The 57,671-nt window shown below is 71.9% G+C and carries 37 protein-coding genes and 1 pseudogene (1 of these 38 only partly in view); 19 read left to right on the top strand and 19 right to left on the bottom strand.

The annotated features are described in order from the left end of the window. Nucleotides 1–2,037, bottom strand: a 2,037-nt coding sequence (locus ABD366_RS10885; RefSeq protein ID WP_344441547.1) for an ATP-binding protein, incomplete at its 3' end; no start/stop codon positions are given. A gap of 229 nt (nt 2,038–2,266) precedes the next feature. Between ABD366_RS10885 and ABD366_RS10890 the strand changes: the two genes are divergently transcribed. Continuing rightward, nucleotides 2,267–3,313 carry a DUF2510 domain-containing protein gene (locus tag ABD366_RS10890; protein ID WP_324769823.1) on the top strand — a complete coding sequence of 349 codons (1,047 nt, stop codon included), beginning with the start codon at nt 2,267–2,269 and terminating at the stop codon, nt 3,311–3,313. Nucleotides 3,314–3,484: 171 nt separating this feature from the next. On the opposite strand, the gene ABD366_RS10895 is transcribed toward ABD366_RS10890, so the two are convergent. Beyond that, nucleotides 3,485–4,117, bottom strand: coding sequence for a TetR/AcrR family transcriptional regulator (locus ABD366_RS10895; protein WP_324769825.1), 633 nt, complete (start codon nt 4,115–4,117; stop codon nt 3,485–3,487). Nucleotides 4,118–4,327: 210 nt separating this feature from the next. On the opposite strand from ABD366_RS10895, the gene ABD366_RS10900 reads away from it, so the two are divergent. Continuing rightward, on the top strand, nt 4,328–5,317 hold the full coding sequence (locus ABD366_RS10900) for a phosphatase PAP2 family protein (RefSeq protein WP_324769826.1): 990 nt from the start codon (nt 4,328–4,330) through the stop codon (nt 5,315–5,317). Beyond that, nucleotides 5,314–6,225, top strand: a complete 912-nt coding sequence (locus tag ABD366_RS10905; RefSeq protein ID WP_324769828.1) for a DMT family transporter — start codon at nt 5,314–5,316, stop codon at nt 6,223–6,225. The genes ABD366_RS10900 and ABD366_RS10905 overlap by 4 nt, the downstream gene beginning before the upstream one ends. Before the next feature lie 18 nt (nt 6,226–6,243). On the opposite strand, the gene ABD366_RS10910 is transcribed toward ABD366_RS10905, so the two are convergent. The 6 genes from ABD366_RS10910 to ABD366_RS10935 all read right to left on the bottom strand — a co-directional run bounded on the left by ABD366_RS10910 (nt 6,244) and on the right by ABD366_RS10935 (nt 13,890). Beyond that, nucleotides 6,244–7,200: an LURP-one-related family protein gene (locus ABD366_RS10910; RefSeq protein WP_324769829.1), complete on the bottom strand. Its 957-nt coding sequence runs from the start codon at nt 7,198–7,200 to the stop codon at nt 6,244–6,246. A gap of 63 nt (nt 7,201–7,263) precedes the next feature. After that, entirely contained in the window at nt 7,264–9,318 is a 2,055-nt protein-coding gene (locus ABD366_RS10915; protein WP_324769830.1) for a phosphocholine-specific phospholipase C, read from the bottom strand. A gap of 149 nt (nt 9,319–9,467) precedes the next feature. Continuing rightward, nucleotides 9,468–10,922 (bottom strand): carboxylesterase/lipase family protein, encoded by a 1,455-nt coding sequence (locus ABD366_RS10920; RefSeq protein ID WP_344441550.1) that lies wholly within the window; start codon nt 10,920–10,922, stop codon nt 9,468–9,470. A 137-nt stretch (nt 10,923–11,059) separates the two neighbouring features. Beyond that, nucleotides 11,060–12,127 carry an ATP-grasp ribosomal peptide maturase gene (gene tgmB / locus ABD366_RS10925; RefSeq protein WP_324767328.1) on the bottom strand — a complete coding sequence of 356 codons (1,068 nt, stop codon included), beginning with the start codon at nt 12,125–12,127 and terminating at the stop codon, nt 11,060–11,062. 13 nt (nt 12,128–12,140) lie between these two features. Further along, the gene (tgmA, locus tag ABD366_RS10930) at nt 12,141–12,332 is read right to left on the bottom strand and encodes a putative ATP-grasp-modified RiPP (RefSeq protein ID WP_324767329.1); all 192 of its coding nucleotides are present in this window, start codon (nt 12,330–12,332) and stop codon (nt 12,141–12,143) included. A 208-nt stretch (nt 12,333–12,540) separates the two neighbouring features. Then, nucleotides 12,541–13,890, bottom strand: a complete 1,350-nt coding sequence (locus tag ABD366_RS10935; RefSeq protein ID WP_324767330.1) for a 6-phospho-beta-glucosidase — start codon at nt 13,888–13,890, stop codon at nt 12,541–12,543. Between the two features lie 58 nt (nt 13,891–13,948). Between ABD366_RS10935 and ABD366_RS10940 the strand changes: the two genes are divergently transcribed. From ABD366_RS10940 to ABD366_RS10950, 3 genes and pseudogenes are all read left to right on the top strand, one after another. After that, nucleotides 13,949–14,782 carry a hypothetical protein gene (locus ABD366_RS10940; protein WP_324767332.1) on the top strand — a complete coding sequence of 278 codons (834 nt, stop codon included), beginning with the start codon at nt 13,949–13,951 and terminating at the stop codon, nt 14,780–14,782. Between the two features lie 34 nt (nt 14,783–14,816). Continuing rightward, nucleotides 14,817–16,148 (top strand): annotated as a pseudogene (locus ABD366_RS10945) (MFS transporter). Nucleotides 16,149–16,255: 107 nt separating this feature from the next. Then, complete coding sequence (locus tag ABD366_RS10950; RefSeq protein ID WP_324767333.1) at nt 16,256–17,749, top strand: glycoside hydrolase family 43 protein; 1,494 nt, start codon at nt 16,256–16,258, stop codon at nt 17,747–17,749. A 1-nt stretch (nt 17,750) separates the two neighbouring features. Here the strand turns inward: ABD366_RS10950 and yicI are convergent, their stop codons facing one another. Both yicI and ABD366_RS10960 read right to left on the bottom strand, forming a co-directional pair. Next, nucleotides 17,751–19,988 carry an alpha-xylosidase gene (gene yicI, locus ABD366_RS10955; RefSeq protein ID WP_324767334.1) on the bottom strand — a complete coding sequence of 746 codons (2,238 nt, stop codon included), beginning with the start codon at nt 19,986–19,988 and terminating at the stop codon, nt 17,751–17,753. After that, the gene (locus tag ABD366_RS10960) at nt 19,985–22,807 is read right to left on the bottom strand and encodes a glycoside hydrolase family 3 C-terminal domain-containing protein (RefSeq protein ID WP_324767336.1); all 2,823 of its coding nucleotides are present in this window, start codon (nt 22,805–22,807) and stop codon (nt 19,985–19,987) included. Before ABD366_RS10960 ends, yicI begins: the two co-directional genes overlap by 4 nt. A gap of 242 nt (nt 22,808–23,049) precedes the next feature. Here ABD366_RS10960 and ABD366_RS10965 point away from each other — a divergent pair, with 242 nt between their 5' ends. The 6 genes from ABD366_RS10965 to ABD366_RS10990 are packed head-to-tail and all read left to right on the top strand — an operon-like array spanning nt 23,050 to nt 31,662. Further along, complete coding sequence (locus tag ABD366_RS10965; protein WP_324767338.1) at nt 23,050–24,726, top strand: extracellular solute-binding protein; 1,677 nt, start codon at nt 23,050–23,052, stop codon at nt 24,724–24,726. Further along, on the top strand, nt 24,726–25,766 hold the full coding sequence (locus ABD366_RS10970) for an ABC transporter permease (RefSeq protein WP_324767339.1): 1,041 nt from the start codon (nt 24,726–24,728) through the stop codon (nt 25,764–25,766). Before ABD366_RS10965 ends, ABD366_RS10970 begins: the two co-directional genes overlap by 1 nt. Further along, nucleotides 25,763–26,689 carry a carbohydrate ABC transporter permease gene (locus ABD366_RS10975; RefSeq protein ID WP_324767340.1) on the top strand — a complete coding sequence of 309 codons (927 nt, stop codon included), beginning with the start codon at nt 25,763–25,765 and terminating at the stop codon, nt 26,687–26,689. The genes ABD366_RS10970 and ABD366_RS10975 overlap by 4 nt, the downstream gene beginning before the upstream one ends. Next, nucleotides 26,686–28,692: a beta-galactosidase gene (locus ABD366_RS10980; RefSeq protein WP_324767341.1), complete on the top strand. Its 2,007-nt coding sequence runs from the start codon at nt 26,686–26,688 to the stop codon at nt 28,690–28,692. Before ABD366_RS10975 ends, ABD366_RS10980 begins: the two co-directional genes overlap by 4 nt. Continuing rightward, nucleotides 28,682–30,889: a glycosyl hydrolase family 95 catalytic domain-containing protein gene (locus ABD366_RS10985; RefSeq protein ID WP_411293648.1), complete on the top strand. Its 2,208-nt coding sequence runs from the start codon at nt 28,682–28,684 to the stop codon at nt 30,887–30,889. The genes ABD366_RS10980 and ABD366_RS10985 overlap by 11 nt, the downstream gene beginning before the upstream one ends. 53 nt (nt 30,890–30,942) lie before the next feature. After that, a complete protein-coding gene (locus ABD366_RS10990; protein WP_324767342.1) occupies nt 30,943–31,662 on the top strand; it encodes a GH12 family glycosyl hydrolase domain-containing protein in 720 nt (239 codons plus the stop codon). Nucleotides 31,663–31,683: 21 nt separating this feature from the next. Here ABD366_RS10990 and ABD366_RS10995 read toward each other — a convergent pair whose 3' ends face one another. From ABD366_RS10995 to ABD366_RS11030, 8 genes are all read right to left on the bottom strand, one after another. Beyond that, nucleotides 31,684–32,700, bottom strand: a complete 1,017-nt coding sequence (locus ABD366_RS10995; RefSeq protein WP_324767343.1) for a LacI family DNA-binding transcriptional regulator — start codon at nt 32,698–32,700, stop codon at nt 31,684–31,686. A gap of 211 nt (nt 32,701–32,911) precedes the next feature. Next, nucleotides 32,912–34,702: an HEXXH motif domain-containing protein gene (locus ABD366_RS11000; protein ID WP_344441554.1), complete on the bottom strand. Its 1,791-nt coding sequence runs from the start codon at nt 34,700–34,702 to the stop codon at nt 32,912–32,914. Between the two features lie 24 nt (nt 34,703–34,726). Beyond that, nucleotides 34,727–34,921, bottom strand: coding sequence for a hypothetical protein (locus tag ABD366_RS11005; RefSeq protein WP_324770606.1), 195 nt, complete (start codon nt 34,919–34,921; stop codon nt 34,727–34,729). Nucleotides 34,922–35,064: 143 nt separating this feature from the next. Then, nucleotides 35,065–36,156, bottom strand: a complete 1,092-nt coding sequence (locus ABD366_RS11010; RefSeq protein WP_324770605.1) for an effector-associated domain 2-containing protein — start codon at nt 36,154–36,156, stop codon at nt 35,065–35,067. Further along, nucleotides 36,153–37,301, bottom strand: coding sequence for a hypothetical protein (locus ABD366_RS11015; RefSeq protein WP_344441556.1), 1,149 nt, complete (start codon nt 37,299–37,301; stop codon nt 36,153–36,155). The genes ABD366_RS11010 and ABD366_RS11015 overlap by 4 nt, the downstream gene beginning before the upstream one ends. A gap of 139 nt (nt 37,302–37,440) precedes the next feature. Continuing rightward, entirely contained in the window at nt 37,441–41,799 is a 4,359-nt protein-coding gene (fxsT, locus tag ABD366_RS11020) for an FxSxx-COOH system tetratricopeptide repeat protein (RefSeq protein ID WP_344441558.1), read from the bottom strand. Beyond that, a complete protein-coding gene (locus tag ABD366_RS11025) occupies nt 41,799–42,845 on the bottom strand; it encodes an AAA family ATPase (RefSeq protein WP_324767843.1) in 1,047 nt (348 codons plus the stop codon). The genes fxsT and ABD366_RS11025 overlap by 1 nt, the downstream gene beginning before the upstream one ends. Then, nucleotides 42,842–44,272 (bottom strand): VMAP-C domain-containing protein, encoded by a 1,431-nt coding sequence (locus ABD366_RS11030; RefSeq protein WP_324767844.1) that lies wholly within the window; start codon nt 44,270–44,272, stop codon nt 42,842–42,844. The genes ABD366_RS11025 and ABD366_RS11030 overlap by 4 nt, the downstream gene beginning before the upstream one ends. Before the next feature lie 288 nt (nt 44,273–44,560). Between ABD366_RS11030 and ABD366_RS11035 the strand changes: the two genes are divergently transcribed. The 5 genes from ABD366_RS11035 (at nt 44,561) to ABD366_RS11055 (ending at nt 51,810) form a co-directional block, all read left to right on the top strand. Continuing rightward, the gene (locus ABD366_RS11035; protein WP_324767845.1) at nt 44,561–45,298 is read left to right on the top strand and encodes a YoaK family protein; all 738 of its coding nucleotides are present in this window, start codon (nt 44,561–44,563) and stop codon (nt 45,296–45,298) included. A 283-nt stretch (nt 45,299–45,581) separates the two neighbouring features. Beyond that, nucleotides 45,582–45,809 carry a type A2 lantipeptide gene (locus ABD366_RS11040; RefSeq protein ID WP_324767846.1) on the top strand — a complete coding sequence of 76 codons (228 nt, stop codon included), beginning with the start codon at nt 45,582–45,584 and terminating at the stop codon, nt 45,807–45,809. A 133-nt stretch (nt 45,810–45,942) separates the two neighbouring features. Next, complete coding sequence (locus tag ABD366_RS11045; protein ID WP_324767847.1) at nt 45,943–46,743, top strand: biotin/lipoyl-containing protein; 801 nt, start codon at nt 45,943–45,945, stop codon at nt 46,741–46,743. Continuing rightward, nucleotides 46,740–48,971 carry an NHLP family bacteriocin export ABC transporter peptidase/permease/ATPase subunit gene (locus ABD366_RS11050; RefSeq protein WP_411293668.1) on the top strand — a complete coding sequence of 744 codons (2,232 nt, stop codon included), beginning with the start codon at nt 46,740–46,742 and terminating at the stop codon, nt 48,969–48,971. Before ABD366_RS11045 ends, ABD366_RS11050 begins: the two co-directional genes overlap by 4 nt. A gap of 1 nt (nt 48,972) precedes the next feature. Next, nucleotides 48,973–51,810: an NHLP bacteriocin export ABC transporter permease/ATPase subunit gene (locus ABD366_RS11055; protein WP_324767848.1), complete on the top strand. Its 2,838-nt coding sequence runs from the start codon at nt 48,973–48,975 to the stop codon at nt 51,808–51,810. Between the two features lie 337 nt (nt 51,811–52,147). Here ABD366_RS11055 and ABD366_RS11060 read toward each other — a convergent pair whose 3' ends face one another. Further along, nucleotides 52,148–53,404: a lipase family protein gene (locus ABD366_RS11060; protein ID WP_324767849.1), complete on the bottom strand. Its 1,257-nt coding sequence runs from the start codon at nt 53,402–53,404 to the stop codon at nt 52,148–52,150. Between the two features lie 346 nt (nt 53,405–53,750). On the opposite strand from ABD366_RS11060, the gene ABD366_RS11065 reads away from it, so the two are divergent. Continuing rightward, entirely contained in the window at nt 53,751–56,645 is a 2,895-nt protein-coding gene (locus ABD366_RS11065; protein WP_324767850.1) for a peroxidase family protein, read from the top strand. Further along, nucleotides 56,632–57,671, top strand: the 5' portion of a protein-coding gene (locus ABD366_RS11070; protein WP_324767851.1) for a hypothetical protein. Its footprint extends 355 nt past the window's final position; the window shows 1,040 of its 1,395 coding nt (coding positions 1–1,040); its start codon is at nt 56,632–56,634; its stop codon lies beyond the right edge, outside the window. Before ABD366_RS11065 ends, ABD366_RS11070 begins: the two co-directional genes overlap by 14 nt.

A 57,671-nucleotide genomic window follows, 5' to 3' on the forward strand; every position in this document is an offset into this window, starting at 1 on the left:
GGCGAGGCGCAGCGACTCGCGCAGGAACGCCTCGGCGTCGGTGAGCCGGCCGCGCCTGCGGTGCACGTAGCCGACGAAGGCGTGTGCGAGGGCGAGGTGGCCGCCGCTCCAGCCGGCCGTCTCGTACTCGCGGACGGCCTCGGTGAACAGGCTCTCGGCGCGGTCGAGGCGGTCGGCGAACAGATAGGAGCTGCCGAGCATGGCGAGGACCTCGAAGCCCCACTCGGGGTCGAGCCAGCCGAGTCCGGGCGCGAGGCGGCCGTTGACCAGGGCGCGGTCGCAGCGCTCGACGACCTCCTCCGCGTTCTCCCCGCGGGTCATCGCGTCGAAGGCGCGCAGGATGAGCAGGACGCGCTCCGCGTTGTCCCGGCCGGCGAGCTGGTCGGCGATCATCGCCAGGTTCCGGGAGCGCCCCGGGGAGTCCTCCTCACCGGCGTGGATGCCCTCCCACATGAAGTGGACGGCCTGCAGGCGCAGCCGGGCGGGACCGGGATCGAGCAGGGCGGTCTCGGCGTCGATGAGGCGCAGCGCCTCTTCCAGCTGGTCGTTGTGGACCAGCGCCTGGGACAGCCGGCACACCGCGTCGACGCGCAGGTCGCCGGTGAGCCCCGGTGTCGTGTCGAGCGCGGCGTCCAGGTGCCCGATGGTGGTGACGGGCGAGGTGAGCAGCGTGGCGCAGCCCAGCTCGTAGTGCAGATGGGGCCGGACGTCCGCGAGCGGCGGTTCCTGGAGGGCGCGCTCCAGACAGCGCCGGGCGGCGTCGGGCGCGCCGACGGCCAGGTGCTCGCGGGCGGCGGCGCGCATCTGCTCGACGAGCTCCGGGTCGTCGTCCGGATGCACTTCGAGCAGGTGCCGGGAGGCAGCGGCGGGTCCGTGCCCGGACGCGGTGACGGCCCAGGCGGCCTGCCCGTGCATGGCGGTGCGGGTGGCCGGCGGGATCGCGTCGTAGACCGCCGAGGCGATCAGCGGGTGGACGAACTCCAGGGCGGTCTCGGCGCCGTACACGGCGTCGGTCAGGATGCGGGCGGCGCGCAGCCGCTCGGCGCAGCGGCCGGCCTGCTCCGGGTTGAGTCCGGCGAGCAGAGCGGCGAGTCCGGCGTCGATACGGGTGCCGAGGATGGCGGCGGCCCAGGCGAACTTGGTCGACTCGATGCCGAGGCTCTCGAGGCGGGCGACGAGGCCGCGGCCGCGCGCCGACTTGTTCAGCGCGCGCAGTTCGGCGGCGGAGTCCTCCTCGGGGCGCAGCTCACTGTCCTGCACCTTGGCGAGCAACTCGACGGTCTCGTACGGGTTTCCGCCGGTGACCGCCCACACCTCGCGGCAGAACGGGTCGTCGGCGTGGCCGCCGAGCGTGGCACGGGTGAGGCCCGCGGTGGCGTCGGGGGTGAGGGCGCGCAGCCGGGCGGTGCCGGGCCGGGCGGCGGCGGCCACGGCGTCCAGGCAGCCGGCGGCGGCCTCGTCCTCGGGGTCGCGCTGCGCCACCACGACGAGCACCGGCAGGTCGTCGAGGCGCTCGGCGAACGCGGCCAGCCACTCCAGGGTCTCCAGGTCGGCCCAGTGCGCGTCGTCGATGAGGATGACCAACGGCCAGTGCAGGCGGGCCAGTCGGGAGACGGCGGCGACTAGGCCGTCGCGCACGCCCTGCGGGTCGGCCTGGCGTCCGGTGGGCTCGGCTATGCCGAGGGCGGGGCCCGCGATGTCGTACCAGTCGCCGAAGTACTCGCGGGTCTCCTCGTCGGAGAGCGCGAGGAGGGCGGGCTGCAGGAGTTGGCGTACGACGTTGAAGGGGACGGAGGTGACCGTCTCGCCGCCCCGGGCGGACCAGACGGTGGCGCGGCCCGCGGCCACCTCGCGCACCTGGCCGAGCAGCGCGGTCTTGCCGATGCCGGCCTCGCCCTTGTACACGACGAGGCTGCCCGACGAGGCGGCGTCTCCGCACAGGTCGTCCAAGGCCTTTGTCGCGACGCCCAGTTCGGACTCGCGCTCCCACAACTGCGGGCCGGAGGAGGCGGCGTCGGCGTGCCGTCCCTGAGTCATCCCGCACCCTCCAGGTGTCGTTCATGTCGGTTCCGGTCGACGCAGATCGACCGACGTGCTGGTCACGAGAGTAATGTGCCGCGCCGCGCCGTGGTGGGGCGTCCGGTGAGCCGGTGACATTTGGCCGGACCCAGGTCCCCGCGGCCGAAGGAAGCCGGTCCGTAACGATTGCGACCGCCGTGCGGACCCTCTCATCCCCTTTTCAGGCACGCCTCATACTGTTCCGTCCATGACGTCGCAGACTCCCGCAGGCTGGTACCCCGACCCCGGCCAGGTCCCCGACGGCCCGCGCACCGAACGCTGGTGGGACGGCAGCCGCTGGACCGATCAGACCCGGCCGGCCACGACCCCGCCGCCGCTCCCGCCGCAGACGGCCGCGCCGGCCCCCGCGGTCCCGGCGCAGCAGCCGCCCGCACCCGGGATGATTCCGACATATGGCAACTACCCGGTCTATACCGGTCAGTTGCCGCCGAAGCCGCGTAATCGTGCACGTATCGCGATCGCGGCCGCTGTCGCGGTGGTCGTGCTCGCCGGTGTCGTGGGCGGCGTCTACGCGCTCACGTCGGACGACGGCGGCAACAACAAGGCCGGTTCCGAGTCGCAGCAGCCCAAGGACCCGCAGCGGCCGGACGGCCCGGGCGGTGGCAGCGGTGGCAGCGGTGGGGACGACGCCTCGCCGGAGGCGCCCGGTTCGCCTCGGGCCCCGCTCGACGAGGGCTACGCCACCGACATCGTGAACGGGGTGGCGCTGCCGGTCCTCGACGGCTGGACGGGCTCGGACGGCGCGGGCGGCGCCGGGGTGCAGACGGGCACGTACAAGTGCCCCGACGACGTGGAGCAGAGCTGCGTGAAGGGCGGCGCCTCCGTCTCGTCGGCGGAGGATCTCAAACTCGACGGGACGACGGCCGAGGCGGCGGCGAAGGAGGACATCCTCAAGAACGCGCAGGCGTCCTACGGCGGCGATGTCTACGGCGGCATCGTCCAGCACGACGAGCTGCTGTCCGAGAAGGTCACGGTCGCCGGGCAGCAGGGCTACCGGGTCCGCTGGAACGTGGACACCAAGTCGAAGATCGACGCGTGGGTGGAGTCGGTCGCGTTCCCCTCGCCGGGCGACTCCAAGTCGCTCGTCGTCGTCCGCATAGGCGTCGACATACCGCGCACCAGCAAGGAAGAGGCCGCGGGGCCGGACAACACGTCGATCGACAAGCTCGTCAAGGGCATCAAGAAGGCCTCGGTCACCGGCGGCGCCACGGGCGGCAACGGCCAGGACGTCTGAGCCCCACGAGTCCCACGAGCCCCACCCGCACGGTGGAACACCTGGGGCCGGGCAGGTTCCTCTCCGCTCAAGAGGTACCCGCCCGGCCCGGGGGTGCGCGCCGCCCCCGTCCCCACGGTGCGGCGCGGGCAGACCACCGGCCGGTCATCCCTGCGACCGGTGGCCTCCCGTCTAGGTGGCCCGATCCGAAGCGGTCAGGCCGAGCCCCGGAATCAGCACGTTCACGACGAAACCGACCAGGTAGTCGGCGTCGGCGTCGCGCCCTTCCAGGACAGGGCGGCTGCGCATCACTCCGAAGAGCTGCGCGGCCAGATAGGGCAGTGCGGGGTGGTCGGCGGCGATCTCACCGCGCGCCACGGCCCGCTCGACCATCGCATGGACCGACGCGAGCTCCGGCTCGATCAGCGCTTCGCGCAGCGCGCCCCTGAGCTCGCCGTCCTGACGCACCGCGTGCCCGAGGGCCTGCATCAGCGCCGTGTCCGGCATCGCCTGCGCCGCCGCGTTCCGCGCGGCGGCCACGAGGTCTCCCGCGAGGCTGCCCGTGTCGGACGCGGAGAACTTCGTACAGCGTCCCGCCCGCAGCGCGGCGGCCACGAGCTGCGGTTTCGTCTTCCACTGACGGTACAGCGTGGATTTGCTGCAGCAGGCCTGGGCCGCCACGCCCTCCATGGTCAGGGCGTCGTACCCGTTCCTGCGCAGCTGGTCGAGGACCGCGTCGTAGAACTCCTGCGCACGCTCGGGAGTGATCTTGGACCGGCGCGAGGCGGTCGGCGCTGTCGCGGTGGCCTGTTCTCGCGTCGTCATGGACTCCCACTCCTCGCTCGGCGGCTCGTGTCGATGAGATCACACCCGCTATCGATACGCCAGTGTACCGGTACGCCAGCGTTTCGGTACACTGGCGTATCGATGAGTGCGGTTCCGTCCGCGTTTACCGACGCGCCACCGGCGCACCCGCGCCACAAGCGCACCCAGAACATCACGCACCACCCAGTCGTCACGAAAAGGGGCCGGGGGATGGATTCCCATACCGAGCCTGTCGAACCGGAGCCGGACAGCCGATCTGCCCGACCGCCCCTGGTCCGCGAGCTCCTGCTGGTCGTAGGACTCTTCCTCGTCTACAAACTCGGCCGCGGCCTCGCCAACGGCCACACCGCCGAGGCGTTCCGCAACGCCGCGGACGTGTGGAGCTTCGAGCGCGCCGCGCATCTGCCCGGCGAGGGCGCGGTCCAGGGCGCCCTGTTGCACAGCGATGCCCTGGTGCACGTGGCGAACACCTACTACGCGACCGTGCACTTCCCGGCCACGCTCGCCCTGCTCGTCTTCCTGTACCTGCGCCGCCCGCGCCACTACGTGTGGACGCGGCGGGTGCTCGCCGTGCTGACGGCCGCGGCGCTGGTGCTGCACCTCGGCTTCCCGCTGGCGCCGCCGCGGATGCTGCACGCCGCCCACCTCGTCGACACCGCGCAGGTCTACGGCCCCTCGGTGTACGCGGCGAAGCCCGCCACCGACACGATGGCCAACCAGTTCGCGGCCATGCCGTCGCTGCACTTCGGCTGGGCACTGATGGTCGCCATCGGGCTGATCGTCGCCACGAAGTCGCGGTGGCGCTGGCTGTGGCTGCTGCACCCGCTGCTCACCCTGCTCGTGGTCGTCGGCACCGCGAACCACTACTGGCTCGACGCGATCGTGGCCACGGCGCTGCTCGGGACCGCCCTCGCGGTGATCCGCATGCCGCACACCGTCGGCGCTCCCGCCGCGATCCGCCGGCACCTGCTGCCCGCTCCGGCGGCGACCACCTCACCGGCCGCGGTCCAGGCGCGCGGCACGCTGGAGCCCGCGCCCTGGCGGCCCGCCGCCGCGTTCCGTACGCCCCCGGACTCGCTGTCCGCACGGGACGTGCTGGAGCGGATGCCGATCCGGATCCCGCTGCGGGTGTCCCCGACGCCGGGGTCGACCTCGGCCGCGACCGCCCCGCAGCTCGTCACGACCGGAGCCCCGCGATGAGCGCCACCCTGTTCGCCGTGGCCCTCTCCCTCGTCTCCGCGGTGGCCTACGCGGCCGCGGCCGTGGCCCAGGAACGGCTCGCCGCCCGCACCGCGGACGCCGGGGCGGGCCTGTGGCGGCTGCTCGGCACGGGCTCCTGGTGGTGGTCGGTCGTGCTGAACGCCGGGGCCGCGCTGCTGCACGTCGCCGCTCTCAAGTACGGGCCGCTCACGCTGGTGCAGCCGCTCGGCGCGCTCACGCTCGTCGCGGCCGTCCCGCTGGGCGCCCGGATCGCCGGGCGGCACGTCACGGCGGTCGAATGGCGCGGCACGGCGCTGACCCTGGCCGGGCTCGGCGCGGTACTCATCACGGCGTCGGGGCCCGCCCCCGACGACACGCTCTCCCTGCCCGAGGCGCTCGCGGTGGCGGGGGCCACGGCGGCGCTCATCGGAGCCCTCTCCCGGCGCGGCGCGAAGCCGGGCCTGCGGCACGCGACCGCGTCGGGGATCGCCTCGGGTGTCGCGTCGGCGCTCACGCAGACCGTCACCGTCGCCGCGACGGACCGTTCGGGACCACTGCTCGCCCCGCAGGTCATCGTGGTGGCGCTGCTGGTCGCGGCGTTCGCCGCGGGCGGCCTGCTGCTGTCCCAGACCGCGTACCGCGGCGGGCTCGGCGCGCCGCTCGCGATGGTGACCCTGGCCAATCCGGTGGCCGCCGCGGTCATCGGCCTGTCGCTGCTGGGCGAGCGGCTTCAGGGCGGGGTCGCCGGGCTCGCCCTGGCCGGGGCAGGGGCGGTGCTGGCGGCGCGCGGGGTGATCCTGCTGACCCGCAGCCCGGCACCGGCCGCCTCGCCGGGGGCCACCGTGATGACGCTGCCGGCCATCCCGGCTCAGCCCGACCCGGAGTCGCTCACCCTGCGCGCGTCCTGAGGCCCGGGCGGCTTCGGCTCACCCGAAGCCGCGGGAGTCCTGCTTCAGTGCCGTGTCCACCGTCAGGGCCGTCGCCACGACGAGGCTGAGGAGCGGCTCGGGCAGCTGGAAGTGGATCTGCAGCACGTAGTTGTCCGCGGTCGTGAACATCGTCTTGGCGAGGCCCTCCCACGTCTTCGTGATGCGGGCGACCTCCTGGTCCGCGTGGTCGACGATCGCGAAGTTCCAGGCCCGCCAGTTCTCCGCCTTGATCGCGCCGACCTGCTGGCCGTTCACGTTCATCGCGAAGTTGATCTTGCCGATCATGTTCTGCTGGACGATCTCACCGACCGGCGAACCGTCCGGGCGCTCGACGACGACCCGCGACTTCATGAACTTCGCGGGGCGCGTGAGCACCAGCTGCGGCTGGCCGTACGCGTCCCGGATCTCCAGCTTGTGCGTCATGAACTGGTCGACGCTGGAGACGAAGCGCAGCGCCTTCTTCAGGCTGCTCTGGCCGATCTCGGTGACCGAGCCGAGCACGTTGCCGTTCTGGTCCATGACGCTGTACTCGTTGGTCAGCTCGATGAGCTTGGCCTTCTGGTTCACGACCAGAACCGGCTCGGTGAAGAGCGAACCACCGCCCTGCCCGGCCCCCGCTACCCCGGCCTGCTGCTGCACCTGCCGCTGCACCCGGCCCACGTCCGCGTTCTGCTGCGCCTGGGCGCCGTAGGGCTGCTGCTGCGCGGGGGCACCGAAGGGCTGCTGCGCCTGCGGCGGCACCTGCGCCGGGGCGGGCGCCTGGTTCTGGACCGGGGCCTGGACCGGAGCCTGGTTCTGGGCCGGGGCCTGGTTCTGGACCGGAGCCTGGTTCTGGGCCGGGGCCTGGGCGTGCGTGTGCTCGGTCCACCGGGAACCGTCCCACCAGCGCAGCGCCTGGGGAGCGCCCTGCGGGTCCGGGTACCAGCCTGCAGGGGTGTTCGATTGCGTCGTCACCGGGGCACACTACCCCGGCCCCCTGTGCCCCCGTGGTGACAAGGGGCACAGGGGTCCCAGAACTCAGGCGGTCGCGATGCGCGGGTCGCTCACTCCGGCCTGTCCGTTCTCGACGTGTCCGGCAAGGCGCCGCAGATATCCGGCGTTGCCCTCGACGACGATCTTCAGGTCGTACCAGCGCTTGGTGGCGCGCAGGTCGACGGTCTGCTGGGAGGTGGCACCGGCCCGCACCGTGTACGTCTGCGACGGTCCGCCGTAGGCGTTGGTGACGGTGAGGTGGGCGTCGGCCGTGGTGGGGTTCCGCAGGGTCAGCTTCAGGTTCCCGGTGGCGCTGTCGTGCCGTGCGGTCACCTCCGGCTCGGCGACCTTGTTGTTGCCCTGGAAGGAGCGCAGGAAGCCGTTCGGGCCGTGCACGGTGAGGTCGTACTTGCCACCGGAGTACACCGAGTTCCAGCTGTCGGAGAGCGACTTGGCGGCCTCGGCCGTGTACGTCCAGGGGCCGTCGCCGCGGCTCTGGGAGCGCACCTGGAAGGCCGCGCCCTTCTTCTCCCCGCCGCTGAACGTCAGCTTGTACTTGCCGGTCGCGAGATCCTGCGCGCCGTCGACGTAGGGCGCGTACGCGAGCGGTCGGCTGGGCCGCGAGCCCTTCTCCTGCTTGGGGAGAGCGCCCTGCGCCGGGGGCTTCGGGACGTAGCTGCTGTGGCGGTCGCGGTCCGGCGGCTCGTAGCCCGCCGTGTCGGGCAGCTCCGCCGGGTCGGTGACCTTGAGGGAGAAGTCGAAGGCCGAGGTCAGGTCGCCGCAGATGGCGCGGCGCCACGGGGAGATGTTGGTCTCCTTCACCCCGAACCGGTTCTCCATGAAGCGGATGATCGAGGTGTGGTCGAAGGTCTCCGAGCACACATAGCCGCCCGTCGACCACGGGGAGACCACGAGCATCGGCACGCGCTGGCCGAGGCCGTAGGGGCCCGCGGCGCGTGTACCGCCCGGGTAGTGGTCGAGCTTCGTGTCGACGGTCGACAGGCCCTGGTTCGCGGAGGCGGGCGGATAGGGCGGCACGACGTGGTCGAAGTAGCCGTCGTTCTCGTCGTACGTGATGAACAGGGCCGTCCTGCTCCACACGTCCGGGTTCGAGGTGAGGGCGTCGAGGACCTGCGAGATGTACCAGGCGCCGTAGTTCGCGGGCCAGTTGGGGTGCTCGGAGAACGCCTCGGGCGCCGCGATCCAGGAGATCTTCGGCAGCTTCCCGGCCTTCACATCGGCCTTGAGGAGGTCGAAGTACCCGTCGCCCGCCTTGGCGTTCGTGCCGGTGCGGGCCTTCTCGTAGAGGGCGTCGCCGGGCTTGGCGTTTCGGTAGGTGTTGAAGTACAGCAGGGAGTTGTCGCCGTAGTTGCCGCGGTAGGCGTCGTCGATCCAGCCCCAGCCGCCGGCCGCGTCGAGACCGTCGCCGATGTCCTGGTACACCTTCCAGGAGACGCCCGCCTTCTCCAGGCGTTCGGCGTACGTGGTCCAGCCGTAGCCCGCTTCCTCGTTGCCCAGGACCGGGCCGCCGCCGGTGCCGTCGTTGCCGACGTGGCCGGTGAGCATGTAGTAGCGGTTCGGGTCGGTCGCGCCCATGAACGAGCAGTGGTAGTCGTCGCAGACGGTGAACTTGTCGGCGAGCGCGTAGTGGAAGGGGATGTCCTGCCGGGTGAGGTGGGCCATCGTGCCGGTGCCCTTGGCGGGGATCCAGTTGTCGTACTTGCCGTTGTTGAAGGCGCTGTGCCCGCCGGCCCAGTCGTGGTCGAGCCCGGCGATGAACTGCATGCCCAGGTCGTCGGCGTCCGGGTGGTACGGCAGGGTCTCCTTGCCGCCGCCCGACTGGTGCCAGACCGGCTTGCCGCTGGGCAGCGTCACCGGACGCGGGTCCCCGAAGCCGCGGACGCCCTTCATCGACCCGAAGTAATGGTCGAAGGAACGGTTCTCCTGCATGAGGACGACGATGTGCTCGATGTCCTTGACGGTGCCGCTGCGGCGGGCCGCGGGGATGGCGGCGGCGCGGTCGATGGAGCCGGACAGCGCGGTGAAGGCGGCGGTGCCGCCGGCGATCTGGAGGAAGCGGCGCCGATTGAGTTCGGTCATGGGTGTGGGGGTCTCCTGTTGCTTCGGGGGTGATCCGTTCCGCATGAGGGGCAACGGGGAGTGTTCAAGACAGGCGGGGTGGAAGGAAAGGGAACTGAGGTGACAGTCGCGCAAAATGTGCGCGGCGGGGGCGCGACCTCACCGGCGCGTCAGCGCACGTCGTGCCACAGTTCGCGCTCCGCCGCCCGGGGGTCGGCCTCGGCGCGGCAGGCTCCGTCGTCGAAGACCATGGTCGTCCGCTCGCCCGCCGGGTCGTACGCGGCCCAGCCCGGGTCGCCCGTCCTGGCGAACGCCACCCACGCGGCGTGCACCGTCCTGGCCAGTTCGCGCGGCGCCTTCTCGCCCGTCATCGGCACGTAGTCGGGATCGTCGAGCAGGTCGAAGACGAAGCCGAGTTCCAGGGCGTGGCAGGCGCCGAGTTCGCCGTCGAAGCGCGGGGAGCGCCAGGCGAACTCGTAGACGTGCGAGCCGGGGACGGACTCGGCGAGGCGGGCGGCGGGGATCCGGTAGAACCAGTCGGTGCCGATCGCTTCCAGGAGTTCCCCGGGGCTCGCGCCGGGGCGGGAGGCCGCGTACCGGTCGAGGTCCATGCCGTAGGCGGCCGCGCCCCGCCGTGCGCGCTCATCCGTGATCGCGGTGAAGCGGCCGGTCGGGACCATGAACAGCCGGTTCTCCTCGCGGTTGCTGCCGACGAGGAGGTCGACGCCGAGGTCGGGGCCGGGCAGGGCGAGCCGCTCGGCGACCGGCTCGAAGACCATGCCGTTGAGGGCCGCGTCGCCCCACACCGCCGGGTCGGGCCTGCTCGCGAAGTCGGCCCTCAACTCGGCTTGCGCGTCGATGAGTTCGGGCAGCGGGACGGCCGCGAAGGCTTCGGCCGTGTGCGGGACGCCGAGCTGTCGCGCCATCCGCTCGCCGATGCGGCGCGCCGTGTCGGGACGGACGTAGTGGTGGCACGCCCCGCTCTGCAGCACCGCCCGCCGGAACAGGCCCTGGGCGCGCGGGTCCGCCAGCAGCCGCCCGATCGCCATGGCGCCCGCCGACTCGCCGAAGACGGTGACGCGGTCCGGGTCGCCGCCGAACGCCTCGATGTTGTCGCGCACCCACGCGAGCGCGGCGATCTGGTCGAGCAGGCCGCGGTTGTCCGGGGTGCCCGGCAGGTGCAGGAAACCGTCGACGCCCAGGCGGTAGTTGACGCCGACGAAGACGACCCCGTCGCGGGCGAACGTGTGGCCGCGGTAGCCGGAGGAGTTCGCGGAGCCGTTGGAGAAGGAGCCGCCGTGCAGCCACACCATGACGGGCAGCCGGGCGCCCGGGCCCGGTTCGGGGGTCCAGATGTTGAGGTTGAGGCACTCCTCGCCCGGCACGGTCGTCTCGGGGATGAGCACGTCGAAGGGCGGCGCGTACGGGGCCTTGGGCGCGGTCGGCCCGCACGCGGTGGCGTCGCGCACCCCGGTCCAGGGCTCGGCGGGCGCGGGCGCGGCGAAGCGGCGCTCTCCGAACGGCGCGGCGGCGTACGGCACGCCGAGGAACGCGGTGATCCCGTGCTCGGTGCGGCCGCGTACGGCGCCCTGCCGGGTCGTGCACTCGGGGGATGCGTCGGTCATGCGGTGGGCTCCTTCGGCCGGGCGGTCCTGCGGGGCGGCGCCCCGCGACGGACCGTCCGGTCCGAGCGCCGCGCGCCGCGTGCCCGGCGTTCGGGCACCACCCCCTCCGTACCGTGTCACGCGCCACCGCGTAAAGATCAAGGGTGGGTCGGGTCCGTGTCGCGCGTCGGGTCCGTGTCGCGCGGAGAACCGGCCGGGCCCGCGGACCCGGTCTCCGTCACGCGCGGCGTGTGGGGACCGAGCGGCTCTCCCGCGAGCCACTCCGCCACGGCCCGGCCGATGGGCTGTCCGGTCTCGATCTCCACGAAGCCGAACTGCCCGGACTGGTTGCATTCCAGGAACCACCAGATCCCGTCGGCGTCCTCGGCGAAATCGAAGGCGCCGTACGCCAGCTGGGACCGGGTGAGATAGGCGTGGACGGCGTCGGCGACACGCCGCGGCACGCTCACGGGCCGCCAGGGCCCCGCGTCGGGGTCGAAGCGGACGTCCACGACATCGGCGGCGTCCGGGATGTCGGGTATGCCGGGGACCTCGGGCGTCCCGCTCGCGGCGCGGGCGGCGAAGAGCCGGTCGCCGACGCAGGTGAGGCGGATGTCGGCGACCTTGCGCACCCTGCGTTGCAGCAGTGTCGGTCCGTGCGCCACGTCCCGGTAGTCCTCGTCGGGACGAACCCGGGTGGTCGGCACGGCCAGCGCCCCGTCGCCGGGGTGCGCCCCGGACACCGGCTTGACGACCAGGTCGGGGTAGCGCTCGGCGAACGCCCGCGCCACCCGCGGGAACGTCGTGATCAGTGTGGCGGGCACGGGCAGCCCGCACTCCCGGGCCAGCCACAGCTGCCAGGGCTTGTGCCGCGCCTGCCGGGCGGCGTCGGGATGGTTCATCCACCGTGCGTCGGTACAGCGCAGCATCCCGTACAGGGCCTGCGAGGCCTCTTCCGTGAGCCAGGCCGACGCGGCACGGGCGCGGGCGGCCGGCACGCCGGGTCTGCGTACCCAGATGGAGCGCAGCCCGCCCATGCTCACCACGCGTCCCCCCACGGAGAGGTGGCCCTGGAAGACGCCGTGCGCGTACTCCCCCGACACGTCGACCCCGCCCGGCAGTTCGGCTGGGTCGAGCCGCAGCACAGGGATTCCCCTGGCGTTCAATTCGACAACCGCCATGTCGGCTGTCACATCCTGATCACTCGTCAGGATCAGTACCGTCATTTCGCGCGGCCGTTCAGTCGTCGAAATGGGTTTTGGATCCCGCGGTGGAGGTGGTGGCCGCGCATTCTCGCAACACTGCGTAGTCGTGCGCGGCCACTCCGCCGTCGGGCAGCACATTCAATTGCAGTGCGGAGTCGTATGTGTACACCGCGCTGACCTCAGACTCTCGCGTGGGGCGAGCGTAGTTCAGGGCGAACGGTCGCATGGCTTCTCCTAGTTGGGGGGAGCACCAAGTCAAGCGCATGGTGACTCTCCGGCGTCACTGTCCTGAGGAATTTCTCAGATTCTCTCTGTAGAACGCATCACACCCGCGGAGGAGTTGCTTCCGCCACGGGGAGTGAGGGAGCGACGCCGGGAACGCGAAAGGGGCGGCCTTTCGGGCCGCCCCTTCCGACTACCGTCTTTACAAGCCTTTACACGTCCTTACGGCGTCCTCCACGGGAGAGGTAGGCGAGTCCGGAGTGCGCGCCGAGGTAGCCGTCGACCAGGCGGTCGGCCACTGTCACGGAGTCCACAAGAGGATGCAGCGCGAACGCCTTCACGGCGGTGGCGCGCGACCCCGATTCGGCGGCCGCGAGCACTTCACGCTCGACGGCCTTGACCGCGGTGACCAGGCCGGTGGCGTGCAGGGGCAGCGGGTCGACGGCGACCGGATGCGCGCCGTTGGCGTCGACCAGGCACGGCACCTCGATGACGGCGTCCTCGTCCAGGGCCGCGAGGGTGCGCCGGTTGCGGACGTTGAGGATGAGCGTGGCGCGCTCGTCGCGGGCGATGGCCCGCATCAGGGCGAGGGCCACCTTCTCGTAGCCGCCGGACTCCTCCAGGTCGGCGGCGTCCCGTTCACCCGCGCCGGACGCCTCCCGGTTGTGCGCCATGTACGTGGCCTCGCGCTCGGCACGGGTGCGGTCCCAGCTCGCCCAGGAGGGAGCGGCGTAGAACGCGGACTGCTGGTCGGCGAGGAAGGCGCCGCGGGTGCGCTCGGCCTCCCGGTAGGCGCGGACGGTCTCGCGGTTGAAGTAGTAGTAGTGCAGGTATTCGTTGGGGATCGCGCCGATCGAGCGCAGCCAGTCCGTGCCGAAGAGGCGGCCCTCCTCGAAGGAGCCGAGCAGCTTCTCGTCGGCGAGCAGGCGCGGCAGTTCGTCGCGGCCGTGGACCCTGAGGCCGCGCAGCCAGCCGAGGTGGTTGAGGCCCACGTAGTCGACCCACGCGTCGGCCGGGTCCGCGCCGAGGACGCGGGCGACGCGGCGCCCGAGGCCGACGGGTGAGTCGCAGATGCCGATCACGCGGTCGCCCAGGTGCCGGGACATGGCCTCCGTGACCAGACCCGCCGGATTGGTGAAGTTGATGACCCAGGCATCGGGGGCCACTTCCTTCACCCGGCGCGCGATGTGCACGGCGACGGGCACGGTCCGCAGCCCGTACGCGATACCGCCCGCGCCGACCGTCTCCTGCCCCAACACGCCCTCGGCCAGGGCGACTTGTTCATCGGCGGCGCGGCCCGCGAGGCCGCCGACCCGGATCGCGGAGAAGACGAAGTCGGCGCCGCGCAGCGCCTCGTCGAGATCGGTCGTCGCGCGCACGGCGGGCGCGTCGGGCACATCGGTGGCTTGTTCTCGCAGTACCCCGTTGATGGCCCGCAGCCGCTCCGCGTCGACATCGTGCAGCGTGACCTCGGTGACCCTGCCTGGTGCGTGATCGGCGAGCAGCGCTCCGTACACGAGGGGCACCCGGAATCCGCCACCGCCGAGAATCGTCAGCCTCATGGCGTGATCGTAGGGCAGCCTGGTCCCCGACCTGATCTTCGACCGGCGGAGGCCCCCCATGAACCGGCGCACGAGACGCCAGCTCCTCACTCTGACCGCACTGACGGGTGCGCTCGCGCTCGGCGCGGGTACCGCGTCGGGCTCGGCCGCACCCTCCTGGACCGAGACCGGCACGACGACCGTGAACTCGCTCACCGGCAGCCAGGGCCTGGCGAGCCGCGCCGACGGCTCGCTCGTCACCCGGGGGCTCGCCTCGATCCCGCTCGCCCTGCGCATAGCCGGCTGGTCGCACGTCGGGGACCCGGACGTGGCGGGCGGCTACACCTTCGACGCGTACCAGGGCGGCGACGACGCGAAGAAGAAGATGTTCGCGGCGACGGGCCCGGACGGCAAGCGCACGACGTACGAACACGCCCTCGATAAGGGCGAGTTGCTCAACAACTCGTTCGCTTCCGTGTCCCCGGACGGGCAGTGGCTGGTGTCCGGCGAGTGGGGCTCCATGAACCGGTTGCAGGTCTTTCCCACCCCGGTCCTGAACGCGTCCGCGCCGGCCCCGGGCACGAACCTGCCGCAGGCCGGGCAGATCACTTTGGACAAGGGCGTCCAGTCCATCCAGGGCTGCGACTTCACCGACGCCACACATCTGCTGTGCTCCTCCGACGACGCGGCCAAGGAGGTCCTGGAGGTCGCCCTGGACCGCCCGCTGGACGGGAAGCCGGTCGCGGGCCACGTCACGACCGCCTTCGCCATCCCGCAGCGCAGTGTCTGCTCGGGCAATTTCGAGGCGGAGGGCATCGACTACGACGCCGCGCGCGGCACCCTGCGCGTCGCGGTCGTGCCGCCTTCGCCGTGCTTGGTGACGACGACGGTGGTCGCGTACAAGCGGTCCTGAGGTTCCTGAGGTGTGGGGTGGCGGGGTTCGGGGGATGGTCGCGATCATGACAGATCGCACGACCCCGTCCCCGCCGCCCCCACCGCCGGCGCAGACCGTCACCGCTCCCCCGCGCCGCCCGGTCCGCCAGCTCCTCGCCGCCTCTGTAGGCAACGCCGTCGAGTGGTACGACTGGTACGCGTACACCTTCCTCGCCACGTACATCGCCGACCAGGTCTTCCCCAAGAGCGCGGCGAACTCGCTCGTCCCGCTGCTGTCCACCTTCGCCGTCTTCGCGGTCGGGTTCTTCATGCGGCCGGTGGGCGGGCTCCTCATGGGCGCCGTCGCGGACCGGCACGGGCGGCGCGCCGCACTGACCGTGACGATCCTGCTGATGGGCGGCAGCAGCCTGCTGGTGGGCCTCACTCCGACGTACGCCGCCGTGGGCGTCCTCGCGCCGGTCGTGCTGGTCCTGGCCCGGCTGCTGCAAGGGCTCTCCGTCGGCGGCGAGTTCGCGGCGTCCACGACGTTCCTGGTCGAGTCGGCCGGGCCGGGGCGGCGCGGGCTGTTCTCCTCCTTCCAGTACGTGTCCACGTCCATCGGCCAGCTGGCGGCGTCCGGCCTCGCCGCGCTCCTGGTGGCCACGCTCGGCGACGGGCAGATGGACGGCTGGGGCTGGCGCGTGCCGTTCCTCGCGGGCGCGCTGCTCAGCCTCGTCGGGTTCTGGATCCGGCAGGGCGCGCAGGAGACCCGCAGTCGGGAGCTGAACGAACCGGCCGCGCGTCCGGGCCTCTTCGACGCGCTGCGCCACCACCCCCGCGAGTCGCTGCTGATCTGCGGCATCACGGCGGGCGGCACGCTCGCGTACTACACGTGGACGTCGTACCTGCCGACGTACGCGGAGCTGAACACGGACATCACCAAGTCCGACGCGCTGCTCGTCGGCACGATCTCGCTCGCCTTCTTCGCGCTGCTCCAGCCGGTCGGCGGACTGGTCTCGGACCGCTTCGGCCGCAAGCCGCTGCTCCTCTTCTTCGGTGTCGGCTTCGCCCTGCTGAGCGTGCCGCTGCTGCACTCGCTGACCGGCTCGATCACGTCGCTGTTGATCACGTAGTGCGCGGGCATGGTGCTGCTGACCGGCTTCACGTCGATCTCGGCGGCGGTCAACGCGGAGATCTTCCCGGCGCGGGTGCGGGCGGCGGGCATCGGTTTCCCGTACTCGCTGACCGTTGCGCTGTTCGGCGGCACCGCACCCTATATGGGCACGCTGTTCAAGGAATGGGGCCACAGCGGGCTGTTCCCCTGGTACGTCGCGGCGCTCTGTCTGGTGTCCTCCGTGGTGTATCTGCGCCTGCCGGAGAGCGCGCACCGCGAGCTGGAGCGCTGAGTGCTCACCTGCCGAGAATGGTGGTCCCGCGGGCCTTGTCGGGTCGCGGCCGTCCTGCCTAACCTCCAGTGATCGAAGCGCTTCGACCCACCCTGGAGAGGTTCCGCATGACAGGCGGCCACCCGGTCATTCCCGGCTTCCATCCCGACCCCAGCGTCTGCCGCGTGGGCGACGACTACTACCTCGCGTGCTCCAGCTTCGAGTACTTCCCCGGAGTGCCGCTCTTCCACAGCCGCGACCTGGTGCACTGGACGCAGATCGGCAATGTCCTGGACCGGCCGGGCCAGCTCGATCTGCCCGTGGACTCCCCGTCCTCCGGCGGGATCTACGCGCCCACGCTGCGCCACCACGACGGACGGTTCTGGCTGATCGTCACCAACGTCAGCGACGGCGGCAATCTCCTGGTGACCGCCACCGATCCGGCCGGTCCCTGGTCGGACCCGGTCCGGCTGCCCGGCGTCCCCGGTATCGACCCGGACCTCGCCTGGGACGACGACGGCACCTGCTGGTGCACGGTCGCCGGGGTCTCCCAGATCCGCATCGACCCGTACACCGGGGAGACGTTCGGTGAGCCGCGGCGGATCTGGTCCGGCACGCCGGGCGCGAAGGCCCCGGAGGCGCCGCACCTCTACCGGATCGGCGATCACTGGTACCTGTTGATCGCCGAGGGCGGCACGGAGCGCGGCCACGGCGTCTCGGTCGCGCGCGGCCCGGCGCCGACGGGCCCGTTCGAGCCGTGCCCGGCCAATCCCGTCCTGACCCACCGCTCCACCGACGATCCCGTGCAGAACACCGGCCACGCCGATCTGGTGCAGGCGCCCGACGGCACCTGGTGGATGGTGCTGCTCGGGGTGCGCCCGCGCGGCGGTTCCCCGGGCTGGCACGTGCTGGGCCGGGAGACGTTCCTCGCGCCGGTGACGTGGGAGGACGGCTGGCCGGTGGTGGGCGCGCTCGTCAGTGGCGCGCAGGCGTCTCCCGTCGAGCACCGGGGCGGCCCCGGCGGCACCGGACCCGCCGCATATCGGGACGACTTCGAGGACACCGAACTCGCCCCCGCCTGGATCTCGCCGCGCAGCCGCCCCGCCGCGCACGTCACCACGAAGGAGCGGCCCGGTCATCTGACGCTGCTCGCCGCGGGAGCCTCCCTCGACGAGCCCGACGCGGTGTTCGCCGGGCGACGCCAGGAACACCTGTCGTGCCGGGTACGCACGAGCGTCGACCCCGCTCAGGGGTGTGGCGGTCTGGCGGTGCGCCTCGACGAACAGCACCACTACGAGATCGAGGCGGACGCGGCCGAGGTGCGGGTCGTCGCCCGGATCGGCCCGGCCCGCACCGTCCTCGCGTCGCGGCCCCTGAACGGGGAGCCGCTGGTCCTCGGTGTCGACATCGCCGAGACGCGGACCCTGAGCGACGCCCGCACGGGGCCGGACACCCTGACGTTCGGCGTGACGGAGCCGGACGGCACGTTCACCGCGCTCGCTGCCCTCGACGGCCGGTACCTGTCGACCGAGGTGGCCGGCGGGTTCACCGGCCGCGTCATCGGTCTCTACGCCGCGGCCGGCACCGTCCACTTCGACTGGTTCGCGTACGAACCCGTCTGATCTACAACTCCCGCACAGAGTACGGGAGTTGGGTTCCCGCGGACTCGACCGCCACCGCCCCGCCGTCCCCGTCCCGGCGTACCCGGTACGAGGCGGCGGGGGCGGTGGCCCCGTCCGGCCCGTGCCCCGGCACCGTCACCGTGACGTCCCGCACCCCGGGAGCGACCAGCAGCGTCAGACCGTCGGGCCAGTCACCGTCGGGGCGCCGGTCGTCCGCGCCCATCGGGAGCACCGCCCCGGGCCGGACGTACAGCGGCAGGCTGTCGAAGCCGTGTGTCTCGCGCCGCCACACCGGGCCCTGGACCTGTTCCCCGGTGAGCAGGTGGGTCCAGACGCCGGCGGGCAGGTAGTACTCGACGTCCCCCTCGGCCGAGAAGACCGGGGCCACGAGCAGGTCGGGGCCCAGCATGTACTGCCGGTCCAGTGCCCGGCAGGACGGGTCGTCGGGGAAGTCGAGCAGCATCGGGCGCATCACCGGCACACCCGTACGGTGCGCCTCGACCGCGGCCCCGTAGAGATACGGCATGAGGCGGTGCTTGAGCTTGGTGAACGTGCGGGCCACGTCGACCGCTTCCTCGCCGAACTCCCACGGCACCCGGTACGAGACGTTGCCGTGCAGCCGGCTGTGCGAGGAGAGCAGGCCGAAGGCGAGCCAGCGCTTGAAGACCGCCGGGTCGGGTGTGCCCTCGAAGCCGCCGATGTCGTGCGACCAGAAGCCGAAGCCCGAGAGTGACAGGGAGAGGCCGCCGCGCAGTGACTCGGCCATCGCCGTGAACGAGGCGAAGCAGTCGCCGCCCCAGTGCACCGGGAACTGCTGGCCGCCGACGGTCGCCGAGCGGGCGAAGACGATCGCCTCGCCGCTGCCCCGCTCCTTCTCCAGGAGTTCGAAGACGGTCCGGTTGTAGAGCTGCGCGTAGTAGTTGTGCATGCGCTCCGGGTCCGAGCCGTCGTGCCAGACGACGTCGGTCGGGACGCGCTCGCCGAAGTCCGTCTTGAAGCTGTCGACGCCCTGGTCGAGCAGGCCGCGCAGCTTGCCCGCGTACCAGTCACGGGCCGCCGGGTCGGTGAAGTCGACGAGGGCCATGCCGGGCTGCCACAGGTCCCACTGCCAGATGTCGCCATCGGGTCTGCGCACGAGGAAGCCCTGGTCGGCCGCCTCCGCGAACAGCGGGGACTTCTGGGCGATGTACGGGTTGATCCACATGCTGATGCGCAGTCCGCGCGCCTTGAGGCGGCGCAGCATGCCCACCGGGTCGGGGAAGACGTCCGGGTCCCAGGCGAAGTCCGTCCACTGGTACTCGCGCATCCAGAAACAGTCGAAGTGGAAGACGCTGAGGGGGATGTCGCGCTCGGCCATCCCGTCGACGAAGGAGGTGACCGTCTCCTCGTCGTACTCCGTGCAGAAGGACGTCGTCAGCCACAGACCGAAGGACCAGGCCGGCGGGAGCGCCGGGCGGCCGGTCAGCGCGGTGTAGCGGCGCAGCACGTCCTTCGGGGCCGGGCCGGCGACGACGTAGAACTCGACCGACTGGTCCTCGACGCTGAACTGGAGCTGTCCGACGGACTCCGAGCCGATCTCGTAGCTGACCTTCCCCGGATGGTTCACCAGGACGCCGTAGCCGTGCGAGGAGAGGTGGAACGGGACGTTCTTGTAGGCGAGTTCGCTGCTCGTGCCGCCGTCGGCCTGCCAGATGTCGACGGTCTGGCCGTTCTTGACGAAGGGTGTGAAGCGTTCGCCGAGGCCGTAGATCTGTTCGCCGACGCCGAGCGCGAGCTGCGCGATCATGTGGTGCGCGCCGTCGGGCGTCGTCGCGAAGGCGGCGCCCTTGCTCTCGACCGCGGTGAGGCGGCGCCCGGTCGTGGTGTCGTGGAACTCCAGGCCCCACTCCCCCGCGCTGTCCAGGCGTACGCGCAAGGGGCCGGAGGTCAGTTCGGTGACGGTGCCGTCGTGGGTGACGTGCGCGCCGCTGCCGCCCTCGGCGGGCAGCAGTTCGAAGTCGGGGCCGCGGCGGCGCCTGCCCGCGTGGTGGGTGAGGCGGACGCCGATGACGCCCTCGGCGGGCGAGAAGCAGTCGACCGTGATCAGCGGCTGATTGAGGGTGTCGCCCCGGTCCCTGACGTGCCGTACGGCGGCGAACGCCGTGAACCGGTCCGGTCCCGCCCTGACCTCGCGGACCTCGGTGGCGTATGCGGCGCGGACTCCTTCGCGCATCAGCCAGAAACCGTCGGTGAATTTCATGACGTGGTCCCCCGTGCGATGAAGGTGAGCCGGGCCAGGCGGACCCCGCCGCGCAGCCGGACGCGCAGGTCGCGCACGCCGGCGGCGGTGAAGTCGGCGTGCAGGGTGACGTAGTCGTACGGGCCTCCGGTCGCCGGGACCGTGATCACACACGTTTCCCCCAGCTCGACGACCCCCTCGCCCGCCGCCTCCACACGCACGCCGGACACCCCGTCGTCGCCGAAGTCGCAGTCGCTGTAGACGAGTTCACCCTCGTCGTCAACCGTCGTCACCGCGTCGCCCGAGATCTTCGTGCGGTCGACGATCTCGGTGCCGCGCTGCTCGTCGTAGGCCGCCGCCTCCAGGCCGTCGGTGCGCACCGGGCGCGGCGCGGGTTCGTCGCCCTCGACGGTCAGCTGTGCGGTGTGCCGGATGTCTTCGCTGGAGGCGCCGACGAGCAGTTCGTACGGGCCCGAGGTGACGCTCCACCGGTCGCGGGCGACATCGTGGTGGCCGAGGTCGCGGAACGGCACGGTGAAGGTGACGCGCTCGGACGCCCCGGCGGCGAGGGTGATCCTGCGGTGCGCGAGGAGCTGGCGGCGGGGTCGCGGCACGGCCGTGCCGAGCGGGCGGACGTAGAGCTGCGGCACCTCGTCGGCGGTGCGGGAGCCGGTGTTGGTGACGGTGAAGGTGAACTCCAGCGCCTCGCCGCCGCGTGTCACGAACGGCTCACCGTAGGCGAACGAGCTGTAGGACAGGCCGTGTCCGAACGGGTAGAGGGGTGTGCCCTCGAAGTAGAGGTAGGTCTGGCGCGAGCCGATGATGTCGTAGTCGAGCAGGTCGGGCAGGTCGGTGTCGGCCGCGTACCAGGTCTGCGGGAGGCGCCCCGCGGGGCTGACGTCACCGGCGAGGACCCGGGCGAGGGCGCGGCCCGCGGCCTGGCCGCCGTGCGCGGTCCACAGCAGCGCGGGCAGTGCGGTGTGGGCGTCGGGGACGGCGTACGGGTAGGCGGAGACCAGGGCGAGCACGGTGCTCGGGTTCGCCGCGCGGGCCGCGCGCCACAGCCGGTCCTGGTGCGGGGGCAGCGCGAGGGTCGTACGGTCCTCGGTCTCGCGGCCGTTGATGTGCGGGTCGTTGCCCGCGACGACGATCACCACGTCGGCGTCGGCGGCGGCCCTGGCCACGGCTTCCTCGCCGCGTTCGACGAACTCCAGCGAGAAGACGGTGCCTTCGTCGGCAACCTTCACTCCGTCGGCGGCGACAGACACGTACCTACCCGTTCCCGTGTGCCGCAGGAGGTGACCGTTTCCATGGGGTTCGAGCGTGTACGTCTCCTGGACGACCCAGCCTCCGGGCTGCTCGGCGGAGGCCCGTACGTGACCGTCCTCGGCGACCGACAGATACCGGCCGTCCGGCGCGCGCAGGGTGAGCACGCCCTCGCCCCAGTCGATCAGGGCGAGTTCGGTACCCGCGTCGCGGGTGGTGGTGAGCGGCGGCAGGTCGGTGCGGCCGGCGAGGAGAGCGGGGTCGAGGGCCGCTTCGGCGCCCTGTGCTACCGCACTCTCCGGGGCGTCGGGGACGTACAGCCGACCGTCGTCGCAGCGCAGCCGCACCCGGTCGGCGCCCTCCGCGAACGTGACGCGCTCGGTGCCGAACCGCTCCCGCAGGCCGTCGAGCGGCGTCGAGCGGTGCAGAAGGGTGCCGCTGTACCAGTCGAGCTTGCACTCGTCGGCGAGGAGCCCCACCACCGCGATCCGTGCGTCTTCGGGCAGCGGCAGCAGGCCGTCGTTCTTGAGCAGCACGATCGCCTGCTCGGCGCTCTCCTGGGCGAGGGCGCGGTGCGCCTCGGTGTCGAATTCCTGTACGTCCTCGAAGGGGCCGATCTCCTCGAACTCACCGAGCCGGCAACGGACTTCGAGCTGGCGGCGGGCGGCGGTGTCGATGTCGGCCTCGGTGATCAAACCCTGGTCGAGGGCGCGGCGCAGCCGTCCGACCATGATCGAGGAGTCCGTGCCGTGGTCGGTGAAGCTGTCGACGCCCGCGACGAGGGCGGCGGCGGTGGCCTCCTCGTGGGTGTCGAAGTAGTGCTCGGAGTCGACGAGGTTGCTGGGCGCTCCCGCGTCGGAGCAGACGAGCAGCCCCTGCTCCGTCCAGGTCCTCAAGTGCGCGCGCAGATACGGCGATACGTGGTTGGGGCGGCCGTTGACCAGGTTGTAGGCGGGCATGACACCGGCGACGGCGCCCGCCTCGACCGGGGCGCGGAACGCCCTGAGGTCGTACTCGTGCAGGACGCGGGGGCGCACGGAGGAGTTCGTGGTGTCCCGGCGGGTCTCGTTGTTGTGGGCGAGCCAGTGCTTGAGGACGGGGGCGGTGCGCCAGTACGTGGGGTGGGTGCCGCGCAGGCCGCGCGTGTAGGCGGTGGCGATCGCGGCGGTGAGGTGGGGGTCCTCGGAGTAGCCCTCCTCGTTCCTGCCCCACAGCGGGTGGCGCAGCAGGTTGATGGTGGGCGCCCAGACGTTGAGGCCGACGCGGTCGTCGCGGGCGCGCATCGTGCGCACCTCGGCGGAGACGGCGTCGCCGACGCGGCGCACCAGCTCGTCGTTCCAGGTCGCGCCGAGGCCGACGGCCTGCGGGAACACGGTGGCCGGGCCCATCCACGCGACGCCGTGCAGCGCCTCCTGTCCGGTGCGGAACGCGGCGAGGCCGACCCGCTCGACGGCAGGGGTGAACTGGTGCAGCAGCGCGATGCGTTCGTCGAGCGTCAGCCGTCCGAGAAGCTCGTCGACGCGCTTGTCCGTCGGTGCCGCGGCGTCCGGGTGGAGCGGGGGTGTTTCGGTCACGTACGCGTCCCTTGGCGAGAGATGGGCGGAGGTGTGGGAAGAGAGCGAGCGAGGTGCAGCGGAAGTTTCGAAGCGCTTCGATGCTCTGTACTCGGCCCAGCCAGTGTCAAGAGCGGGGCCAGGAAAGTCCGTTGACAAATTCCGTCCACCAGCCTTGTGACCCCGGAAACGTTCCCTTAGCCTCGCTGCAACATCGAAGCGCTTCGACAAATACGCGACGCGTTCCTTGAAGGGTTGCCGCAATGACGCCGAACTCGCCCTCCTCCTCCGCTCCCAGCCGGAGACGTTTCCTGGCCTCCACCGCCGTGGCCGCCGCGGCCGTGGCCGGTGGGATGCCGCTGCTCACCGCCTGCGGCGGATCGGACAGCAAGGACCGGGAAGGCGCCACCTCCGGGAAGGAGGCGGCCAAGCTGCTGCCGACGTTCGTGGCCAGCAAGTTCGCCGACCCGGACCTGCCGTCGAAGAACGGCTCGGCGGCCGGCTACACCGGCAAGGTGGAACTCTCGGCCATGACCGCCTCGGTCGCGGCCAAGCTCGGCACCGGCGCACCCCTGAAGATCATGTCCCCGTTCTGGGGGTCCCCGCCGAAGGCCGACTGCGCCTACTACAAGGCGCTCGACACCGCGGCCGGCACCAAGGTGACCTGGCAGAACCAGGACGGCAACACCTACGGGCAGAAGCTCGGCGCCGTCCTCGCCTCCAGCTCGATCCCCGACATGGTGGTCGTGCCGAGCTGGGAGCTGGTCGGCAAGATCTCGAACGCGGTCACCGCGAAGTTCATGGACCTCGGCCCGTATCTGGCGGGCGACAAGGTGAAGAAGTACCCGAACCTGGCCGCGATCCCCTCGGACTCCTGGCGCATGGGCATCTTCGGCGGCGCGCTGCGCGGCATCCCGATGCCGACCGCCGCCGCCACGTTCAACATCGCGTACTACCGCAAGGACATCTTCGACAAGAAGGGTTACGAGGTCCCCAAGTCGCCCGATGAGTTCATAAGTTGGGCCAAGGAGGCGACCAGCGCCAAGGCGAAGGTGTACGCCTGCGGCGACATGTCCTGGACGGCCTTCAACATCTTCGGCGTCCGCCCCTCCGGCACGCTCGGCTGGCACATCGGGGACGACGGCAAGCTGACGTACCGCATCGAGCAGCCGGAGTACCTCGAAGCCCTTGAGTGGACCCGCAAGCTGTTCGACGCGGGCGTCGTGCACCCCGATGACAAGGCCCGCTCGGGCGACGCGGGCCAGCGGTTCGGCGCCGGCCAGATCCTGATGTACAACAACGACATGTCCGCCTGGTACGGCAAGACAGCCGAACAGGCCGCCTCCAACCCCGACTTCAAGATGGACGCGATGGACATCTTCGGCCCCGACGGCGGCGACCCGCAACTGTGGTCGAGCCAGCCCGCCAACGTCTGGTCGCTGATCCGCAAGGGGGCCTCGAAGGAGACGGTCGAGAACGCGCTGGCCGCCGCCAACTTCGCGGCCGCCCCGTACGGCACCAAGGAGCGCATCCTCGTCGACTACGGCATCGAGGGCACGCACTACAAGGTCAAGGACGGCGTCCCGGTCAAGACCGACCAGGGCAACCAGGAGGTCATCAACGCCTGGGTGATGCTGGCCGCCCCCGCCCCCTACTTCGCGCACCCCGACTACCCCGACGTCGCCCGCAAGCAGGTCGAGTGGGAACAGCGGATGGGTGCCTTCATGAAGAAGACGTCCACGTACGGCATGAACATCGTCGAGCCGACGCGCTACGCCAATCTCTCCAGCCAGTTCGAGCAGCTGGAGATCGACTACGTGCGCGGCAACAAGAAGCTGTCCGACGTGCAGCAGGCCATCGCCACCTGGAAGTCCTCCGGCGGCGACAAGCTGCGCGACTGGTACAAGAAGCTCATCGACAAGAACGGCAGCGGCAACTGATGTCTCTCACCGCCGGGAGCAGGCCCGACGGGACACGTCCCGCGGCCGCCGTCGAGGAGCCGGTGGCCGCGCTCGTCCCGAAGGCGCTTCCGAAGAAGAAGGGCGCGGCCGGCCGGATCCCCTGGCGGGTCCGGCTGCGCCGCGACCGCGCGCTCATCCTGATGACGCTGCCCGCCATCGCGCTGCTCGTCCTCTTCAACTACATCCCGCTGCTCGGCAACGTCGTCGCGTTCCAGGACTACGACCCGTACGCGGCGGGCAACGGCGTGACCGCGATCTTCCACAGTCCGTGGCTCGGCGTGGAGCAGTTCTCGCGGATGTTCGACGATCCGCTGTTCTGGAGCGCGGCGAAGAACACGATCGTGCTGTTCCTGCTCCAACTGGTGCTGTTCTTCCCGATCCCCATCGCGCTGGCGCTGCTCATCAACAGTGTGATCCGGCCCCGGGTGCGGGCCGTCGCGCAGGCGATCATGTATCTGCCGCACTTCTTCTCGTGGGTCCTCGTCGTCACCGTCTTCCAGCAGGTCTTCGGCGGGGCGGGCGTCATCGCCCAGACCATGGAGAAGCACGGCTGGGGCGGCTTCGACCTGATGACCAACGCGGACCTGTTCAAGTTCCTGGTGACCGCGCAGTCCGTGTGGAAGGACGCCGGCTGGGGGATCATCGTCTTCCTCGCCGCCCTCGCGGCCGTCTCCACCGATCTCGACGAGGCCGCCGCCATGGACGGCGCCGGACGCTGGAGCCGCATGTGGCACGTGACGCTGCCCGCGCTGCGCCCGGTCATCGCGCTGCTCCTCGTGCTGCGGGTCGGTGACGCGCTCAGCGTCGGCTTCGAGCAGTTCCTGCTCCAGCGCGACGCGGTCGGGGTGGGCGCCAGCGAAGTCCTCGACACCTACGTCTGGAACATGGGCATCCAGAACGGCGACTTCAGCTACGCGGCGGCGGTCGGCCTGGTCAAGGGCGTGATCGGGGTCTGCCTCGTCCTCGCCGCGAACAAGTTCGCTCATCTGCTCGGTGAGCAGGGGGTGTACAAGAAGTGAGTCTCAACACGACGTTGATCCGCAGTCTCAAGGCGCCGGCCCGGCCCGCGTGGGAGGAGGCGCCGAAGAAGGCCGGGCTCACCGCGAAGGGCGGCTTCCTCGTCCTGTGCTGCCTGGGCGTGCTCGGCCCGCTGTGGATCGTGATCGTCACCAGCCTCTCCCCGAAACCGGTGATCGACCGGGTCGGCGGGCTCGTCGTGATCCCGCAGGGCATCACGTTCATCAACTACACGGAGCTGCTCAGCGGCGGCCAGGTCAGCCGGGCCATCCTGGTCTCGGTCGGCGTCACGCTCGTCGGCACCGTGTTCTCGATGGCGGTGTCGGTCCTCGCGGCCTACGGACTGTCCCGCCCCGGCAGCCTCGGCCACCGGGTCATCCTGATGATCCTGATGGCGACCATGTTCTTCGGGGCAGGGCTCATCCCGACCTATCTGCTGGTGCAGTCGCTCGGCCTCACCGACACGTATCTGTCGCTGATCCTGCCGAGCGCGGTCAGCGTCTTCAACATCCTGGTCCTGCGCGGCTTCTTCATGGGCATCTCACCGGAGCTGACCGAGTCCGCGCGCATCGACGGGGCGAGCGACCTGCGCATCCTGCTGACCATCATCATGCCGCTGTCCCGGGCGGTGCTCGCCGTCATCTCGCTGTTCTACGCGGTCGGCTACTGGAGCGCCTGGTTCAACGCCTCGATCTACCTCACCGACCAGGACATGATGCCGCTCCAGAACGTGCTCATCCAGCTGGTGCAGAAGAACACCGCGGCGCCGACCGGCCTCCAGCAGGCCGTGCGCACCGGGGAGCTGTCCACGCTCGGTCTCCAGATGGCCGTCATGGTCCTCGCGCTGATCCCGGTCGCCGTGGCCTCACCGCTCGTCCAGCGCCACTTCAAGAAGGGCATGCTGACCGGGGCGGTGAAGGGATGACCGTCGCAGCCCCGGCCATCGCACACGGCGACCGCCTGTTGTTCGGCGGCGACTACAACCCCGAGCAGTGGCCCGAGGAGGTGTGGGCCGAGGACGTGACGCTGATGAAGGAGGCGGGCGTCACCTCCGTCACACTCGGCGTCTTCTCCTGGGCGAAGCTCGAACCGCGCCCGGGGGCCCGGGAGTTCGGCTGGCTCGACCGGCTGATGGACCTGATGCACGCGCACGGCATCGGCGTCGTCCTGGCGACCCCGACCGCCTCCCCGCCGCCCTGGCTGGGCCGCCTGCACCCGGAGACCCTGCCGCGCGACGAGAACGGGCAGACGGTGTGGTGGGGCTCGCGCCAGCAGTTCGCGCACTCCTCCGGCGCCTACCGCCGCTACGCCGCCGCGATCACCGAGGACCTCGCGATCCGCTACGGCCACCACCCCGCGCTGCGGATGTGGCACATCAACAACGAGTACTGCACGTTCGACTACGGCGACGAGGCGGCCCGCGCGTTCCGCGGCTGGCTGCGCGCGAGGTACCGCACGCTCGACGCGCTCAACGAGGCCTGGGGCACGGCCTTCTGGAGCCAGCACCTCTCCACCTGGGACGACGTGATCCCGCCGCGCCGCGCCCAGTACCTGCGCAACCCCACCCAGCTCCTCGACTTCCGCCGCTTCACCTCGGACGCCCTCATGGAGTGCTACGTCGCCGAGCGCGACCTGGTCCGGCGCCACTCCCCCGCGCACATCCCGGTCACCACCAACTTCATGCCGCTGTGGGTGGGCCAGGACGCCTGGGCGTGGGCGGAGCAGGAGGACGTCGTCTCCGTGGACGTCTATCCCGATCCGCGCGATCCGCTGGGCGGCCAGTACAACGCGATGATCGCCGACATGACGCGCGGCCAGGCCCGCGGCCCCTGGATGATCATGGAGCAGGCCGCAGGACCGGTGAACTGGCGCGGGGTCAACCACCCCAAGCCGCCCGGGCTCAACCGCCTCTGGTCGCTCCAGGCGGTGGCCCGGGGCGCGGACGCGGTCTGCTACTTCCAGTGGCGGCAGTCCCGGCAGGGCGCGGAGAAGTTCCACTCCGGGATGCTCGGCCACGCGGGCGCGGAGGGCCGGTCCTTCGCCGAGGTGAAACGGATCGGCGCCGAACTCGCCCGGCTCGGGCCGGAGGTGGCCGGTTCCCAGGTCCCCGCGGACATCGCCGTGCTGCACGACTGGCACTCCTGGTGGGCGGGCGGCCAGGACGGCAGACCCTCCTCGCGGGTCGCGTACGAGGAGGTCGTACGGGCCTGGCACCGGGCTCTGTGGGAGGCCCACCTCACCGCCTCTTTCGCACACCCCGAGCACGACCTGACCGCGTACAAGATGGTCGTCGTGCCGCAGCTCTACCTTCTGACGGACGCGGCGATCGAGAACCTCGTGACGTATGTGCGCGGGGGCGGGACGCTCGTGTGCGGGTTCTTCACCGGGGTCGCCGACACCGACGACCGCGTACGGGCCGGCGGCATGGACGCCCGGCTGCGCGAGCTGTTCGGCATCCGCACGGTGCACGAGTGGTGGCCGCTGGAGGAGCGGGAGACGGTCGACTGCGGGACGTTCGAGGGCACGCTGTGGTCGGAGGAGCTGTCCGCGGAGCCCGGCGCCGAGGTGGTGGCCGCGTACCGCGGCGGCGACCTCGACGGGCTGCCCGCCGTGCTGCGCCGCGGCCACGCCTGGTACCTCTCCACCCTTCCCGAACCTCCGGCCCTGCGCTCGCTGCTCGCGGACGCGGCCGCCGGGGCGGGCGTACGGCCTCCACTGTCCGGCCTCCCCGCAGGTGTGGAGGCCGTACGCCGCGGTGACCTGCTGTTCCTGCTGCACCACGGGCGCGGCGAGGTCACCGTCACCCTGCCGGACGACGCGACGTACCGGGACGTCCTGAGCGGCGAGGAGCACACGGGTTCCGTGCCGCTCGGCCGGTTCGGCGTCGCCGTGCTCACGCGCGGGACACGGAGGTCCGGTGCTGCCTGAGCATCCGCATGGCACCTGGGAGCCGACGCCGGCCGGTCGCTGGGAGGACGCCTTCCTCAGCGGCAACGGCCGGCACGGCGCTCTTGTGTTCGGCGACCCGCACGACGACCGGGTGATCGTCACCCATCACTCCCTGGTCCGCCCGGACGGCGGCCCCCCGCCACGGCCACCCGCACTCGCCGCACAACTCCCGGCGCTTCAGGACCGGTTGCTGTCCGGCGACGTGGACGCCGCCGAGCGGTTCACGGACGGCCGGGACCTGCGGTGGGTGCGGGCGTTCCACCCGGCGTTCCAGGTGCGGTTCGTGCGCGACAGCGTGGTGTGGCGCGGCTACCGGCGCGCCGTCGACTTCGCCACGGGCGTGGCCGAGGCGCGGTGCGGCGGCTGGCACGGCCGTGCGTTCGTCTCACGCGCCGACGACGTCGTCGTGCAGTACGTCACCGGGCCCGGGCTCGACGGGGAACTCTCCCTCGACCACCGGCTGGCCGGGGTACCGGGCGGCCTCGGCGTCGGCCGCGCCGTCGTACTGACCGCACAGGGCGCCCAGTTGACGCTGCGCTGCCGGTACCCGGACAGCGATCTGGCGTACACGGGGGTGACCCTCGCGCTCACGCACGGCGGGCGCACCTCGGTGGGCGCGACGGGGCTGCGCGTCGAGGGCGCGGACGGGCTGCTGCTGCTCACCCGGGTCAGCCGGCACCTCGGGGAGCTGGACGCGGGCACCGAGGCGGCCGGCCTTGCGGCGCTGGTGACCGGCGATCCGGCGACGACGTACGCGGATCTGCTCGTCCGGCACGAGGAGCCGCACCGGGCCGCTTACGAGCGGGTGACGTTCGACCTGAACGCGCCGCGCGCCGAGCGCGGACTGCCCGGCAGCACGCTCATCGAGCGGCCCGGGAGCCATGCCCTGCTGGAGCGGCTGTTCGCCGCGGGCCGTTATCACCTGCTCAGCGCGTCCGGTGCGCTGCCGCCCCGGCTCACCGGACTGTGGACCGGCGAGTGGGACACGGCCTGGTCCGGCGCGTTCACCACGGACGCCAACCTCAACCTCCAGACGGCGTCCGCGGCGGCGTGCGCCCTGCCCGAGGTGAGCGAGGCTCAAGGCGCTTTCATCCAGGTGCAGTTGGCGGACTGGCGGGACAACGCGCGGGAGATCTTCGGGGCGCGCGGCATCGTCGCGCCCGCGCACACCGACGGCGAGTCGGGGCACGCGTACCACTTCCAGCGGGAGTGGCCGATGCACCTGTGGACGGCGGGCGCAGACTGGCTCCTGGCCCCGCTCGTCGAACAGGCCGAGACGACGGGGACCCGGCCCGCGTGGCTGGCGGCGGCGCTCACCGAAGTCGCCCTGTTCTACGAGGACTTCCTCACCCGGACCGCGCCCGACGGCCGCCTGGTGATCGTGCCGTCGTACTCGCCGGAGAACCGCCCGGCGAACGCGAGCTGGGGCACGTTGAACGCCACGATGGACATCGCGGCGGCCCGGCACGCCCTGCGCACCGCCGCCGACTGGCATCCGGGCCCCGACGGGGAGCGCTGGAACGCTCTCGCCGACCGGCTTCCCGACTACCGGGTCAACGCCGAGGGCGCCCTTGCCGAATGGGCCTGGCCGGACCTCGACGACTCCTACGACCACCGGCATCTCAGCCACCTCTACCCGGTGTGGCCGCACCACGAGATCAACCCGTACACCACCCCCGAGTGGGCGAAGGCGGCGCACCGGGCCCTCGAGCTGCGCGGCGCCGAGAACGGTTCGGCGCACGGCCATCTCCACCACGCCCTGATCGCGGCCCGGCTGCGCGACCCGGGCCGGGTCGCTGACGCCCTGCGCCAGGTGCTGACCGGCGACTACTTCCACCCCTCGCTGATGAGCGCGCACTATCCGCGCCGCGACGTCTACAACGCCGACGCGGCGCACACCCTGCCCGCGCTGCTCACCGAGTCGCTGGTGCAGTCCACGCCGGACCGGCTCGTGCTGCTGCCCGCGCTGCCCGCGGACTGGCGGCGCGGCGCGGTGTCGGGCCTGCGCACCCGGTTCGGCGCGCGCGTCGACCTCACCTGGGGCGGCGGCACGTGCACGGCCGTGCTCCGCCCGGACCGCGACGCGGACGTGGACCTCAAGACCCCCGCCGGCGGGCCCGGGCGACTGCGCCTGACCGCGGGCGCGGTCCGTGAACTCACTTTGAGAACACGGTAGTTCACCCCCACGAAGATCCCACGAAAACCCCCACGACCATGGAAAGGGACACCATGGCACCCTCGGCACACCACCCCGTACGACGCCGCACCCTGCTCGGGGCCGCGCTGGCGGCCTCCGCCGCGATCGCCCTCGCCGCCGCCCCCGCGCAGGCTGCGATCTGGTCGTCGTCCGACCAGTGGGGCAACTACACCACCTCGGACGGCTACACCCTCTACAACAACATCTGGGGTTCGGGCGCGGGCTCCCAGTCGATCTGGGCCAACTCCTCGTCGAACTGGGGCGTCTGGGCCAACCACCCGAACACGGGCGGCATCAAGTCCTACCCGAACGCCAAGAAGGTCGTGAACAAGCCGCTCAGCTCACTGTCGTCGCTGACCAGCAGCTACAACGTGACGGTGCCGTCGTCGGGCGCGTACAACACGTCGTACGACATCTGGGACAGCGACTACGACTACGAGGTCATGCTCTGGGTCAACTACAACGGAGCCGTCGGCCCGCTCGGCACCTCGCAGGGCAACGTCACGCTCGGCGGTCACACCTGGACCGTCTACAAGGGCAACAACGGCGCCAACGAGGTCTTCTCGTTCCTGCGCACCTCGGACTCGACGTCCGGCACGGTGAACATCCTGCCCATCCTGAAGTGGATCAAGGACACCAAGGGCTGGTGGGGCAACGAGACGATCGGTGACGTCCAGTTCGGCTACGAGATCACCTCGTCGTCCGGTGGCCTGGACTTCCGGACCAACAGCTTCAAGGTCTCCAGCAGCTGAGCCGTCCGCGGCAGGCGCGGTTCAGGCCCCCACCGGAGCCTGGGCCGCGCTCTCGCGCACGGTCAACTCCGGGGAGAGCAGGACGACTTCCTCCTGCGAACCGCGGCCCTCGATCCGCGCGATGACCTGCTCGACGGCGCGCCGCCCCATCTCCTGCGCGGGCACCGCGACCGAGGTGAGCGGCACCGAGGCGTGCGCGGCGACCTGCTCGGGGCAGACGGCGACGACCGACACGTCCTCCGGCACGGCGCGGCCCGACTGACGCAGCAGGGCGAGCAGCGGATCGGTCGCGGCCTCGTTCTGCACGACGAACGCGGTCGTGCCGGGGCGCTCGTCGAAGACCCGCGACAACGTTGCCGAAACCGAGGCGTACGAGCCTTCGCAGGGGCGGTGCAGCAGCTTCAGGCCCAGCTCCCTGCTGCGCTCGCGCAGGCCCGTCAGGGTGCGCTCGGCGAAGCCGGTGCGCCGCTCGTACACCGCGGCGGCCTCTCCGATGACCGCGATCTCGCGGTGTCCGAGATCGGCCAGGTGCTGGGCGCAGGCGGCGCCGGCGGCGGCGAAGTCGAGGTCCACGCAGATGAGTCCCGCCGTGTCGGACGGCAGCCCGATCAGGACGGCGGGCCGGCTCGCGGTGCGCAGCAGCGGCAGCCGCTCGTCGTCCAGCTCGACATCCATCACGATCATGGCGTCGGCGAGCGCGCTGCCCTCTATGCGGCGCACCGCCTGGGCGCCCTCCTCGCCGGTGAGGAGCAGGATGTCGTAGCCGTGGGTGCGGGCGGCCGTGGTGACGGCCATCGCGATCTCCATCATCACCGGCACGTACATGTCGGTGCGCAGCGGCACCATCAGCGCGATGATGTTCGACTTGCTGCTGGCCAGCGCGCGTGCGCCCGCGTTCGGGTGGTAGCCGAGCTGGCGGACGCTGGTCTCGACGCGCTCACGGGTGGCGGCGGAGATGGACCGCTTCCCGCTGAGGACGTAGCTCACGGTGCTGGCGGAGACTCCGGCGTGCCGGGCGACCTCTGCGAGCGTGACCATGTCGTTCTCCTGAGCCGTGACGAGGGGGGACGCCGACGCGGAGCGCTTCGACGGGGACGGACTGTGCGCTGTACGTTCGGCAGATCGACTTTATGGGGCCGACTCGTACCTGTCCAGAACGCCATCGAAGCGCTTCGACAGCGGGATCCGCCCCACTGTCACCTCACAGGTTAATGACAGTCGGCGGTCCTGGGGTCCCCCATGGTCGAGGTCAGGCCAGTTCGCCGGGTACCTGGCGCCTCGGTGCCCGGCCGGCGAGCCAGTCCACGACCCGGGCTGCCTCCTCCACCTCGCCCGCCCCGACTCCGGAAGCCTCCAGCGCGGCGGCGACCCGTTCCGGCCGGGCCAGTACCCGCCGGACCCGCGGCCGCACGGCCGCTTCCGCGAGCAGCCGGCCGGCCAGGGCGTGCGCGTCGTCGGGAGCGCTCCGCAGCCGCGCCGCGTACAGCTCTCTCGCCTGCTCCGCGTCCCCCGTCACCAGGCACGCGTCCGCGTCGGGGCCCGGCCGCGGCGCGAGATACAGAGCGGTCCGCGTGTCGTCCCAGTCCACGGCCGACGCCCCGGGCACGATCTCCGGCTCGAACCGGGACGGCGGCGCGGCGGCGCCCTCCCGCCACGCCCGGGCCAGCGCCTCCCGCTCGGACGCCCCGCACCGCAGGTTCCGCAGCCGCCATTCGACCCTGTGGCTCACCGCCGCGGCCCGGGCCCGGGCCGCCGCGCCGGGCTCCACCGGCTCACGCAGCCACCGGTCGAGTGTGGTGGCGAGGCCGCTGACCAGGCGCCGCCCCGCGGGTGTCAGGTCGGCGCGCGTGGCGAGGGTGCGGACCACCAAGCGCGTCTGCAGGCGGCGCAGGGCGAAGTGAAAGGGCGCCGTGTTCTGCGGATCGGCGGCCCGGTCCCCTATGCGGGCCCGCCAGAATCCGGTGACTCCGATGAACGCGTAGGCGCCGTGCAGCAGGCCGGGCAGGTGGCGCGGGTCGGCGCGCCACGGCGCGTAGTACCGCTCGGCCCGGTCGTCGGCGAGCAGCGGAAAGAGGTGGAGGAGCGCTCCGAGTTTGCTGTGCTGGAACTCGTGGACGAGGGACTCGGCGAGGTCGAGGGCGGTGTCGGGCCGGGACGCCATCATCGATCCGAAGGCGTCGCCGGTCGAGGCGCTCAACCGGGCGCCGGGCCGCTGCCCGGAGCTCCAGGGGACTATGCGGGTGAGGTCGCCGGGACGTACCGTGCCGACCGCGTCCTCAGCCGGCCCCGAGCCCGCCGGTGGCCGTAGGAGGGCGTGCGCCTCGGTCAACACCTGCTCCCACGCCGCGACTTCGTCGTCCGGGAGCCGTGCGGGGGCGACGGGTTCGTCGAGGTCCCGGTACGGGTCGATGTCGTCGAGGCACACACCGTCGGTCCCGAGCGTGCGCAGCGGATGCCACACCGGAGAGTCCGCGTCGTCCAGCGGGCGGACCGTGACCGGCCCCGCCGTCACCCGTGCCGACCGTACGGTGACGCGCACGGCGGTGAACCCGGGTGCGCTGTCGGGGAGTTGCAGAAGTCCGAGGGTCGGCAGGCTCACCGCTCCGTCCCGTGCGGGCACCGTCAGCTCGGCCTCGACCCCCGCGCGTACACATGCGGCGACCGCGACGCACGTGAGGTGTCCGGCGTCCGCCCACAGCGGCGGCCCGGAGGCGGCGCCGTGCAGGCGGCGCAGGGCGTGCGCGATCCACGACCCGCATTGCGGGCTCATGAGCAGAGCGTCCACCGCCGCCGGGGCACTCCGTGCCGCTTCCTCCACCGCCGCCCAGGCCGGCGCGACTTCACCCAGCGGGCCGAATACCGACGGGGATTCATCGATCCGGTCGAGAAGTTCGCGCAGCAGGAGCAGCCGTCTGGACCGCTCGCCTCCGCTCAGGAAGGCGACGGCCCGCTCGGAGCCGCCGCCCGTGGCCAGCTCGTCGAAGAGTGGTCCCGGCATGCGCAGCGCGGGGTGGGCGGTCTCGGTCGGTGCGCCGGACACGGGCCCGGACGATGCCCCCACGCGTTACTCGGCCCGGCCCGGGGGGTTGCCGCCGCCGCCCGCGATCGCATTGCCGCGAGGACGGCGCGTCTCGTCGAGAAGCCTGCGGCTGGGCGCGGCCGGGTGACGCCGCAGCTCCGCGACACTGATCGCGGCGAGGTCCGCCAGGTCCGACTCCACGTCGTCCGCCGGACGGTCGGCGCGTACCGGCTCTTTCAAGGTGTGCTCCCCCTTCACATACGACGGCACGCGATGCCGCCGTCCTGCATCCATCATGACGAAGCCTGCCCGGTCCCGGAACCCGCAGACCCGGACGAAGATCGAGAACGCCCTGTTGGCCGATTCTCGTCGGGCTCCGGGGTTCAGTCTTCCGCCAAACCCTCGATGGCGGTACTGAGTTCAGCGGCCCGGCCGGGATCGTCGTCCAGGGAGTTCACCGCCTCGTACAGAGCCCACAGGTCATCGGCTCGCCGGTCGTGCGCGCGCACGATGGCGACAAGGTCGGGGCGGGCCACCGGGCTGCGCCGCATCTGGGCGGTCAGGCGCGGATCGAGCAGCAGCACCAGGGTCTGGCGCTCGTCGGGGCTGTGGGCCAGCGGGTAGGCGAGCAGCGCGTCGACGACGCGGGTGAGCGCCGACAGGGCACCGCGGTTTCCGGCCCGCGCGGCGCCGGGCCGCAGTGTTTCCTGGCGGCCGGGTCTGCTGAGGATCAGTGTCGGCAGCTGCGTCGTACGTCCCGCTTCCCACTCCTTCTCGACCAGTGCGCGCACGTCCGCGAAGAGCGGTTCCGGATCAGGGGCGACGCCCACGCCCTGCCGGTCGAGCACCTTGAGCACCAGGTCGGAGAAGAGGCCGGTGCGCCGGACGGGGTCGTTGACGGCGCGCTGCCCACGGGTCACGGCGAGCATCATGGCCTGCTCGTGAACGTCGGTGCGGCCGCCCGCCGGGAGGTGTTCGGTGGGAAGGGAGTGCGGGAAGCCGTGCCGCTCGTCGAAGGTCTGGCAGGCGTCGACGACCCAGGTCTGCCGGTGGAATCCAGCGAGCGCGTCGCCGCCGAGGCGTCTGCGGGCGGACTCCAGGTCGATGTTGCGCCGGTCGTCCCCGGTGGCGTCGGCGCAGTAGAGCCGGATCCGCTCCTCCTGGTCGAGAACGCCGTGGCTGCCCCACCACACCCACAGGAAGTCCCCCTGACGGGCGGGCAGTTCGTGGACGAGGGCGTCGCGCAGCGTGGCGTGGTCGGCGCTTTTGTACGGCGGTCCGGGTATCTCGCCGTCGGCGGGCGAGAGGTGCAGCAGAATGTTGGATTCGGGCACCCCGCGCTCGCGCAGCCAGGCATGGAAGCGCAGCGCGTCGTGGGCGGGGCCGGGGAGCCGCCAGCTGTCGCCCGCCGCGTACCGTTCGACCCCGACGACGAGCGCCGTGACGCGGGTCGGGTCGATGTCCTGGTACGTCACGGGAGTCGGGCCGCGATGGCCCGGTAGACGTCGGGGTTGTCCCAGTAGGCGCTGTGCGCGACCGGGAAGGGCTGGCGGCTGTCGGCCGCGATGTCGGCGACCCGGCCGGGGAAGAGCGGGGCGCCGAGGTAACCGAGCAGGTCACGCGGGTCGTAGAGGTTCAGCCAGTCGGGCACGTGCGCGGGCAGCGGCGCCGGGTGCGCGAGGGAGGGCAGGGCGCCCGTCTCGTAGAGGAAGGGGCCTTGCGAGCCGACCGTGATGAGCAGTTCGACCCCTGGCTGCGGGTCCAGGACCAGCGTGTCGAGGGCCATGATGCCGCCGAGGCTGTGCCCGAGCAGGACGACCGGGGGCTCTTGCGCCGCGATCTGGTCGCGCAGCCCTCTTCGCGCCCCTTCGCCGCGCGCGAGGTAGCGCAGGATGTCTCCCGCGGCCGGGTGCGCGGCATCGGTGAGGGCCCGGCGGCGCCGGACCGCGATCCGTGAACCGGCTCTCATGGCGGGTCCCTTGAGGGCGCGCAGGAGCAGACCGCGGTCGGCTCCCGCCGGCGCGGCACCGAGCGCCTCGGCGATCCGGTCGACGGCGGCGTCCCGGGCGTCGCCCGTGCACTGGACGGGCGCGTCGGCTTCCAGGGCGGCGGCGACGGTGGCGGCGGTGAGGGCGCGGGCGAGCACCCGGGCCAGTTCGTCGGGGTCGAGGGCGGTGGCCGCGGGCGGCAGCAGCGGGGAGCGGGCGAGAGCGGCGGCGTGCGCGCCCAGGCCGGACCCCAACTCGGTTGCCAACCCGCCAATTTCGAGCAGCAGTCGGCGGGGCCGCTCGTCGGGGAACTCCGCCCCGGGCGCCGTCACGCCGCTCCCCGCACCGGCCGCGGCCAGGGCCAGCTCCGCCTCCGGGTCCGCGTACAGCCGCGCCCACCGCTCCGTCTCGTCCTCGCTCTCGTCGCCGAGGTCGCGGCTCGTGCCGCCGGGCGCGTCCGGCACGCTCGCCCCGCCCGCGGCCAGCGTGGCCCCGTGGGCTTCGCCCCAGTAGTAGGGGACGACGCGGGCGTGCGGTGCCACCGCCGCGAGGCCCGAGGTGATCCGGGTGTACAGCTCAGTGAAACGGGGTTCTCTGACCCCCGTGCCGTGAATGAAGACGATCGTGGTCATGCGTCGGCCCCCGTGACGATCCGCAGACTAGCTCTACGTTGTTGCTGCTGCGTCAGTTTTTCTGCGGTGCAGCGCCGGCTTGAGGTCGGCGCGTCGTGGGCGCAGGCGGCACCCACGACGGCCGGACATCACCCAGACGTCACCACGGCATCGGCGCGATGTCGAACTCGATGCGCTGGTGCAACTGCGCCGCCATGCGCCAGGGGTGCTCGGCGCCGAGCACCCGGGTGAGGCCCTCGACCGCCTCGGCGTGGAGCCGGTCCGCCCGCGCGGTCTCGCCGAGGCCACGCAGGTCCAGAGCGAGGTTGGCGGTGCAGGACAACGTCACCGGGTGCGCCGCTCCCGCGACTTCGGTCAGCAGCGGCAGCACGGCCTCGTCGACGGCGCGGGCCGCCGCGAAGCCGAGGCGCGCGTAGTGGTCATTGGCCCGGCTGAGCCGTGCGGTGAGCGTGGAGGGGTGCCGCTCCCCCACAGTGGCGGTGAACCGCTCGACGGCCTCGATGTCGCAGCGCTCGGCGGCGTCCACGTCACCCAGGGCGCGCAGGGTCGCCGCCAGGTTGACCAGGGCGCTCAGGGTGTTCGCGTGGTTCTCGCCGAACACGGCGCGGTACCGCGTCACGTTCTTCTCGCCCAGTTCGCGGGAGAGCGCCAGGTCGCCGGTGAGGCGGCGGTCGACCACGGCGTTCATCTGCGTGGCCAGCGTGCCGTCGTACTGCGTGCCGTAGCGCTCGGTGAACCGGACCAGCGTGTCCTCGGTCAGTTCCCGCGCCTCGGCGAAGGCACCGGCGCGGCGGCGGCACGCCGCGAGTTCACGGGCCGTGCCGAGGGTGGCCGCGTTGTCGAGGCCGAGGTTCGTCACATGCGTCTCGTACGTCGACTCCTGGAGGACGTGGGCCCCGAGGTAGTCACCGGTCTCCCGGACGTCGATCGCCAGGGCGTTGAGGGAGTTGAGGGTCAGACCGTTGGCGGGGCCGTAGAGCAGGTCGAACTGGCGGGCCGTCTCCTCGTCGAGGGCGAGCGCCTCGGCGAACGCGCCGCAGCAGCGCAGGGTCACGCCGTAGTTGTGCGTGGCCTCCAGGGTCTGGGGATCGTCCGGGCCGAAGAGGCGGCGGGCCATCGCCAGCGCCTCCTCGTCGAGCGCCCGAGCCGCGTCGAAGTCGCCCTGGTAGCGCTGGGCCATGGCCATCTGCCAGATGGAGCCGATGAGCTCCTCGTCCGGTACGTTCCCCTCGCGTGAGCGCTCCAGGGCCGTCTCGTTGAGCCGCATGGCCTCTTCGGGGCTGCCGAACTTGCGCAGCATGAACGCCAGGAACTTGGCCATCCTGATCACCAGGATGTCGTCGTCGCCCGACTGGGCCTGCCAGGCCGTCCATGCCTGCCGCGCCATGCTCATCGAGACGTCGTGGGCGCCCCAGAAGTAGAGGAAGGACACGATGTCGTAGACGAGGTCGCGCACCCAGGGATCGGAGCTGCGGACCGCGCCCGAGGCCTGCACGTGCGGCAGCAGCGCCTGGTAGGTCGGCCAGAGTTCGGGCGAGGCGCCCACGCCCGGTTTGGCGGTGGCGAGAAGCTGGTGGGCGGCCCGCCGCATCTTGGTCTCCGCTGCCTCGTCGAGGCCGGTCGCCAGCACGTTCTGCATCAGACGGTGCATCTGGAGGGTGCCGCGTTTGTGGTCGAGGCGGATCAGCGAGAACTTGCTCAGCTCACGCGTGGCGCGGGCGAGCAGCACCGGGTCGCGCAGGACCGGGTCGAGCTCGGGGCTGATCTCCACGTTCCGGCCGCCGCGCAGCAGGCTCAGCGGGATCGGTTCGGGCGCCATCAGGGCGCAGATCTCCAGGAGTTGACGGGCGGCGGGCTGTTCCTGCGCGAGGCGGTCGAGCGAGAGGTTCCAGGCCGCGGCGACCGGCACCGGGTAGTCCGGGTTCGGGTCGAGGTCGAGGATCTCGACGCGGCGCTGGGCGAGGAGTTCGAGGTGTTCCGCGACGGGCATGCCGGTGGCGGCGTGCCAGGCACCGGCCTGCTCGATGGCGAGCGGCAGGTCGCCGAGCGCCTCGGCGAGGCTGCTCGCGTCCTCGGTGCTGAGGTCCGGGGCGCGGCGCTGGAGCAGGGCGACGGACTCGGTGCGGTTGAAGACGTCGACGCTGAGCGGGGTGGCGACGCGCTCCCAGTCACGGTTGCGGGAGGTCACGATGATCTTGCCGGGTCCGCCGCTGGGGAAGTAGGCCCGGACCGCGTCGATGTCCTCGGCGTTGTCGAAGATCAACAGCCAGTTCTCGTACGGCTTTCCGGTGCGCAGCGCCTCCTGCACGGCGGGCACGGCGGTGTTGGCCTGCGGGCCCGTGTTCAGGCCGAGGGACCCGGCGAGTTCGGCGAGGGAGGCGAGGATCAGGGACTCGCGCTCGGCGGGGATCCACCAGATCACGTTGTACTCGGCGCTGTGCCGGTACACGTACTCGATGGCGATCTGCGACTTGCCGACACCGCCCATCCCGTGGAGCGCGTGCGGCAGGACCGCGGCCGTCTCCTTCTGGCGCAGCTGCTCGTCGACCGCTTCCAGGAGGATCTCGCGTCCCGTGAAGTTGGGGTTCTTGGGCGGGACGTTCCCCATGATCTTCGGCTGACCGCTCCGGACGAAGCGATGTTCGGGAGCCTTGAGGTCCATGGGCGTGTCAGCCTTCCCAGCGTCATTGTCTTCGGTTGTCTCAGGGCTCGCCGTGGGCACATCGTCTCCTGGTTCGGTGGTGCTGTCCGGAACCAGCCCTTCCCCAGGAGGCCCGCCGTTATGGCTCTGCGGGCCCTCGCCTCCCCCGTTCGGGACGGGTGCGCCGCCGGTGAGGCCGGCCACGATCCGCGCGGCACGCCGGGCGTGCGGCCCGGAAAGGGCCCGCAGGACCGCCAGTTCGACGCGCAGCCAGGGGCCGCCCGGGGCCGCGGTGTCCGGCAGGGCCGTGCGCTCCGGGTCGCGGACGGCGGCCCGCAGGGGTGCGGCTCCGCCGTGCCCCGAGCGGAGCTCGGCGAGCAGGTCGACGGCGTGGGCCAGCTGGCCGCGGTTGCCTGTGGCGAGCAGCGCCTCGCGCACCCCGTCCGCGAACTCGGGCCGGCCGTCACCGTCGTGGTCCCAGTCGATGAGGCCGCCCATCATCACCTCGGCGACGTGGTCCGGGCCGGCTTCGGGGACCGCGCGCTCGCGCAGCTCCTCGATGAGGTCGAAGTCGAGCGGGATCACCGCGAGCAGCAGCGCCAGGTGCCGGGCGAGCGGACTGGCCAGGCCGAGGAAGCGGGCGACGACGGCAGCCGCGGCGCGCGGTCCGTCGATGCGCGGGGCCCGCAGGCCGGGCGCGGGGGCGCCCTTGGCGAGGGCTCCGGCCAGGACGACGGGCAGGGTGCGGCGCACTCCGGGCTCGCCGGTGACGAGGTCGGCCCAGGCCGTGACCGACGCCGGGTGCGCGCTGAGCACCGGCACCGGGACGCCGTCGTCGTCCGGTTCGGGCAGCGGGTCGGCGAGCGGGTGCGGCGGCCGGAAGGACAACTGCCGGTTGGGCGCGCCGAATCCGGCCGCGCCGAGCTCCGCGCGGAAGGGGTACAGCGAGGAGCGGTGGCGCAGATAGGGCGGCAGGAGGTGGACGAGGGCGGTCGGTCCGCCGCGCGCGAGCCGGGTGAGCAGCTCGTCGGCGCCGGGGGCGGCCCAGCCCGCGCCGAGTCCGTCGGTGACGACGAGGAAGAGCCTTCTGCCGCTGCCGTCGAGCAGTTCCCGCGCGTCACCCGTGCGGCCGCCCGGCCAGCGCAGTGACGCCGGCCCGGTCGCGGGCACCGAGATACGCACGGTGCGCACGTCGCGGAACACGCCGCTCTGCGTGGCCTCCTCGGTGACGCGTCGGACGGTGCCGCGCCAGACCCGCATGGTGAGCGTGTCGTCGACGAGGAGGACCAGGTCGAACGTGGGTTCCCGGTCGGGTCGCAGATACGGGATCCACAGGCCGTCGCTGAGTCCGTACTCGGCCGTGCGCTCCTCGTCGAGCCGGTTCAGTGTGTGCGTGGGCACCCGGCGGCCCAGGGCGCGCAGCGCGCGGGCGAGCCGCAGGGGCCGGGGGCCGGCCGGGGCGGGGAGCGGAGGCAGCCGGAAGACGGGTTCGGCGCCCGGTCCCTCAAGGGCCGGGCGCAGCAGGGGCAGGGCGATCCGGTGTGTCTCCTCGTCCGCGTCCGGGCGACGCGGCGCGGTCTGTGCGCGGGGCACAGGGAACGGTAAGGAAGGGGTGTCGGTGGGGGAAAGAGTGCCGGGGGGCGGCGGGGCGGGGGTCTCCACCGGATGATCCGGATGATCAGCTTCCGCCTGCTGGGTCTCCCGGAACCCGTGCCGTCCTGAGGCGAGCCACGCCGCCGCGAGCCAGGCGGAGTCCGCGAGATCGCGCCAGTCCGGTCCGTCGTCACCGACGCCGGTGGCCTCGCCGCTCCCGCCGTCGGTCGGGTCGGGGGCACGCTCCCTGGGCAAGCCGGTCATCAGCGGCCTTTCGCGAGGTCGCGCAGCAGCAACTCGACGAGCTTACGCCCGTGGGAGTCGTGCTGGAAACCACGCGAGGTCACCAGCTGGACGGCGTTGAGGAGTTGGTCGACGGAGTGGGTTCCTCCGTCCTGCACCTGGCGCTCGAACTGGTCCAGCAGAGGTCCGAGAACCTCCTCGCTGCCGGCCAGATGACTCGCCACGATCGCGACGAGCTGCTCGCGCGAGGGCAGCCGCAGCTCCAGCGGGAGACAGCGGCGGCGCAGCGGCAGCGGGAACTCGCGCTCACCGTTGCTGGTGATCACCACGATGGGGAACGCCCGGCATTCGACCCGGCCGCGCCGCACCGTGGTGCGCAGCCCCGGGTCGTCCGTGAAGACACTGACCTCTTCCTCGGCGCTGCGCATCAGCTCCGGTATGTCGTACGCCCCGTTCTCCATGACGTGGAGCAGATCGTGCGGCAGGTCGACATCGCATTTGTCGAGCTCGTCTATGAGCAGGACGCGCGGCTGTTCGTACGGGAGCAGCGCCGTGCCCAGGGGGCCGAGGGTCAGGAAGTCCCCCATCCGGGGCGCCCGTTCGCCGTCCCGCACAGGATCGGAGCCCGCGCGCCAGGCGGCGATGGCCTGGGCGCGGCCGATCGCGTCGTAGGAGTACAGACCGCCGGACAGCGTGGTGCGCGAGACGATGCCCCACTGCAGGATGCGGCCGAGGCCCAGCTCCTGGGCGATGAGGTACGCGAGGGTGGACTTGCCCACGCCCGGCGGGCCGGTCACCAGGAGCGGGCGGCGCAGCAGGATCGCCGCGTTGACGATGTCGATCTCCTCGTCGCGCAGCTGCACCAGGTCCTGTGCCTCGCCCAGGCGGCGTTCGGCGGCCCGTGCGTCGTCGAGGTCGGGCAGCGGCTGCGCGGGGCCGCCCGTGAAGCGCCGCCAGCGCGGCGGTTCGGGCAGCGCCGGTCCCTGCCCGACGGGGGCGCGGTGGCCGACGGCGCGGAACACACGCCAAGCGTGGGGCGCCCCGGCGGCACCGTACTGCTCCGTCATGCCGGCATCTCCTCACAGTCGACCAGGCGGTTCGGGTCGTCCCACAGGAACGCGATATGTCTGCCCACCAGGAGCGGTCCCACATCGTCCGTCTCGGCCTGGGTGCGCAACTGGTGCACTTTGGCGGGAAGTTGCGCAGGGGCGGTGCCGAGGATCAGCTGGAGCACCTCGACGGACCTCTCGTTGTTCTCCCGCCGGTCCCAGGCGGCGAGACCGACGCCCTCGGCGACGGCCGCGGCCAGCGCCTCCAGTCCGTTCCCCCGCACGGCGGGGTGCTGGAGGATCACGGCGGTCTTCTCCGGCGTCGCGGCGAGGGCGGCGCGCCACCGTTCGAGGTCGCCCTGTCCGTGTGCCCCGTTCCACCGGTACGTATCGGCCGCCGACGCCGCCTGGAAGGTGTTCCAGCGGGCCCGCCAGCGGCGCAGTTGGGCGGGGTCGCGGGCCCGCATCCGGTCCAGGCTGCGCAGATGCACGTAGTAACGCAGGCTCACCGGGAGCGGGGCGGTGTCGCCCTCGATCCCGAGCCGGGCCACGTCGTGGTTGAGCAGGCTGTGCGGCAGGACGAACTCGATGTGCACGGGGCCGTCGTCCGGCCGGTGCGCCCATTGCGCCTCGCCGTGGCGCACCGCGCGGTCGACGACGTCCGCGAGGGCGGTGAGCGTGGTGGTCTGCACGCCGAGGGCGACCGGCTGCCAGATCCCGGCGGCCGCGTTCACCCAGTGCCGTACGAAGATCCGGTCGGAGCTGTCGTCCGCGGGGTCGATCATGACGACGAGGGCGCGCGGCACGGACGCGTCGCGCGTCGCCGGCCCGGCGAGTCGCTCTCGTCGCTCCCCGAGGCCCGCGCTCTGGCCGGCTTCCTCGGCCCAGTTGTCGGACCAGGCCCGCAGTTCCGTGGCGCGGGCCGAGCCGAGAGCGGCGGTCACCTCGGCGAGGACGACGACCGGCGGCAGACCGTCGTACTGCGCGTTCTGCTCCAGCAGGTGGTCGAAGAAGTCCACGGCGTCGTCGCAGTCGGGCAGGTCGATGCGCAGTTCACGGGCGAGCTCGGTGTGCAGCGCGGCTCGGGGCACGGGGCCGGCGGCCAGTAACTCGCGTGCCTGACGGCGGGCCTTGTTGCTGAGCACGGGTGGTAACGCCGGGTCCCCGCGGGTCTCGACGCCGCGCAGCTCGCGCGCGGCGAGCAGGGCGAGGCTGTCGGCCGCCTCCACGGACGCGAGGGCCTCGACCGCTCCGCGCAGCGCGGGAAAGCCCCGCTGGTGGGGGAGGATCTTCATCAGAAGGGCGACCATCTCGGCGCGCGGCTCCAGACCCCGCTCGCTCACTTCGAGGCCCGACTCCTCGGCGACCAGTTCGATGAACAAGGAGCGCTGTCCGGCATCGCGAATGCACCCCAGCGCGATCAATTCCTTCGTGAGGACCGTCACCAGGCGCACCGGGACGCCTCGCGGTCCCTGTGTCGCGCCTGTCTCCACCGACCATCCCCCATGAACCGGTCCCGCGACGGGAACTGTCGGCGAAGTTACCACGCCAATTACCGTGCGAACAGGGCTGATTGAAGCTGCACGTGAGACGTGTGGGAGCCCCGGGGCGGAATGCGCCGACGGGGGTCGGCGGGGTCCCGGCACGGGCCGTCCGGCGGCAGGTGCGCGACCCGCGCCCGCACACGGCGAGCTGCGGACGGCCGTCCGCTTCCGCGGCCTACCGTCGGCGGTATGAACAGACGCGTCCAGTTCTCCCTCCTGTTGCTCGCCGCGGCCTCCGGGTGCGTCGACGCGCTGGCGTTCACGGTGCTGGGGACCGTGTTCGCCGGCGTGATGACCGGGAACCTCGTGCTGCTCGGTGCGGCGGTGGGGCACGCGGCGGGGTCGGGGGCCGGCACCGGCGAAGGGGTGGCCGCTCCTCTGTACGCGCTCGGTGGCTACGTCGTCGGTGCCGCGCTCGTCGCGCTCGTGTGCCGGGGTGCCGCGCGGCGGGCCTCGTGGCCGGGCCGGGTCGTGGCGTGCCTCGCGGGGCAGACCGTGATGCTCGCGGGTGTCGCCGTGGTGGGCGGGGTGCTCGACGGGCGGCCCGGCGGGGCCTGGCGGACGGTGCTGCTCGTGGTCGCCGCCCTGGCGATGGGCGGGCAGTCGGCGGCCATGGTCGCGGCCGGCTCCGGCGCCGCGCCGACGACCTACTTCACCGGGACCCTCACCGCACTCGTCACCGGAACGGCGGACGGATCGGGGCGCGGGACCGGCCGGCTGTGGGTCGCCGCCCGGCTCTGCGCGGTCGTCGCCGGGGCCGCGTGCGGCGTCGCCGTGCACGCGGGAGCGCCGTCCTGGGGCTTCGTGCCGCCCGCCGTATTCACGGCTGCGGCCGTGGGTTGCCAGAAACCTGCACAGCGATTGCGCAGGGCAGTCACGAGGCTCCACAAAAATCCGTTGCACCATACAAACAATGAAACCCATTGATGCGAGAGTGTCCATTTTGCTGAAAGTGATCCCCTCCTTCGCGCAATTCACGCGGTGAAGATTGTGAAGGAGCTGCCAGCGGCCGGTGAACAAGCCTGCACCAGGCGGTAATTGACCTCGCACATTCCCCCTGACCGGGGACGTTCCGATTGGCTGTGCGAACCGGCGGCGTGCTTTGATCCTCGGCACCGCAGGACATCAGGGATTCGCATCCACCGAATCCGTGATGCGTTCCGCGTTTTTTGAATTACCCGGATACCCACTGAGAAGGGCGGCTCTCCTCATGAGCAACACCCCCCAGGTCCAGACCCTCGAGATCTCCGACGCCGAGCTCGACAACGTCTCCGGCGGCCTCGTCGGCGGTCTCGTCGGCAACGTGAGCGGCACCGTCGACTCGATCGCCCCCGTCTCGGGCGTCGTCGCCGGCGTCACGGGCACCGTCGAGGGCCTGACCGGCATCAACGCCGGCGCCGTCACGGGTCTGGCCACCGGTCTGGTCTCCGGCCTCTGAGTCGGATCCCCAACGGATCACGCCGCCGCCGACCTGACCGGCAGCGGCACCAAGGCCTCGGGACCTCTGGTCCCGGGGCCTTCGGGCGCGTGTGGGCCCCGCCGCGCCTTGAGCAACGTAAGGGAAACACCCCGTGCAGTTCCGCCAACAGGCCCTCAGCAAGCTGCAGTCACCGGAGGAGCTCGACCTGCCGGTGCGCCTCGCGCGGCCGCAGGGAGTGCTCGCCCTCGCCGTGACCGTCGTCGTCATGGCCGCCGCCTGCGTATGGGCGGTGACCGGTTCGGTGTCCTCGACACTCAAGGCGAGCGGCATCCTGACCTACGGCCAGGGCAGTTACGTCCTGCAGACCCCGGTCACCGGTCAGGTCACGGGCCTGTACGTGAAGGAGGGGCAGCGGGTCGACGCGGACGCGCCCCTGCTCAAGGTCCGTACGGAGCAGGGGAACCGGGTGGTGCGCGCCATCGACGCGGGCCGGGTCACCGCGCTCGTCGCACGGATCGGCTCGGTGGTCACCACGGGCGCTGACGTCGCGACCCTGGAGAAGACGGCCTCCGCGCACGATCCGCTGCTCGCCATGCTGTACGTGCCCGCGACCGGCGCGGCGAACGTGCCCGCGGGCGCCTCGGTCGACCTCACCGTGCCCGCCGCCCAGAGCTACGGGGTGCTGCGCGGCAAAGTGAAGGCAGTGGGCCGCGGGGCGCAGACGCGGCGCCAGATCACCGACTTCCTCGGGGACGGCGAACTGGCCGCGCAGTTCACAAAGGGCGGCACCCGCGTGCCGGTGCTCGTGCAGCTCACCAAGGACACGGCCACGAAGTCCGGCTACGCCTGGTCGACGGCGGACGGGCCGCCCTACCCCCTCCCCTCCATGACCCTCGCCTCCGGCGCCGTGCACCTCGCCGAGCAGCGCCCGATCGATTGGCTGCTGCCGTGACCGCCGCCTCGCTCCCGCCCGCGGGCCACCGCCCCGACCGCCGCCGGGCCCGGTCCGCTCCCCCGCCGCCCAAGCGCCGCAAGAAGGTGCGCACGCCGACCGTGCTCCAGATGGAGGCCGTCGAGTGCGGCGCCGCCGCGCTCGGCATGGTCCTCGCGTTCCACGGCCGGCACATCCCGCTGGAGGAGCTTCGGATCGCGTGCGGCGTCTCCCGGGACGGCTCGCGCGCCAGCAACCTGCTCAAGGCGGCCCGTAGTTACGGCATGACCGCCAAGGGCATGCAGATGGAGCCGGCCGCGCTCGCCGACGTGCAGGGCCCCGCGATCCTGTTCTGGGAGTTCAACCACTACGTCGTCTACGACGGCATGGGGCGGCGCTTCGGGCGGCGCGGCGTGCACATCAACGACCCGGACAAGGGCCGCCGCTTCGTCGCCATGGAGGACTTCGACACCAGCTTCACGGGTGTGGTCCTGGTCCTGGAGCCGGGTGACGACTTCCGCTCCGGCGGGCGCCGCCCCGGGGTGCTGCGCGCCATGCCGGGCCGGCTGCGCGGCACGACCGGCACGATACTCGCCGCGCTCCTCGCGAGCCTGCTCCTCGTCGCCGTCGGCGCGGCGGTGCCCGCGCTCAGCAAGACGTACATCGACCTGTTCCTGATCGGCGACCAGACCTCGCTGCTCGGCGCGCTGTTCACGTCGATGGGCGCCATGGTGGCCCTGACGGGCGTCCTCACCTGGCTGCAACAGGCGAACCTGCTGCGTGGCCGCATCATCTCGTCGACGCTGAGCAGCGCCCGCTTCTTCCGCCATCTGCTGCGGCTGCCGGTCACGTTCTTCGCCCAGCGCAGCCCGGCCGACCTCGTGCAGCGGCTCCAGTCCAACGACGCGGTCGCCGAGACGCTGGCCCGCGACCTCACCGCGGCGGGCGTCGACGGCATCGTGGTGCTGCTGTACGCGGCGCTGCTGTGGAGTTACGACCCGCAGCTGACGATGGTCGGCGTCGGCATCGCACTGCTGAATGTCGTGGCGATGCGGATCGTCATACGGCTGCGCGCGACCGGTACGCAGAAGCTGCGGGCGGACTCGGCGCGGCTCACCAACACCTCGTACACCGGGCTTCAGCTCATCGAGACGATGAAGGCGACCGGCGGCGAGAACGGGTACTTCCGGCGGTGGGCCGGCCAGCACGCGACGACCCTGGAGGAGCAGCAGAAGCTCGGGGTGCCGAGCGCGTGGCTCGGTGTCGTCGCGCCGACGCTCGCGACCCTGAACAGCGCGCTGATCCTGTGGATCGGCGGGCTGCGCGCCGTCGAGGGGCATCTGTCGGTGGGTCTCCTTGTCGCGTTCCAGGCACTCGTCACCCGTTTCACCGCGCCGATCACCCGGCTCAACGGGGTCGCGGGCCGCATCCAGGACTTCGCCGCCGACGTGGCACGACTGAAGGACGTGGAGAACTTCCCTGTCGACACGCTGTACGCGCGCCCGGAGGCGGTGCAGAGCACGCGCCGTCTCAAGGGGCACGTCGAGCTGGAGGAGATCACCTTCGGCTACAGCCCGCTCGACAAGCCGCTCCTGTCCGGGTTCTCGCTGACGGTGGGGCCCGGGCAGCAGGTGGCGCTCGTCGGCGGTTCCGGCAGCGGCAAGTCGACGGTCTCCCGGCTGATCTCCGGCCTGTACACGCCCTGGGAGGGCGTCATCCGGATCGACGACCGGCGCCTCGACGACATCCCGCGCGGTGCGCTCGCGGCCTCCGTGTCCTTCGTCGACCAGGACGTCTTCCTCTTCGAGGGCACCGTGCGCGACAACGTGGCGCTGTGGGACCCGTCGATCTCGGACGAGGCGGTCGCCGACGCGCTGCGCGACGCGTGCCTGTACGACGTGGTGGCGCGGCGGCCCGGCGGGCTGCACAGCCGCGTCGAGCAGGACGGCCGCAACTTCTCCGGCGGGCAGCGCCAGCGCCTGGAGATCGCCCGGGCGCTGGTGCGCCGCCCCAGCATCCTCGTCCTCGACGAGGTGACGAGCGCGCTCGACGCCGAGACCGAACAGATCGTGATGGACAACATCCGGCGGCGTGGCTGCGCGTGCGTGGTCATCGCGCACCGGCTCAGCACCGTGCGCGACAGCGACGAGATCGTGGTCCTCGACCACGGGCAGATCGTCGAGCGGGGCCGGCACGAACAACTGGTCGCGGCCGGCGGTCCCTACGCCGAGCTGGTCAGGGAGCACTGAGATGACGTACACGCAACCGGAGTTCACCCCGCACGCCGCTTCCGACCAGGTGGTGGCCGCGTTCGGCGGGCTCGGTACGCCGGTCGACTGCGCGGGTCTGCGCAGCCTGTCGCTGGAGGGGCCGCAGGTGCTGTGGCTCGTCGTGGACGGCGCGCTCGACCTGTTCGCGGTGGACGCGTACGCGCAGGGCCACTGGCACTTCCTGGGCCGTCTGGAGCCGGGCACGCTGCTGCTCGGCCCGGTCGAGGGCACCCAGCACACCCTGGTGGGCCGGCCCCTCGCGGGCTGTGCGCTGCGCCGGATCCCGCTGCGCGAACTGCCGTACTCGCCGGCCGTGCAGCAGTACCCCGACGGCACGTACGACATGGCGTGGAGCCTGCTGGAGGAGGCGTTCGCGCTCGGCGTCGGGCGCGGCCAGCGGGTCCTGTTCGAGGCACCCCTGAACGAGCGCGCCGGTCGCCCGACGGACGACGAGGTCCCCGGCGACGACGACGTGCTGTGGCCCCAGCTCGCCCCGGGCAGCGTGCAGTACGGGGCCGCGTACACCACCGACGCGGCCGCCGATCTGCTGATGGACGGCGCGCTGTGGCAGCGGATGGTCAACCAGCAGTACCGCCTCCTGTCCACGCTCGACCGGTGGATCGAACGCCTGGAGAGCGCGCACGAGGACCGGGCGGCGGCCGGGATCCGGGCGGGCGAGGCCGTCCGCGAGCAGGCCGACCGGACGCTGCTCGCCTCGATCGGCACGCGCGGGCGGCGCGGTCGCGGAGCACAGGCCGGGGTCGACGCCACGTACGCCGCGTGCAAGGTGGTCGCGGACGCGTCCGGCATCCGGCTGGTGGAGCCGGGCCGCGGCGGCGCGGTCAGCGACCGGATCGACCCGGTCGAGCAGATCGCGGTCGCCTCCCGGATCCGCACCCGCCCGGTGCGGCTCGTCGGGGCCTGGTGGCGTCAGGACACCGGGCCGCTGGTCGGCTTCCGGGCCGCGTCCGGGGCGCCGGTCGCCCTGCTGTGGCGACGCGGCGGCTACGAGGCCGTGCACCCCTCCGGCGAGCGGCGCACCCGTATCGACGAGGACACGGTGGAGGATTACGAGGAGCGCGCCGTGATGCTCTACCGGCCGCTCCCGGACGGGGAGTTGTCGCCCTGGAAGCTGGCCCGGTTCAGCATGCGCGCCGCCGCCTCCGACGTGCGCAGGCTGCTGCTCGCGGGCCTGGTGACCGTGGGCCTCGGCGCGCTCGTGCCCGTCGCCACGGGCCAGGTCCTCGGCACGTTCGTACCGAACGCGCAGACCGGTCTGATCACGCAGGTCTCCCTGGCGGTCGTCGTCACGAGCATCGTGTCCGCGGTCTTCATGCTGTTGCAGAACGTGACCGTGCTGCGGGTCGAGGGCCGGGTGGAGAGCGTGCTCCAACCAGCGGTCTGGGACCGCTTGTTGCGGCTGCCGACGCGGTTCTTCGCGGCCCGTTCCACGGGTGAGCTGGCGAGCGCGGCCATGGGCATCAGCGCGATCCGCCGGCTGTTGTCCGGGGTCGGCCCGGTGGCCGTGCAGTCGGTGACGATCGGCGCGATGAACCTGGTGATGCTCCTCTTCTACAGCGTGCCGCTGGCTCTCGCGGCGCTCGGCATGCTGGTGGTCGTGGCGGCCGTCTTCCTCACGCTCGGCATGTGGGAACTGCGGTGGCAGCGGCGCCTGGTGGAGCTCGGCAACAAGCTCAACAACCGGGCCTACCAGACCTTGCGCGGCCTGCCGAAGCTGCGGGTCGCCGGGGCGGAGAGCTTCGCGTACGCGGCGTGGGCCAAGGAGTTCGCGCACAGCCGCGATCTGCAGCGCCGGGCGGGCCGCATCAAGAACGCGACGACGGTCCTCAACGCCGTGTACCTGCCGCTGTGTTCGCTGGTGATGTTCATGCTGCTCGCGGGCCCCGCGCGGGGCAGCCTGTCGGCGGCGGCGTTCCTCACCTTCAACACCGCGGTGACGATGCTCCTGACGTCCGTGACGCAGCTGACGGGCGCGCTGATCTCGGCGGCCGCCGTGCTGCCCATGTACGAGCAGATCAAGCCGGTGCTCGACGCGGAGCCCGAGGTGCGCGGCTCCGCGACCCAGCCGGGCGAGCTCACCGGAGCCCTCGAGGCGCGCGGGCTCTCCTTCCGCTACACCGACGACGGCCCGCTGGTCCTCGACGACGTGTCCCTGGCGATCCGCCCCGGCGAGTTCGTGGCCGTGGTCGGCGAGAGCGGCTGCGGCAAGTCGACCCTGCTGCGCCTGCTCATCGGCTTCGACGGGCCGACGTCCGGCAGTGTCCTGTACGACGGCCAGGACCTCTCCGCGCTCGACCAGGCGGCGGTGCGGCGCCAGTGCGGGGTCGTCCTCCAGAACGCGCAGCCGCTGACCGGTTCGATCTTCGAGTGCATCTGCGGCGCCGAGTCCTTCACGCAGGAGGAGGCCATGGCGGCGGCGGAGATGGCGGGCCTGGCCGAGGACATCAAGCGGATGCCGATGGGGCTGCACACGATGATCGCGGGCGGTGGCGCGATCTCCGGCGGGCAGCGCCAGCGCCTGATGATCGCGCAGGCGCTGATCCGCCGCCCGCGCATCCTGTTCTTCGACGAGGCGACGAGCGCGCTCGACAACGAGACGCAGCGCATCGTGATCGACAGCACGCGCGCGCTGCACGCGACCCGCATCGTGATCGCGCACCGGCTGTCCACGGTCCTGGACGCGGACCGGGTCGTCGTCATGTCGGCAGGGCGCGTCGTCCAGCAGGGCGCCCCGGCGGAGCTCCTCTCGGACACGAATGGTCGGCTGCACGAGCTTGTGCGGCGCCAGATGGCATGAAGCCCCGGCTCTGGGCGAGTGCGGCCCCGGTGGGGGCTGAGCGCGCAGTTCCCCCCGCCCCTCAGAGGTCGCATCTCGGCCGCGGCCCGGCGGGGCTTCTCGCGCGGTTCCCCGCGCCCCTGGAGTGTGCGGCTTCGCCGCAGCCCCGTGGACCGCTGAGATGGCGCACGCAGTGCGCAGCTCAGGGGCGCGGGGAACTGCGCGAGCAACCACGACCGTGGCGCGCCTCAAAGACCGGCGGGACATGGCAGACGCCTAGGGGCGCGGGGAACTGCGCGAGGAGCCCCACCGGAGCCGCACCCGTCCGACCGCCCCCAACCCCCGGCCGGGGCAGGCCTCAGCGCACGTCCCCGAACTCGCTCAGCACCCCCTCCGGCGCGAGCGCGTTCACGTAGCGCTCCGGCCCGTGGTCCTCGAAGGAGTACTTGAACGGGATCGACCGGGTCAGCGCGAGGCGCGCCGCGAAGAAGGCCAGCGGCGCGACGACGGCGAGGCCCGCGAGGCTCTCCATCTGCGGGTAGGGCAGGACGGGGTCACGCCGCTCTACCCAGCCGTGGGTCCGGGTGCGGCGCGGGACCCCGGCGAGCCGGCGCAGCCGCGGCAGGGGGTTGACGCCGCTGAGCAGGTCGCCCGGCATCGAGACCGCCTCGGCCGCCGCGTCGGCCGCCGCCCCGAACACCGCGTCCCAGCCCGCGCGGGGTGTGCGGTAGTGGAACTCGCGGCCGAACGCGGCGTACGGGCCCACGGGGCGCGGCGGCAGGGCGGGCACGACGTCGCGGTCGTGGATGTAGCGCAGGAGCCGGTCGCGCAGCAGGTGGGTGCCGCTGGAGTCGGTGGCGCTCTCACAGGCGTGGGCCAGTTCGGGGCCGCCGAGCATGGGCTGGCCGAAGGTGTAGACGGCGCGCAGACAGCGGGCGATGTGTGCGTAGCGCGGTTCGTGGACGAGGGTGACCGCCATCAGTGCGGCCATGGCCGCGCCGAGGCTGTGGCCGGTGATGTAGAGCGCTTCGAGGCCGCTGCCCCGGTCGCCCTCTTCCCCGGGGTCGACGGACTCGCCGCGTACCGCCCGGTCGAGGGCCTCGATGACCAGATGGCGGGTGGCACGCATGTTGCGGTAGAAGCCCGCGTGCACGGGGTGGCGCACGCCGTCGAGGTCGACGCGGAGCGTGTCGGGGTGCACGTCGGCGTCGGTGAGGATGCTGATGATGTCCTCGGGCGGGGTGCCGCGGTAGCAGAGGATCACGACGCGGCGGTCCCGGTCCTGGACGAGGTAGGCGGCCGAGGAGATGTACAGGGCGTCGACGCGCTGCTCGAAGAGACGGCAGCGGTTCTCCTCCAGCCCGAGCCGGGTCGCCATCATGGCCATCGTCCGGGTGTCGCCGCCCTGGTCGTGTCCGGCGTAGGCGTACGCCGAAAGGGTCGCGAGGGCATGCGGAATGATGCCGTCCGGGTCGGGGTGGCCCTTGTCGTCGAGGAGCCGGCCGACCAGGTCGGGGTAGACGGGGAACGTCGTCCGCCCCGGTTCCACGAACGTCGGTTCCTTGCAGGGACGCAGCTCGGAAAAGGTGGGGCCGTGCTCGGTCGTGTCCCGCATCGGGACCTCCCTGGGCGGGCTGCCGAGCACACCACCGGAGCGGGATGCCGTCAAGGCGTCGCCGACCGGCCATCGGCGGCGCCGTCGGGTGGGGCGGATGAGGGGCGGGCGGCGCGCGGTGTGCCGCCGTTGACCGGGCGGCCCGCCAGGACGCCGCTGACAAGCTCAAACCCCCTTGTGTGTAGGGGAGTTCATGCTCATGGCGGGGTGGCGGACATGGCGGGAACCTTCGCTGCGGCGTGTGTCGCGGCGCCGATAGCGTCACTGGCCCCTCCTCCTCCACGTACGAATTCTGTGTACGAGGCACGATCTCCCGACGCACGGCACACGACAGGGACGGCAACCGATGGCCGAGACCGAACGTCACACACCGTACGAAACGGCACAGTACGAGCGGTACGAGGGCGGCAGCCCCGAGGCCGAGCGCCTCGTGTTCGAACACCTCGCCCGAGAGATCATGAAGGTGCAGGTCGCGAACCGCAGGGCCAGTGGCGCCCCGGACTACGAGCGGGTCGTCCACGCCAAGGCCGCACTCGGCGTGGAGAACGCCCGCCTGCGCTTCGCCGACGACCTTCCGGCCGCTCTGCGCAGCGGCTTCGCCCAGCCCGGCGCCGACTATCCGGCGACGGTACGACTCTCCAACGCCAGTGGGATGCGCGGCCCCGACGGCGCGCCCGATCTGCACGGCATCGCCGTGCGCGTCCAGGTCACGGGCGACGAGAGCCATGACCTGATGGCGACCAGTTTCCCCGTGTCGCACGCGCGCGACGCCCGCGAGTTCGTGGCCTTCGCCAAGGCGATGGCCGGCGCGCGCACCCCGCTGCAGAAGGCCTTCGGGCTGTTCGTGAAGCTGCCGCTGGCGGTCGGCCTCGGCACCGCGAACCGGATGCGCCGCAACGTCCAGGCGGCGACCCGGCACACCGTCAACAGCCTGGCCCGCGAGACCTACTGGAGCCGGGGCGCGATCCTGTGGGCCGAGGCGGGCCCGGTCCGCTATCTGTTCCGGCCTGCCGCGAGCGGTGGCAGCGCCGCGCCGCACCCGGACCGCCGTGACCCCGACTTCCTGCGCGGCGAGCTGACCCGGCGTCTGTCCCGCGACGACATCGCCTTCGACCTGTGCGTGCAGCGCTGGGTCGACGAGCGCCGCACGCCCGTCGAGGACGGCTCCGTGGAGTGGGAGGACGCGATCACCCCGCCCATCGTGGTGGCCCGGCTGACGATCCCGCGGCAGGACCTCACGACGGCCGAGGCCGGTTCGGCGGAGCGGCGCATCGAGGAGCTGTCGTTCAACCCGTGGTACACGACGGACGCCTTCCGGCCGCTGGGCAACATCAACCGGGCCCGCAAGATCGCCTACCAGGCGAGCAGCGCACAGCGGCACGACATCCGCTTCACCACCCTGGAGCCGGCCAGGAACCGCGTGCTCGACGTCCCGGTCGCGTACGTCTTCCGGGTCCTGAACCGGGTCGTACCGTGGCACCGGCTGCCCCTCGAGGCGAGCCTGCTGAACCTGGTCTTCCTGCGCAAGGTGCTGCGCCGGCTCAACCTCATCGACACCGAGGTGCCCGAGGCGCCGCCGAAGGCCGAGCCGGTGCCGGTCGCCGTCGACGAGCGGCTGCGCACCTCACGCTCGTACGACGGCACCTACAACGATCTGTCGGCGCCGCAGATGGGCGCGGTCGGCGCGGCGTTCGGCCGGAACCTGAAGCCGCAGTACCGGCCCGATCTGTTCGACACCCCGAACCCGGTGACGGTCAGCCGTCAGCTCCTGACCCGGGAAAGTTTCGTGCCCGCGACGTCCCTGAACGTTCTGGCGGCAGCGTGGATCCAGTTCCAGGTGCACGACTGGGTGAACCACCGGCGGTACGGCGAGGGCGGCAAGACGGTCGAGGTGCCGCTGCCGCCCGGCGGGGGGACCTGGTCCAACTCCCCCGGCGGCCCGCAGGAGAACGTGATGCGGTTCGCCGAGAACGAGGGCGTCGAGCTGCCCGGCGACCAGCCGCCGATCCTCTTCGGGAACACCGCCTCGCACTGGTGGGACGGCTCCGAGGTGTACGGCGGCGACGAGGCGACGGCGAAGCAGCTGCGTGAACCCGAGGGCGGGGCACGGCTGTTGCTCGACGGCGGGCACATCCCGATCGACCGCAGCGGCATCCCGATCACCGGCTTCAAGGACAACTGGTGGATGGGGCTCAGCGCCATGCACACGCTGTTCGCCCGTGAGCACAACGCGGTGTGCGACGCGCTGCGCGCGGAGTACCCGTCGATGAGCGAGGACCGGATCTACCACACGGCCCGGCTCGTCGTCTCGGCGCTCATCGCGAAGATCCACACGGTGGAGTGGACCCCGGCGATCCTCGCGACGAAGGCGCTCGACATCGGGATGCACACCAACTGGGAGGGCCCGCCCAGGAACTGGCTGAACCAGCTGGGCCTGTGGCTGCTCGAATCGCACGCGCTCACCGGCATCCCGAAGACGCTCCCCGACCACCACGGGGCGCCGTACTCGCTGACCGAGGACTTCGTCACCGTCTACCGGATGCACCCGCTGATCCCGGACGACTACGAGCTGCGCGAGCACCACTTCGGGCAGCGCCTGGAGACCGTCGGCTTCAACGACATCCAGGGCGGGGCGGCCGAGAGCCAGATCCGCAAGACCGGTCTGGCCAACACCCTGTACTCGTTCGGCATCGCGCACCCGGGCGCGATCACGCTGCACAACTACCCCAAGTCCCTTCAGCACTTCCAGCGCGAGGGCGAGATCATCGACCTGTCGGTGGTCGACCTGGTACGCACGCGCCGGCGCGGGGTGCCGCGCTACAACGACTTCCGTGCCGGTCTGCACAAGGACCGCATCCGCCGCTTCGAGGACCTCACGCGGGAGCCGGAGACCCTGGCGCGCCTGAAGGAGGTGTACCGCACGGTCGACGAGATCGACACGGTCGTCGGCCTGTTCGCGGAGAACCCGCCGACCGGCTTCGGTTTCTCTGACACCGCGTTCCGGGTCTTCATCCTGATGGCGACGCGCCGGCTCCAGAGCGACCGGTTCCTCACCGTCGACTACCGCCCGGAGATCTACACGCCGCTCGGCATGGACTGGGTGGAGAAGGGCGGCATGAAGTCCGTCGTGCTGCGGCACTGCCCGGAGCTGGCGTCCCTGATGCCGCGCGAGGCGAGCGCGTTCGCGCCGTGGCGGCCGGTGTCGCCGGCCGCCAACGGAGGCTCCGATGACGCCGGTTGACGGCAACTCGGGCAACCGGGGCCTCGACGACCTGCTCGCCCGTCCGTTCCTCCAGACGGTCTGGCGGCGGCGCACCCACCGGGTCTCCCGGGGCGTGTCGGTGGCGGCCGGGTCGATGAGCTATCAGTCGCCGCACAAGGCGCAGCCGCTCACCGAGCTGGAGGAGGCGATGCTGATCGCCGTCACCGGCTCCACCGGGCTGACCATGCCGGACCGCCCGTTCGAGGACCCGCGCGACCACAAGCCGATCATGGCCAAGCCCAATCTGACCATGACGGGCCGCACGGCCGGCAGCCCCGACAACGCGCAGGGCACGTACTTCTTCCTGATCAACGACAGCGGTACGTACTTCCTGCGCAGGCTGGCGCCGGCCCCGCACGAGCCGTTCGACGCGCAGACCCTGATCGAGCGGGCCCGGCGGACCAAGGTGAAGATCCTGGACCACCGGCTCGACGTGGCCGAGGGACTGCGCGACTTCCCGGCGTATCTGGACTCGAACCGCTTCCTGTCCAATCTGCCGGGCACGACCGTCCTGTTCCCGGTCGTCGACCTCTCGCACCAGTACATCAACGCACTGATGTACCTGCTCACCCAGCCGGACCACGCGCGGCCGACGTTCGTCGACGACCGCAATCTGTACCGTCCGGCGGGCGTGAAGAAGTGGATGGACGACGGGTTCCTGAACAAGGACCTGAAGCTGCCGCTCGGCGCGCTCGGCCCGATGCGCACGCAGATCGAGGCGGATCTCCTCCTCCAGACGGTGATGCTGACGGCGGAGGCGATGGGGCTCGGCGCCTGGATCCACGCCTCGCTCAATCCGCAGATCGCGCTCGGCGACCCGAAGTTCAGCAGGGTGTACGGCAGGATGCTCGGCTTCACGTTCATCACGCCGCGCTGGCGCCCGGCCGACGTGTGGCGCTGGCACGTCCCGCTGCCCAAGTACGCCACGCTGCGCTCCCAGCCGGTGGGTCTGACCGACCCCGCGACCGGTGAACCACTGATCGCGGCGGCCTGCCCGCCGGCCCA

Source organism: Streptomyces kunmingensis (genome assembly GCF_039533535.1).
GTDB lineage: Bacteria > Actinomycetota > Actinomycetes > Streptomycetales > Streptomycetaceae > Streptomyces > Streptomyces kunmingensis.

Excerpts from the sequence above, each read along its gene's own strand:
- ABD366_RS10890 (WP_324769823.1), top strand. The coding sequence starts at position 2,267 with ATGACGTCGCAGACTCCCGCAGGCTGGTACCCCGACCCCGGCCAGGTC.
- ABD366_RS10895 (WP_324769825.1), bottom strand. The coding sequence starts at position 4,117 with ATGACGACGCGAGAACAGGCCACCGCGACAGCGCCGACCGCCTCGCGC.
- ABD366_RS10900 (WP_324769826.1), top strand. The coding sequence starts at position 4,328 with ATGGATTCCCATACCGAGCCTGTCGAACCGGAGCCGGACAGCCGATCT.
- ABD366_RS10905 (WP_324769828.1), top strand. The coding sequence starts at position 5,314 with ATGAGCGCCACCCTGTTCGCCGTGGCCCTCTCCCTCGTCTCCGCGGTG.
- ABD366_RS10915 (WP_324769830.1), bottom strand. The coding sequence starts at position 9,318 with ATGACCGAACTCAATCGGCGCCGCTTCCTCCAGATCGCCGGCGGCACC.
- ABD366_RS10920 (WP_344441550.1), bottom strand. The coding sequence starts at position 10,922 with ATGACCGACGCATCCCCCGAGTGCACGACCCGGCAGGGCGCCGTACGC.
- tgmB (WP_324767328.1), bottom strand. The coding sequence starts at position 12,127 with ATGACGGTACTGATCCTGACGAGTGATCAGGATGTGACAGCCGACATG.
- tgmA (WP_324767329.1), bottom strand. The coding sequence starts at position 12,332 with ATGCGACCGTTCGCCCTGAACTACGCTCGCCCCACGCGAGAGTCTGAG.
- ABD366_RS10935 (WP_324767330.1), bottom strand. The coding sequence starts at position 13,890 with ATGAGGCTGACGATTCTCGGCGGTGGCGGATTCCGGGTGCCCCTCGTG.
- ABD366_RS10940 (WP_324767332.1), top strand. The coding sequence starts at position 13,949 with ATGAACCGGCGCACGAGACGCCAGCTCCTCACTCTGACCGCACTGACG.
- ABD366_RS10950 (WP_324767333.1), top strand. The coding sequence starts at position 16,256 with ATGACAGGCGGCCACCCGGTCATTCCCGGCTTCCATCCCGACCCCAGC.
- yicI (WP_324767334.1), bottom strand. The coding sequence starts at position 19,988 with ATGAAATTCACCGACGGTTTCTGGCTGATGCGCGAAGGAGTCCGCGCC.
- ABD366_RS10965 (WP_324767338.1), top strand. The coding sequence starts at position 23,050 with ATGACGCCGAACTCGCCCTCCTCCTCCGCTCCCAGCCGGAGACGTTTC.
- ABD366_RS10970 (WP_324767339.1), top strand. The coding sequence starts at position 24,726 with ATGTCTCTCACCGCCGGGAGCAGGCCCGACGGGACACGTCCCGCGGCC.
- ABD366_RS10980 (WP_324767341.1), top strand. The coding sequence starts at position 26,686 with ATGACCGTCGCAGCCCCGGCCATCGCACACGGCGACCGCCTGTTGTTC.
- ABD366_RS10990 (WP_324767342.1), top strand. The coding sequence starts at position 30,943 with ATGGCACCCTCGGCACACCACCCCGTACGACGCCGCACCCTGCTCGGG.
- ABD366_RS10995 (WP_324767343.1), bottom strand. The coding sequence starts at position 32,700 with ATGGTCACGCTCGCAGAGGTCGCCCGGCACGCCGGAGTCTCCGCCAGC.
- ABD366_RS11015 (WP_344441556.1), bottom strand. The coding sequence starts at position 37,301 with ATGACCACGATCGTCTTCATTCACGGCACGGGGGTCAGAGAACCCCGT.
- fxsT (WP_344441558.1), bottom strand. The coding sequence starts at position 41,799 with ATGACCGGCTTGCCCAGGGAGCGTGCCCCCGACCCGACCGACGGCGGG.
- ABD366_RS11025 (WP_324767843.1), bottom strand. The coding sequence starts at position 42,845 with ATGACGGAGCAGTACGGTGCCGCCGGGGCGCCCCACGCTTGGCGTGTG.
- ABD366_RS11035 (WP_324767845.1), top strand. The coding sequence starts at position 44,561 with ATGAACAGACGCGTCCAGTTCTCCCTCCTGTTGCTCGCCGCGGCCTCC.
- ABD366_RS11040 (WP_324767846.1), top strand. The coding sequence starts at position 45,582 with ATGAGCAACACCCCCCAGGTCCAGACCCTCGAGATCTCCGACGCCGAG.
- ABD366_RS11055 (WP_324767848.1), top strand. The coding sequence starts at position 48,973 with ATGACGTACACGCAACCGGAGTTCACCCCGCACGCCGCTTCCGACCAG.
- ABD366_RS11060 (WP_324767849.1), bottom strand. The coding sequence starts at position 53,404 with ATGCGGGACACGACCGAGCACGGCCCCACCTTTTCCGAGCTGCGTCCC.
- ABD366_RS11065 (WP_324767850.1), top strand. The coding sequence starts at position 53,751 with ATGGCCGAGACCGAACGTCACACACCGTACGAAACGGCACAGTACGAG.